This window comes from Caballeronia sordidicola (assembly GCF_001544455.2).
Classification (GTDB): Bacteria; Pseudomonadota; Gammaproteobacteria; order Burkholderiales; family Burkholderiaceae; genus Caballeronia; species Caballeronia sordidicola.
The window spans coordinates 57,281-114,951 of record NZ_FCOC02000008.1 but is presented as its reverse complement, the minus strand read 5'-3'; the positions used below and the strand labels follow the sequence as shown (position 1 = coordinate 114,951).

Here is a 57,671-nt window from a genome sequence, read left to right as displayed (position 1 = left end):
GCCATGTCCATTGCCGCAATTGTCCCGTGCACGATGCCGCGGCGGCGCGCGTGCTCGACCGCGAGCGAACCGTGGATAGGGAGATCGAAAATCAGCCGCCGCATTCGCTGACCACGCAACCCTTCACCAGTCGAACCGCGCGGGAAGCCGATACCACGTCGTGGCTCGTGTTTCGTATCGGCGAAGAATGGCTCGGGCTGCCCACGGCCATCTTCCAGCAGGTCGCGCAACTGAGGCCGATCCACTCGCTGCCGCACCGGCGGCATCGGGCCGTGCTTGGGGTGGTGAACATCCGCGGGGCGCTGCTCGTGTGCGCCTCGCTCGCGCGGCTTTTCGGGATCGAGTCGGAATTCGCTCAGGACGGACGGCGGGAAGGCTCGCAACAGGCCGTCGATGCCCGCGATCTCGCACGCCTGCTCGTGGTCGAACCCGCAGCCGATGGCATCCAGCGCGGCGAGCTTGCGAACCCGACCGTGTTTCCGGTCGATGCCGTCGATGGTGTGCATCGATTCGCGCGCGCCGATTTCCAGGAAGTCCCCGCGACCATCGCGAGCATGTCCGCCTCGCATGCGATCGCGGTCACGGCGTGCAAGGGCGTGACGGTCGGTTTGCTCGACGCCGCCAAGCTGTTCGAAACCCTGAACCGGAGCCTGACATGAGCGGCGCCTCGCTCGTCGACCTGTTTCGCGAGGAAGCACGCACGCAGGCGCAGATCCTGAGCGACGGCCTGCTCGCGCTCGAACGCGCGCCCCGCGATCCGGTCACGCTCGAAGCCTGCATGCGCGCCGCGCATTCGCTGAAGGGCGCGGCGCGGATTGTTGGCATACCGGTCGGCGTAAGCCTCGCGCACGTCATGGAGGATTGCTTCGTCGGCGCGCAGCAGGGGCGCGTGAACGTGGACGCCGCCATGATCGACGTGCTGCTGGCGGGCGTCGACCTGATCGTGCGGATTGGCCAGGCTTCCGGCGACGAAACCGTGCCGCAAGCGGAGGTGGATACGTTCGTCGATGAACTGAACGGGCGGATGAACGGCGACGCGTTTGAGGTCGACAGGCCTTCGTCCGAGACGCCGGTTACCGACGCGTTTTTTGGTCTATCGAAGGAATTGACGCTTGCCGCGCCGGTTTCCGAGGACATGCCACGCGGGCCCGAACCCGAGCGCCCGCTGCCAGCCTGGTCGCCTGCCGAACAACGTGAATCGACCCGCATGCTGCGCGTGCGTACGGATACCCTTGACCGCCTGCTCAGCCATTCGGGCGAATCGCTGGTGGAATCGCGCTGGCTCAAGCCGTTCGCGCAATCCATGCTGCGCGTGAAGCGCATTCAGCGCGACGCCAGCCGGGCGCTCGATTTCCTGCATGAATCGCTGACGGAATCATCGCGGAGTTCGAATCCCGAATCCGGCATGACGCCGACTGCCGCGCTCGACGTGCGCACGCTCGCCGCGCTCGATGAAATCCGCCGCCTCAATGCCGAAGCGCAGCGACAGTTGGGCGAGCGCCTGGTCGAACTCGAAAACTACGACCGCCGTGCGACGCATCTCTCGCAGCAGCTTTACGACGAAGCGCTCGAATGCCGGATGCGTCCTTTCGTCGACGCCACCGGCGGTTTTGCGCGCATGGTCCGCGACGTCGCCCGCTCGCTCGATAAACAGGTGCGTCTCGTGATCGCGGGCGAAACCACGGAAGTGGACCGCGACATCCTCGACATGCTCGAAGCGCCGCTCGGCCATTTGTTGCGCAACGCCGTGGATCACGGCATTGAGGCGCCGTCGATCCGCCAGGCGCTCGGCAAGCCGCCCGAGGGCACGATCACGCTCGAGGCGCGCCACAGCGCGGGATCGCTTTTCATCAGCGTGAGCGATGACGGCGGCGGCGTCGATCTGGCCGCGCTGCGCCGGGCGATCGTGCAAAAACGCCTGTCCAGCGAAACGACGGCCGCGCGTCTGTCGGAAGCCGAATTGCTCGAATTCCTGTTTCTTCCCGGCTTTTCCATGCGCGATACGGTCACCGACGTTTCCGGCCGCGGCGTCGGTCTCGACGCGGTGCACGACGTCGTGCGCCAGGTGCGCGGCAGCTTGCGCGTCACGCAGGAAGCGCTGGCCGGCACGCGTTTCCTGATGCAACTGCCGCTGACGTTGTCGGTAATCCGCAGCCTGATCGTGGAAATCGATGGCGAGCCTTACGGCCTGCCGCTCGCGCATGTCGTGCGCACGCTCGTGTTGCCGCGTGCATCAATCGAACTGCTCGAAGGCCATCAGCATTTCGAGTTCGAAGGGCGGCGGCTCGGCATTGTCACGGCGCACCAGATCCTGCGCGCCGGCACGTTCAATGCCGCCGGCAACGCGCTCAATGTGGTCGTGATCGGGCAGGGCGCGGCGACCTACGGCGTGGTGGTCGACCGGTTCCTCGGCGAGCGCATGCTGGTCGTGCAGCCGCTCGACAAACGCCTGGGCAAGGTCCCCAACATAGCGGCGGGCGCGTTGATGGAAAACGGCGATCCGCTCCTGATCGCCGATCTCGATGATTGGCTGCGCGCCGTGGAAAAGCTGGTTGTCGATGGTGAACTCGGCCGCGTTTCGCAAGGTACGGCCCAGGCGGCCGCCGTGCCGAAAAAGCGCGTGCTGGTGGTCGACGACTCGCTGACCGTGCGTGAACTCGAACGCAAGCTGCTCGCGAGCCGCGGTTACGACGTGACCATTGCAGTCGATGGCATGGACGGCTGGAACGCGGTGCGCAGCGATCGTTTCGATCTGGTGATCACGGACATCGACATGCCGCGGCTGGACGGTATTGAACTGGTGGCGCTGATCCGGCGCGATCCGCAACTGCGCGACACGCCGGTCATGATCGTGTCGTACAAGGACCGCGCGGAAGACCGTCAGCGCGGGCTGGATGCGGGCGCGGATTACTATCTGGCCAAAGGCAGTTTCCACGATCAAACCCTGCTTGATGCCGTGCGCGACCTGATCGGCGAGGCGCAGCCGTGATCACCCACCCGTAAAACGAGAGACAGAAGGGGCGCGCAATGAAGATCGGAATTGTGAACGACATGCCGCTTGCAGTGGAAGCCATGCGCTCGGCGCTGGCGACGCGGGATGATTTCGAAGTGGTCTGGGTCGCGACCGACGGTGAGCAGGCCGTGGACTACTGCACGGCGCAGAAGCCCGATGTCGTCCTGATGGATCTCGTGATGCCGCACATGGACGGCACGGAAGCCACGCGGCGCATCATGCGCCAGGCGCCGTGCGCGATCCTGATCGTGACCGTGGATGTAGGTGCAAACGCGTGGCGCGTGTACGAGGCAATGGGGGCGGGTGCGCTCGATGCTGTCGATACACCCGCGCTCGCGGGTCCCGACGCGAAGCGCGGAATCGCCGCGCTGATCGCCAAGATCGATCAGATCGGGGCGCAGCAGCGCGCGAAAGCGGCAGCGAATCCACTGGACGCCGCGCCGCGTATAACATCCGGCACCGCCTTGCTCGCGATTGGCGCGTCGGCAGGCGGACCCGGTGCACTTGCCGTGCTGCTCGCCGCGCTGCCTGCCGATTTCACACCGGCGACGGTCATCGTGCAGCATGTGGATCAGGCGTTTGCCGTCGGCATGGCCGACTGGCTGAACGCGCAGTCCAGATTGCCGGTGCGCGTGGCGCGCGAGGGCGACCGCCCGGAGCCGGGCAAAGTGCTGCTGGCGGCAACCAACGACCACCTGCATTTTGGCGCCGGTAACCGGCTCGCCTACACGGAAGACCCGATGTCGACGCCATACCGGCCTTCCATCGATGTGTTTTTCAACAGCGTGGTCGCGCGCTGGAACGGCAACGCGGTCGGCGTGCTCCTGACCGGCATGGGCCGGGACGGCGCCGCAGGCCTGGCCGCCATGCGTGCGAACGGATATCACACGATCGCGCAGGACGAGGCGACGTGCGCCGTATATGGCATGCCGAAAGCGGCTGCCGCGATCAATGCGGCCGTTTCCATCCTGCCGCTTCAGAACATCGCGAACGCCGTGGTCGGTGCGTTCGCATCGTCGCGCAGGCGAGGCATTTGAACTTTCGCCAAAATGCGCTTGAACACTGATCGAGTATTCAGGATCACACAGGACAGTCATGGAACATCGAAACGCAGATCCGCTGGCAGAGCGCGCCCGACGTGAGTCGGAAAGCGGGCAGGCCGCCCCGAAAGATGCGGCCGGGGACACTTCGGCTTCCGCCACGCTCGCCGCCGACTCGCTCACGGATCTGGTCGCCGAAGCGTTGAACACGCCGAGCGCCGCGGAGAGTTCGGTCATGGTGCTGCTTGTCGATGACCAGACAATCGTTGCGGAAGCCGTGCGCCGAATGCTCGTCGATCAACCAAGGCTCGACTTCCATTACTGCGCGAATCCCGAGGACGCATTGCGCGTCGCGCAGGCCACGCGGCCGACCGTGATCCTGCAGGACCTGGTGATGCCCGGCGTGGACGGCCTGACGCTGGTGCGGCAGTATCGCGGGCATGAGGCAACGCGCGATATTCCGATCATCGTGCTGTCCACCAAGGATGAGCCGCGGATCAAGAGCGCCGCGTTCGCCGCGGGCGCCAACGACTATCTGGTGAAGCTGCCGGACAGCATTGAACTGATCGCGAGGATTCGATACCACTCGCGCTCATACCTGAATCTCCTGCAGCGCGACGACGCGTATCGGGCGTTGCGCCAGTCACAGCAAAAGCTGCTGGAAACGAATCTGGAGCTGCAACGCCTGACGAATTCCGACGGGCTTACGGGTTTGTCGAACCGGCGCTGTCTTGACGACTACATGAGCGCCGAATGGAAGCGCGCCGCACGCGACAAGTCGTCACTCGGTTTCCTGATGATCGACGTGGATAACTTCAAGTCCTACAACGATACCTACGGCCACGTTGCCGGCGACGACGTGCTCAAGCTCGTTGCGCGCGCCATTGAGTCGTGCCTCAACCGCCCTGCAGATCTGGCGGCGCGCTTCGGTGGCGAGGAGTTCGCGGTGGTGTTGCCGTCTACGTTGGCGACCGGGTTGCGTGTTCTCGGCGAGAAAATCCGCATGGCCGTGGAGGCGCTCGCCGTGCCGCATACCGGGTCGCTGGCCAAATGCGTGACCATCAGCGTGGGCGGCGTGACGCAGGTGCCGCAACCGGGAGAGAACGTGAAACAACTGATCGAAGCGGCGGATCTGGCGCTGTACCGTGCGAAACGCGATGGCCGCAACCGGGTCGAAGCCGGCGGATCAGCTTAGAGCGGCCGTGGATTCGCGTTGCCTGTTCCCTGGTCTTTCGCAGGGTCTGGCGCCTTTCTCGAATCCAGGCAACCCGCGCCGGAGAAAATACTCCAGTCACGGCTGCATGTCCGCTGCTGCGTCGTGGACGCGACTTTGAGGTTCTGCCAATCTGCTGTGCTGTCGGCTCCCACGGAAGGGGCTGCGGACACGCTCCACGGATCAGGCTGCAAGACACCTTCATATTTGGATGCTGTTGCCGGCTCGCCGCTCCGGTTCTGTTCGGCCGGGTTGCGTTCGATGGTTCGTGCTGTCTCGGGCGCGATGCGGTTGCGCCACGCGTTGTTGCCCGCAATCAATCCGGGCGAGCGGCCGCGCGGCGTTTCATTCCAGTCCGAGCCGTCCATTACCAGCGCGCTTGCGTGTTGCGGCGGTCGTATTTGCTGAATTGCCTCGTTGGCGACAGGCAATGTCTCGCGCGGCGGCGTTGCTACGCGCAGTGGCGCGGGCGGCGCGCTCCATGCATCGTCTTGCGCGACATGGGCTGCCGACAGATTTACCCACGCATCGTCATTAATGGAACGCCGCGCGACCTGATCGCTCGATTGCGCAGCCCATTGATCGATGCTCACAGCTTCCGCCGCTGGCGCTTCTGCGGCACGAGCGCTTGCATGCATCAAGCTGAAGGCAGCGCATGCCAGCGCGACTTTATCCAGTCCCAAACGGGCAAGCCGGAAGACATCGCGAATGGGTGGTCGAGACATGGCATTTCCTCAGATTGCACGAAAGATCGTCAGCCTATGGCAAATGCGCGTTCGAAATAACACGATTTATCTGAATAGTGAATGGTTTCGTTCCGGGTGCACGGTTCGTAAAAGAGCGTTCAACAATGTGACAGGTTATTTGGCGGGATCAGCCGCTGCCGCGACGTTTGCCGCGCCGCCGTTCGGCGAGCCCATTGCCTGGAACAGGAGCGCGGTATCGGTGAGGCGCGCACTTTCGTACCGGATCGCGTCGAGCCTTGCGTTCCGGTATTGCCGTTCGCTTGCGCGTACCGACGAAGGCGCAATGGCGCCGAGCCGCGCACGTGCCGTGGAATCGGAGAAGACGCTCATGGACGTGCGGCTAGCGGTATCGGCGAAACTGAGCGCCTCGTTGTCCTGCTCGAGCGCCGCGAGGGAATCGGCGACATTGCGGAACGCCGTCAGGACCGTTTGCTTGTACTGCGAGACCGCAGCCTCGTAGCTCGCCTGCGCCGCGCGCTTTTGCGCGAGCAGCGCGCCGCCGTGAAAGAGCGGCTGCGAGAGCGACGCGCCAATGCCCCAGATCGCGCCCGCGCCGGAGAGCGCCGTGGGCCAGCTAAAACCGGCCTTGCCCATTTGCGCCGACAGCGACAAGCTCGGGAACATCTGCGCGGTCGCCACGCCGACCTGCGCGGCGGCGGCCTTGAGCAAGGCATCGGCGGCCTGGATGTCGGGGCGGCTTGCAAGCAGGTCCGACGGCACCACGACCGGCACGTTCGCCGGCACCGTGAGCGCCGCGAGGTCGAGATCGGGCGGCGCCTGATCGGGCGTGCGGCCGAGCATCACGGCGAGCGCATGACGCGTCGAGAGCCATTGCGCCTTGAGGCCGGGAAGCGAAGCCGCAAGCCCGGCCGCGCTCGATCGCGCGTTGAGCGCGTCCGAACGCGAGGCGGAGCCAAGTTCATAGCGGCGCTGCGTCTCGCGCGCGTCTTCGTCGGCGAGAACGACGAGGCGCTCGGTCGTATCGATTTGCGCGCGCAACGCGGCGGCGCCGATCGCGCCCGTCACGATGTTCGCGGCAAGCGCGCGGCGGGCGGCATCGAATTGCCAGGACTGGCTGTCCACCTGGGCCGCCAGCGCGCGGTCGGCCAGGCGCGCCGCACCGAACAGATCGAACGTGTATTGCGCACGGATCTGGCCGACGAACAGGTTATAGAGCACCGTTGGCGGACCGAAATTCGGCACGCCGATAGCACGCTCGCGGTCGACCTGGCCGCCCAGGTCGATGCTCGGCAGCATCGACGAGCCGATCTGCGCCCGCAGTTGCTCGCGCGCGGCCGCGAGGCTTTTGTCGGCGGCGGCGAGGTTCGGGCTGTTGCGCAGGCCTTCGTCTACAAGCGCGTTCAGCGCGTCGGACCGGTAGAGCTTCCACCAGTCGGGAACGGGCTTCGCGCTGGCATCGAAGGTTTGTGAGACGCCTTCGGCCGAGACGGTATGCGACGGCTGCGCCGTGACGCCGTAATGCGACACAGGCGGCAACGCGGGCGGCTTGCCGTCCGGTCCGAACGAGCACGCCGAGAGCACTGACGCGAACGCAAGCGTGGTCAAGGAAAAGCGCATCATGAGCGGCCTCCGTCGCCAGCAGCGGGCGTGTTGGGGTCCTGATGACCCGCGCGCTCATGGTGCTTCACCCTGAACGAAGCTGCATACAACGCCGGCAGGTAAAACAGCGTGAGCACGGTGGCGCTCGTGATGCCGCCCATCAGCGCGGTCGCCATCGGGCCGAAGAAGTTGCTGCGCAGGAGCGGGATCAGCGCGAGCACAGCGGCCGCGGCTGTCAGCGTTATCGGCCGGAAGCGCCGCACGGTTGCGCCCACAATGGCGTCGAAGCGCGGATGTCCCGCCGCGATGTCCTGCTCGATCTGATCCACGAGAATCACGGAGTTGCGCATGATGATTCCGAACATGGCGATCACACCCAGCATGGCGACAAAACCAAACGGCTTGTTGAAAAGCAGCAGCGTGATCACCACGCCGATCAGCCCTAGCGGCGCGGTCAGCACGACCATCATCACGCGTGCGAAGCTCTGCAACTGGATCATCAGCAGCGTCAGCACGACGATCACCATGATCGGCATTTGCGCATTGATGGAAGCCTGACCCTTGCCGCTTTCCTCAACCGGGCCGCCCACTTCGATCCTGTAACCCACCGGCAGGCTCGCGCGCAGCGTGCCGAGTTTCTTTTCTATGGCATGCGTCACGTCGATACCTTGCGCGCCCGCGCGCACATCCGATTGCACGGTGATGGTCGGCTGACGATCCCGTTCCCAGATCACGCCATATTCCAGATCGTTGACGACATGACCGATCGTCCCGAGCGGCACGGCGCCATTGGGCGTTGGCATGGCGAGCGTGGCGAGTCTCGCCGGATCGACGCGTTCACGCAGCGGCGCGCGCAGGTCGACGCTGATCAGCTTGTCGCGCTCGCGATACTGCGTGACCGTGTAACCGGTGAACTGCATTGCAAGGAAGTTGGACACGTCCTGCGAGCTCACGCCGAGTTCACGCGCTTTCTTCTGGTCGATCTGAAAGCGCACCGAACGCTCCGAGGGTTCGTCCCAATCGTATTGAACGTTGGACGTGCCGCTGTCGGCGCGCATTTCGGCGAAGACTTTTTCCGCGATGCCGCGCACCGTCGGCAGGTCGTCGCCGCTGACGCGGAATTGGACCGGATAGCCGACCGGCGGTCCGTTTTCGAGTCGCGACAAACGCGTTCGTATCGATGAAAACTTCTCGCGCAACACGGGTCCGAGCCAGCTTGCCAGTTTCTCGCGGTCCTCCACGGATTTCGCCGTGATCACGAACTGCGCGAAGTTGGGCTGCGGCAACTGCTGGTCGAGCGGCAGGTAAAAACGCGGCGCGCCCGTGCCGACAAAATTCACCACATGATCGATCTCGGGCCGTCCTTCGAGCACCTTCTCGAGACGCCTGGTTTCGCGCAACGTGGCGTCGAACGACGCGCCTTCCTGCAGGCGGACATCGACCAGCAGTTCGGAGCGGTCCGAACTCGGGAAGAACTGCTGCGGCACGAGCGTGAAGCCCGCCATGGCGATCACGAACAGCACGATCGTGATGCCGAGCACCACGAAACGCCGCTCGATACACCACGTGAGCCAGCCGCGCAGCCGCGTGTAGAACTTCGTGTCGTAAATGTCGTGTTCATGATCGGGCGCGTGATGCGCCTCGCGCTTGCGCTCCGGCAGCAGCTTGTAGCCGAGCAGCGGAATCAGCACGACCGCCGCGAACCACGACGCAATCAGCGCGATCGCGGACACCTCGAAGATCGAGCGCGTGTATTCGCCCGTGCTGGATTTGGCGAGCGCGATCGGCAGGAAACCGCCGACGGTGACAAGCGTGCCGGTGAGCATAGGGAACGCCGTGCTGGTGTACGCGTAAGCCGCGGCGCGCGAGCGGTTCCATCCTTGCTCGAGCTTCACGGCCATCATTTCCACCGCGATGATCGCGTCGTCGACCAGCAGGCCGAGCGCGAGGATCAGTGTGCCAAGCGAGACCTTGTGCAGGCCGATATCGAAGAGATACATGAAGAGCGCGGTTACCGCGAGCACGACCGGAATCGAGATCACGACCACCATGCCGGTGCGAAACCCGAGCGAAACAAGGCTCACGATCAGCACGATCACGACCGCTTCGGCCACGGCTTCGAGAAAGTCGTCGACCGACTTCGATACCGCGTGCGGCATGCTCGACACTTCGTTCAGCACGAGCCCGGCGGGAAGCTGCGTGCGCAGTTGCGCCACTTGAGCGTCCAGCGCCCGGCCAAGACGCACGACGTCCTGCCCCGGCTGCATGGTGATGCCGATACCGAGCACCGGCTTCTCAGCCGAGCGCATTTGCGTGGCGGGCGGATCGAGATAACCGCGCCTGATGGTCGCAATGTCGCCGAGGCGAAACGAGCGGCCGTTCACGCGGATGAGCGTGTCGGCGAGGGCGGCCATGTCGGTGATCTGCCCGCTCGGGCGCACGAACACGCGGTCGTTGGGCGTGTTCATTGTGCCGGCGGGGGCGACGGCGTTCTGTCCGTCTATAGCCTGCGCGATCTGTTGCGGCGATATGCCAAGCCGGGTGAGTTGCGTATTCGATATCTCGACGTAGACGCGTTCGTCCTGATCGCCGAAATAATTGACCTTCGCGACGCCGGGAACGCGCAGCAGGACGGTGCGCAGCGAGTCGGCGTAATCGTGTAGCTGGGCCGGCGAAAAGCCATCTCCTTCGAGCGTATAGATGTTCGTGAAGACGTCGCCGAATTCATCGTTGAAATACGGTCCCTGCACGCCGGGAGGCAGCGTGTACGCAATGTCGCCGACTTTTTTCCGGACCTGATACCACTCTTCCGGCACCTCCTTCGCGGGCGCGCCGTCTTTCATGGTAAAGAAGAGAAGCGATTCGCCGGGGCGCGAATAGCTGCGCAGGAAATCCGTGGATGGCGTTTCCTGCAGCTTCTTCGCGATCTTGTCGGTGACCTGTTCCTGCACCTGCCGCGCGGTCGCGCCAGGCCAGAAGGTCTGGATGACCATCACGCGGAACGTGAACGGCGGGTCTTCGGATTGCGCGAGCCGCGTGTACGCGAGCACGCCGAAAATGGTCGCCATCGCGATCAGGAACACGACCAGCGCCTGATGCCGCAACGCCCAGGCAGAAAGATTGAAGCTGCCTTCCTCGTGACGATAATCGCCCGAAGCCGCCGCCTTTTCGCGGGCAGACTGATCCCGATCCTGATCGCTCATGATGCGAAGTCTTCTGGATGCAGCGGCGCGACCACGCGGACTTTCTCGCCGGCGGAAACGGTATGGACGCCTTGCCACACGACGCGGTCGCCTGCCGAAATCCCTTGCGACACCGTCACCGTGCGTTCGCCGTAACGCGAGACCTCGACGCGGCGCAACTCGAGCGCATTGTCGGCCTTGACGATCCAGACCGCAGGCAGCTTGCCCGTATGAAAGAGCGCGGTGGAGGGCAGCGTGAACGACTGCGCTGGCGTGCCGGAGGCGGAAGACGCCGCCGCCTGGGCGAACGCAACATCGGCGGTCATGCCGAGCCGGACTTCCGGCGTGGGCGATTCCAGAGTCAGCCTCACGCGATACGTCCGGCTTTGCGCATCCGCGGCGGGCGACACTTCCCGCACGCGCGCCGTGAATGTCTTGCCGGAAAGCGCGCCGATAGTGACCGTGGCGGTCTGCCCAACCGCGAGCGCGCCAAGCGACGTTTCCGGCACGTCGGACACCACGTCGATTTCCCCGCTCCACGCGAGGTTGTAGACCGCTTGCCCCGCGGAGACGTTTTGCCCTGTATCGGCCTGTTCCGCCGTGATGACGCCGGCTTTATCGGCGGCGAGCGTGGTGTATTTCAGCTGATCCTGCGATAACGCCGCCTGCGCCTGAGCCTGATTACGCTGTGCGAGCGCGGCGGCGTAGGCGTTTTCGGTCTGTTCGAGCTGCGCGCGCGAGATCAGATTTTCCTGCGCCTGTGCGCGGTCGCGCGTGACCTGCTGCTCGGCGTAGGTCAACTGATGCTGAGCGGCGGAGAGTTGCGCGGCCGCGCTTGCGGCGTTCTTGGTGTTATCGGCGGGATCGAGGCGCGCCACGATTTCGCCCGCCTTCACCCGGTCACCGAGACGCACACGGCGCTCGATGATCTTTCCACCAACCCGGAACGAAAGCGGGGTGGAATAGCGCGATTCGATGGTCCCCGGCAACGACGACTGCAAAGCCTTCGTATCCGCTTCTGCGGCGACGGCGACCACCGGACGCAGGACGGCGGGCGGCGCTTCCTTCTTGCCGCATGCCGCGAGCGCCACGACGGCGAGCACGCCAACCGAGCTGATTAACGCGGTGCGCCGCGAAACCCTGGCGCCTCCCGGCAGTAACAACGCAAACATGCGACGGCAGACTTGCAGTATCACGAATGACCTCGACGCAAAACGTTTGGGCGCGCAACGCCAATCCAGTCTGCCGCAGCGCGTTTCAAGATGTTGGAGCGGTTTGGGCGCGGCGCTCGAAGCGCTGGAAAGCCAATGCCCATAAGCTTTCGGACTTGCCGCTACCAAATACATCGTGCATTCTAATACAACACTGTATTTGGAATCGAGGCTGTATCAAAATTTTTGAGATGATAGACTTCCGCGCATGAAACGAATTCGCCTCACCCGGGAACAGAGTCGCGATCAGACGAGAGAGCGTTTGATGGACGCTGCTCAAGCTGTGTTCATGAAGAAGGGATTTGTCGCTGCGAGTGTCGAGGACATCGCAGGGTCGGCCGGCTATACGCGCGGCGCTTTTTATTCGAACTTCGGCAGCAAGTCCGCGTTGTTCCTGGAACTGCTCAAACGCGACCATGACGTCATCATGAAGCGGCTGCATTCCATCTTCGACGGCGAAGCGAGCCGAGCCGACATGGAAGCCCGGCTCCTGCAGTATTACAGCGAGTGTTATCGCGACAACAAGTGTTTTCTGTTGTGGGTCGAGGCGAAATTGCAATCAAGCCGCGATGCAAAATTTCGCGCGCAATTCAATGCGTTTATCCGGGAACTGTTGCAGACAACGACGGCGTATATTGTCGCGTTTTCGGAGCGGGCGGGAACACCGCTGCCCATGCCGGCCGAAGAACTGGCGCTGGGCCTGACGGCGTTGATCGACGGGATGCAGTTTTTTTATACGTCGGATCCGCAAGCGTGTGGTGCCGAGATGTCCGAAGCCGTGCTTGCGAAGTTTTTCAGCCGCGTGGTATTCGGGGCGGAGAAAATCGGGTCTGTCTGATGCTCAGAATATCGGCGGTTCAGGCCGATATGCCCGACGCACCATTGCTGCCGAGCAGTTGCTCCACCGAGTCCGCACTTGCGTAATCCTGTTCCGGCAATCCATCGAAAATGGCGATCACGTCGTTGCTGACGCCGGCGGCACGGGCTGCATCGACAATTCCGTCCTTGTTGGCCGGAAACTTCATGTCGCGCAGGACTTGCGCAATTTCATCGTCGATGGGCTCGTAGTTGAGGCTTTCGCTGATGCGTGTATCCGTCATTTGTATCCTTTGTTGTCGTTCAAATAATTATGTGCGGACCTGCACGACCTGGCTCGCCATGCCGTGGCTCGGCGAGCGCGACTTCGGCAGCGGCACGTGACGCCAGCGCGCGTGATCGATTTCCTGCGCGGCGATGTCCGGCGCGGGAGGCGAAACCGGCGCTGCGTTTGCGCGCAAGGCAAGCGCGACGCGCATGGCTTGCTCCTGCCGTGCGGCGTAGGCCGCGTCGTCGCTCGTATGAAGCGGCGCCGCGTAGCAGGACACGGAGACCAGCGCCATGGATAACACCGTCGAGGTTTTCATCGCCAACCCTCCTGACAACAAAACGAATCAGATCAAGGCAGTACAGTAATTTTAGCGATGATTCGAGCAAAGGCTATGCCAATCGGCTTTGACGGTTCAAACGAGATTCGGCTGAGGATTTTCGAGATCACGAGAAGGTTGTGTGGACAGGGTACGAGCGGCAGTTGTTCGAGTGATTTCTAGAAGCGCCCGTTCTATCCTCCTTCGCGACCCGCGCCGCGTTTTTGCACGCCGTGCGCAATTTCAACGCGGGTTTGTCCTGATTTGGCCCGCCATTCAACGCGATGACGGATTCAGCCGGAAATAGGCGTCCAGCAGCGAGGTCTTGTACACCACGCCGAGCAACACCGGCCGCGCCGCGCAGTCGATGACTGGCAGGCGCTCGCCCTGAAACGCAAGGAAGTGCTGGAGCGCTTCGCCGAGCGACATGTTCGGCGTCAATACATCGAAATGCGGCTGCAGATAATCCGCCGCCTTCTTCGCTTCGGTATTGCGTTCGTCCAGCAGGTCGGACGTGATGTCCTTCAGCGCGACCACGCCGCGAAACTGGTTGTCTGCATCGACGACATACAGATACTTGACCGGATATTCGAGGAACACGCGTGTCATTGCTTTCACGTCCGCGTCGAGCTGGACCACCGTGTCGGCGGGTTTCACGAGTTCGCGCATCTGCGTGGCGGCAAGGCGCAGGCGTTCTTTTTCGTCGCGGTTGCGGCGCAAGGTCACTTCGTACATGGACGTCTGCGCCGACGCCCGCGCGATGAAAAACGCCACCACGCATGACAGCATCAGCGGCAGCATGACCTGATAGCTCAGCGTCATTTCGAAGATCATCAGGATCGCCATGAGCGGCGCGTGCGTGGCGGCGGCGAGAAACGCGCCCATGCCGACCATTGCGTAGGCGAAGGGTGCTGACGTGGAGTGCGGCCAGATGGCGTGCGCCGCGAGTCCGAACAGGCAGCCGACCACCGCGCCCACGAAGAGCGTCGGCGTGAAGATCCCGCCGACCGCGCCCGAACCGGCGGTTGCGGCGGTCGCGACAATCTTGAACAGCAGCACGGCGGCGAGCGCTTCCCAGGTCCATGCGTGATGCAGGATCGAATTCACGACTTCGTAGCCGTTGCCCCAGACCTCGGGATACCAGACGGAAATCCCGCCGACAATCAGTCCGCCGAGCGCGAGCCGGATGGGCACAGGCAAGGGCAGTCGGGCAAAGCGTTCCTTCGATGCCGAAAGCAACCGCAGGAAATACGGCGCGAGCACGCCGCAGATCAATCCGAGCGCCACGAACAACAGCACTTCGACGCCCGTCACCGTCGGGAACACCGGCATTTCGTAAGGCGGCCGATACCCCGCGAATTCTCGCATCGTGATGTTCGCGACCACCGACGACACCACGATCGGCCCGAAGCTTTCCATGACGATGGAACCGAGCACGATCTCGGTCACGAAAAACGCGCCGGCAATGGGCGCGTTGTAAGCCGACGTGATCCCGGCCGCCGCGCCGCACGCAACCAGCAGGCGCAGGCGTGCGGGATCGAAGTGTACCCATCGGCCGATCAGGGATGAACAGAGCGCCGCGAGCTGGACCATCGATCCTTCGCGTCCAATGGAGCCGCCGCTCGCAATGGTGAAGAGCGACGAGACGCTGCGCCACAAACTTTGCGAGACCGGCACGACGCCGTCGCCGATGGTCACGGCTTCCATATAGTCGGCGTGCGCCTGGCTCGCCGGAAGGCGTCGCGCCATCAGGAGACACAATCCCGCGATCAAGCCGCCCGCCGTGGGCAACGCCACGCGCACTGGCCACGGCAGGCGCGTCGCCATCTCGACGAAGTTGCCGTTCGCGCCGCCAAACAGACGCTGCAGTTCGTCGATACCGATCCGGAATGCCGCCGTCGCAAACGCGCCGGCCACGCCGACAATGACCGCCCATACGAGCATGGTATGGGCTTCGGAGAAACGGAACCGGCGCTGTACCCGGGTACGCAGCTTGAGGAGAAATGACAGCACGTGAGCCTGGCTTGACTTGGATCGAGTCGGATGAATGCGGGGCCAAGGATATCACCCGGGACAGGCCGTGGGGACCGGTTGCGCGGTGTGTTCAGACGGCTCGCGGCAACAAAAAACCCGGCCTTGCATGCGCAAGGCCGGGTTTCCCGGCAGTCAGGCTGCTACCTCACCACTTCGGCGCGAACGGCGGCTTGGCGTGGCGTTCGCCTTCGTCTAACGCGTCGATTTTCTTGATGTCGTCGGCGTCGAGCTTGAGTTTTTGCGAGTCCCAGTTCGTTTGCTGATGCTCCGGATTGGTCGATGCCGACAGCACCACGATATCGCGCGACAACAACCACGCGAAGGTCACTTGCGCCGCTGTCACGCCGTGTTTCTTCGCGATTTCGTTGAGCGTTGGATCCTTGTGCGCGCGGCTTTCGCCAAGCGGCATGTAGGCGGTGGCTTTCACGCCGAGCTTTTGCGTTGCCTCGACCAGCTTGCGGTTCGCGAGGAACGGGCTGATTTCGAACTGGTTCGTCACAATGCCTTCGCCGCCCGGCGCGTTGAGCGCTTCCTCGAGCAAGGGAGCAGTGAAGTTCGATACGCCGAAATGGCGGATCAGCCCTTCTTTCTGCGCATCCTGGAATCCCGCGATGGTTTCGGCAATCGGCACCACGCTGTCCGGCGACGGCCAGTGAACCAGCGCAAGATCGATCGTGCCGATGTTCAGTTTCTTGTGGCTATCGACAAGGCTTTTCACCACGTCTGCACGGCGCAACTGGTCGTGCCAGACCTTCGTCGTGACCCAGATGTCCTCGCGCGGAATGCCCGAGTCGCGCACGCCTTTGCCAACGGACTCTTCGTTGTTGTAGAACTTCGCGGTGTCGATATGGCGGTAACCCAGTTGCAGCGCGCTTTTGACCGCGTTCACGGTCTTTTCGGCATCCACACGAAAAGTGCCCAGTCCGAATGAGGGAATCGTTTCAACCATCTGATGCTCCTTTTGACTGCGTTCGTCTACGTTGATCCAAGGGCCGTCCGGGTCAGGCGTCCTGATCCAGTTCGGGATAATGACGGAAGATGCCGGATTCATTGAAGGGAATCCGGCGTTCCGAATCCACATACCCGGCAATGTTTGGCCGTTCCAGCACGGCGTCGTGGAGCGCCTGCACGCGCGGGTATTGCTTCACAAACTTTTTTGTCGCGCGTGGGAAGGCATAGTGCAGGCCTTCCACGAGCTGGAATATCGACAGGTCCACGTACGTGGTTTTGTCGGTGATCATGTGTTTGTCGCCGTGCGGATTTTGCTTGAGCACACGCTCGAAATAGCCCATGAACTTGGGAATCCGATTATCGATGAAATCCTTCGCGCGCGCTTTCGCCGCATCTTTCTGGTCCTCGTAATAGAGGCCCGAGGCGAGCGGGTGATGCGTGTCGTGGACCTCCGTCACCATGTCGGCAATGGTGAGCTGCAGGCCGTTCGCTACGTAGCGCTGGCCTTCATCCTTGGGCGCGAGGCCGAGCCTGGGGCCAAGGTACAACAAGATGTTCGCGACGTGCGGCACGATCAGTTCGCCGTCTTTCAGGAACGGCGGAGCGTAGGGAATCTGCGGTTCGCTCTTGCTTTCGATGATCTTCGTCATCGCGCCCATTCCTTGACCGTCTTTCTTCGCGCCGCGCACGACATCCACGTAGTCCGCGCCCGCGTCTTCAAGTGCGAGCCGGACAAATTCGCCGCGGCCCTGAAGTCCGTCCCAGTAATAAAGTTCGTACGCCATTCGTCATGTCCTCGCGTGTGAAGCTGTGCTTCGGAGCAAGAGGAAGTAGCAACGGCTGTGCCGACGAATGGCAGGGCGCGTGGATTCAAACGTGAATGATTCGTAAGGTCGCTATATCCGTAAGCGGATTCGCCTGGACGCCATTTGCACGTTTAGGGTCGCGAAAGCGCATTTGATTTGAAAAACTTATTTTTCGCGCGTTTCGCGATCTTCACTCGAAAAATTGTCACATAGGCCCAGGTGATCGGTGCCGATTATCTCAACAGCTTTTCGACACCCATCGTAATCAGAAGTCCACCGCCGATCAGCCAAGCATACAGAATCGCCCCCGTCACCAGCGCACGCGGTCCGGCCCGGCGAATCTGCGCCACCCGCGTTTCGATTCCCAGCGCGGTCATTGCCATGGTGAGCGCGAACGTGTCGAGCGTATTGAGCGTGTGCGTGGTGGTATCGGGCAAGACGTGCAGCGAATTCACGATAACCAGCGCAAGGAAACCAAGCGCGAACCAGGGAATGGCGAGCTTGCGCTTTGCACCGTGAGCGGCGCTGCGCGACCGGTTCACCCACATGCCGATCACCAGCAGCACCGGCACGAGCAACATCACGCGCGTCATTTTCACGATGGTCGCAATATGCGTCGCTTCCGGGCTGACGTTGCTTGCCGCGCCCACGACCTGCGCGACTTCGTGAATCGTGCCGCCGAAAAACAAGCCCACGCCCAGCGTATCCAGATGCAACCAGCCAAGGTGCACGGCGAGCGGGTAAAGGAACATGGAAAGCGTGCCGAACAGCACCACGCTGCCGACGGCCATCGCGCTTTTATGCGGCTCGGATTGCAGCGTCGATTCGAACGCAAGGACCGCTGCCGCGCCACAAATCGCGCTGCCCGCGGCGGTGAGCAGGGCTGTATCGCGATCGAGCTTCATCAGCTTTATGCCCGCCCACGTGCCAATAGCAAGCGTGCTCACCACTACCAGCACCGATACCGTCAGCCCAGGCAACCCGACCTGAGCGATTTCCTGCAGACTCACGCGCAGTCCGAAAAATCCCACGGCGATACGCAACAGCTTACGTGCCGAGAAGTTCACGCCCGATGCCCAGCTTTCCGGCATGCCGTCGCGCAGTGCGTTGCCGTAGATGGCGCCCGCGACAATCCCGACGATCAGCGGACTCAGCCCCAGATTCGCGACAACCGGCAATGCCGATACCTGCGTGACCGCGGCGGCGAAGAGCGCGACAAACAAAATGCCGTTCAGTTGGCCGCGCGTCTGGCTGGCTGGCGCGCGGTGGTGAGTGGCGGGCGTAGTGACGGAGGACATGGTTTTTTCACCTTGGTTTGACCATGCAATCCTATTCTCGATATATCGATATGAAAAATCGTCATTTAGAATGTAAAATATCGGCTGGACTGATACATTCACCAATATGACCCCTGAGCAGCTTATAACGTTTGCAACTGTTGCAGAGCATGGAAACATCAGCCGGGCGGCGGTTGCGCTGCATTTGTCCCAGCCCGCGGTGTCCGGGCAGTTGCGCCAGCTGCAGGACGAGTTTGGCGAGCCGCTTTATCAGCGCGATGGCCGTGGCGTAAGGCTGACCGCTGCCGGCGAGCAACTCGCCGTGTATGCCTCGCGAATCCGGGAAACCTTCGCCCAGGCGCATGCTTACCGCAACGCTCTGCGCGGGCTTGAAAGCGGCACACTGCGGATCGGCGCGAGCACAACGCCCGCAAGTTATCTTCTGCCTTATCTGATCGCGGCGTTTCGCAGACAACATCCGGATGTGACTATTCATACCATCGACGGCAATACGGCCGAGATCGTCGCGGCGCTCGGTTCGCTCGATATCGCCATGATCGAAGGGCCGGTGGGCGCCGATCTGCCGCCGGGGACCGAAGCCACGGCGTGGCGCGAGGACGAGATCGTGGCGATCGCGCCGAGTGGTCACGCCTGGTCGAAGGCGCACGGCGAAGCCACGCTGGAAGCGCTGTGCGCCGGACCGCTGGTGTTGCGCGAGGCGGGGTCGGGCGTGCGCCAACTGGTTGAGCGCGCGTGCGCGCGGGCGGGCGTGCAAATGCGCGTCGCGCTGGAAATCGCGGGTGTGGAGGGCGTGAAGGAAGCGGTCAGGGCGGGAATGGGAGTTGGTTTTGTATCGGCCATGTCGATGCGGCACGAGGACGGCGCGCTGCAGTGTTTGCGAATCGCGCCGGAGCCTCTGACGCGGCGGTTTTCGATCCTGATGCCGCATGCAGTCACGCCGTCGCGGGTCGCGGCGAGCTTTTATGCGCTGTGTCTGGAAGGCGGAGTCTGAAAGCGTCGCGCCAATCCGTTAGACAGATGAAATGCCCTAGGGATATCCATGATGGCGACTGAGTGGCCGGTGGCGGATCATTCCACTCATATCGAGACGCACACGCGTCTTTTTTCAAAACTGCATTTGGAACCGGTTCCAAGCAAATAATCGGGCGAATTCGATCGTGGAAAAGGGCAATTCCGTAAATCTGGTCAAAAATACCGCGCGTGTCACGAACGTCCCGATTGTCATCGTGGCGAGTGCCTTTGGGGTGGAAGCAATTCGCCGCGACGGTCACGCACATTGGGCTGCGGTCGCGGCGAAGGCGGGCGCGGCAGGCTTTGAAGTGCGCCGCGAATTGTTTGCTGACGACACCCAGTCGCAGCCCGATTCCCTGCGCGAACTCGGCGACAAGATCCGCGCCGCCGGTATGTGGCCGGTCTACTCCACGCCTGCGACGTTGTTTGACGACCAAGGCGCGCTCGATGAATCCGCGATGACATTGACGCTCGCCGAAGCCGATGCGCTCGGCGCGCGTATCGTCAAGTTTCAGCTTGGCGGATCGCCGGTGACCGGCACGGCAACTGACGAAAGCACGCTTGATCGGCTGATTGCCGGCGTCGCCGGGTCGAAATCAAAGGTCGTGGTCGAGAACGGTCAACTGAAAGCAGGTGGGACGATCGATGCGTTCGCGGCCTTGTTCGAAGCATTGAAACCACGGAAACACACACTTTCGATGACCTTCGATACCGGCAACTGGCGCTGGGCCAATCAGGACCCGCTGGACGCGGCAAAGCGCTTGGGGGAATACGTCACATATGTGCATTGCAAGGCCGTGCAGGGCGAGGGCGCACGGCGTTTCGCAACCGCGCCCGCAATGGACGACACCTACTTCACCACGCTCCTCGCTCAACTCCCGCGCGACGTTCCGCGTGGTATCGAATTCCCGTTTGACCCGGCGCACATGGCGGACGATGCCGCCCGATACGTCCAGCAAATCGCAACAGCATAAAAATCCAGCACGAACCCGGCACACGCACTCAATGAACATGAATACCGAAGGACCGAACATGATCCCAGCACTCGACGTCGTGACCTACGGCGAAGCCATGACGCTGTTTGTCGCGACCGAAACCGGCGATCTGGCCAAGGTCGGACACTTTGCCAAGCGCGTGGCCGGGGCCGACCTGAATGTGGCGATCGGCTTGTCGCGGCTTGGTTTCAAGGTCGGCTGGATGAGCCGCGTGGGCCATGATTCGTTCGGCCGCTATGTGCTCGATGTGCTCGCGCAAGAAGGCATTGACTCGAGCCGCGTGACAGTCGACGACCGCTATCCCACCGCGTTCCAGTTGAAATCGAAGAACGACGACGGCAGCGATCCGGCCATCGAATATTTTCGCAAAGGGTCGGCGGCGAGCCATTTGTCGCTCGATGACTACGTTGCGGACTACGTGCTCGGCGCACGCCATTTGCATTTGACGGGCGTGGCGCCCGCGATCTCGGCGACATCGCGCGAACTCGCGTTCCACATGGCGACAGAAATGCGCAAGGCCGGCAAGACCGTTTCCTTCGATCCAAACCTGCGTCCCACGCTCTGGCCGTCGCAGGAAGCCATGGCCGAAGCGCTCAATGCGCTCGCCGCGCACGCCGACTGGGTCATGCCGGGGGTAAGCGAAGGCAAGATCCTGACGGGCTACACGGCGCCCGAGGACATTGCGCAGTTTTATCTGGATCAGGGCGCGAAGGGCGTCGTGGTAAAGCTCGGCGCGCACGGCGCGTATTTCCGCACCGCGGACAACGACCAGGGCACGGTGCCGGCGATCCCGGTCGAAAAGGTCGTGGACACGGTGGGCGCCGGCGATGGTTTCGCCGTCGGCGTGGTCAGCGCGCTGCTCGAAGGCCGCGATGTGCGTCACGCGTTGTCGCGCGGCAACCGCATCGGCGCGCTGGCAATCCAGGTGATCGGCGACAGCGAGGGCCTGCCTACACGCGCCGAACTCGACAAGCTGGAACACGCACCCGCGGCCATACACGCCGCTTGATCGCGCGCGAGTGCAAAAAAGGAGACCAGGCATGCAACAAATCAGCGACAGCACGTCAAACAAGCCCACACTCGCGGTGCGCCGCTGGTGGACGATCATGCCGATCGTGTTCATCACCTACAGCCTCGCGTACCTCGACCGGGCGAACTTCGGCTTTGCATCGGCGGCGGGGATCAATCACGATCTTGGGATCAGCAAGGGGCTGGCATCGCTGATCGGCGCGTTGTTTTTCCTCGGCTATTTTTTCTTCCAGATCCCCGGCGCCATCTACGCCGAACGGCGCAGCGTGAAAAAGCTCGTGTTCACAAGCCTGATCCTGTGGGGCGGATGCGCGGCGCTGACCGGCGTGGTGACCAACATTCCCTCGCTGATGGCGCTGCGCTTTGTCCTCGGCATCGTGGAGGCCGCCGTGATGCCGGCCATGCTGATCTTCATCTCGAACTGGTTCACGAAATCCGAGCGCTCGCGCGCCAACACGTTCCTGATTCTCGGCAATCCGGTCACGGTGCTGTGGATGTCGGTGGTGTCGGGCTATCTGATCAACGCGTTTGGCTGGCGCCATATGTTCGTGGTCGAAGGCGTGCCGGCGATCATCTGGGCGGTGATCTGGTGGTTTATCGTGCAGGACAAGCCGGCGCAGGTGAAATGGCTTTCCGATCAGGAAAAGCGCGCGCTCGATGAAACCCTGCGCGCGGAACAAGCCGCGATCAAACCGGTCAAGAACTACGGCGAGGCGTTCAAATCACCGGCCGTGATGAAGCTTTCCGCGCAGTATTTCTGCTGGAGCATCGGCGTGTATGGTTTCGTGCTGTGGCTGCCGTCCATTCTCAAGAACGCTTCCACGTTCGGCATGGTCGAGACCGGCTGGCTTTCCGCCGTGCCGTATCTCGCGGCGACCATTGCGATGATCGCGGCGTCCTGGGCATCGGACAAACTCGAACGCCGCAAGCTTTTTGTATGGCCGTTCCTGCTGATCGGCGCGTTCGCGTTCGCGGGATCGTACATGCTGGGATCGACGAATTTCTGGGCGTCGTATGCATTGCTCGTGATCGCGGGCGCGGCCATGTACGCACCTTATGGTCCGTTCTTCGCGATCGTGCCGGAACTCCTGCCGAAGAACGTCGCGGGCGGCGCAATGGCGCTGATCAACAGCATGGGCGCGCTCGGCTCGTTCGTGGGTTCCTACGTGGTCGGTTATTTGAACGGCGCGACAGGATCTCCCGCGGCGTCGTATGTGTTCATGAGCGCGGCGCTCGTGGCCGCCGTCATCCTGACGCTTGCCGTGAAACCGCAACCCGTTGCGCCGGCCGCTAAACTGGCCGCTCACTAATCCGATATCTGATCCACAGGACCCGTTCGATGAAAAAGAAAATCGTCGCGTACAAGCCGCTGCCAGCCGACGTGCTTGGCTATCTGCAGGAACACGCGGACGTCACGACCGTCGATCCGAAGCAGCACGACGCGTTCGTCGCGGCATTGAAGGACGCCGATGGCGCGATCGGTGCGAGCGCGCCAATCACGCCCGCCATGCTCGAGGGCGCGACGAAGCTCAAGGCGCTGGCGACGGTGTCCGTGGGCTTCGATGCCTTCGATATCGACGACCTGAACCGCCGGGGCATCCTGCTCACGAATACGCCGGACGTGCTGACGGAATCGACGGCGGACACGGTGTTCGCGTTGATCCTCGCAAGCGCGCGCCGCGTCGTGGAACTTGCGGATTGGGTAAAGGCGGGCAAGTGGACGAAGAGCATTGGCGAAGAACAGTTTGGCGTCGATGTGCAGGGCAAGACGCTGGGCATCATCGGCCTGGGGCGCATTGGCGGGGCGGTTGCACGGCGTGCGTCGCTGGGCTTCCGGATGCGCGTGCTCTACACGAACCGCAGCGCGAACGAACAGGCCGAACGCGATTACGGCGCAAGGAAAGTTGAACTCGACGAATTGCTTGCTACTTCGGATTTCGTGCTGCTGCAAGTGCCGCTGACCGCCGAGACGCGCAACCTGATCGGCGCGGCGCAACTGAAGAAAATGAAGCCGAGCGCGATCCTGATCAACGCATCGCGCGGACCGACTGTCGATGAATCCGCGCTGATCGAAGCGCTGCAAGACGGCACCATTCTGGCTGCGGGTCTCGATGTGTTTGTCAAGGAACCGCTCGCAGCCGACTCGCCCTTGCTCAAGCTGAAGAACGTGGTCGCGCTCCCGCATATTGGCTCGGCCACGCACGAAACCCGGCACGCGATGAACAAGAACGCCGCCGAGAACCTGATCGGCGCGCTCAACGGCACACTGACCAGCAATATGGTGAATCCGGAAGCGGTGAAGGTGAAGCGCTGAGCGCCGTGGCGTGAATCTGTGGCAACCAACAAAGCGCGCTGCGGCGCGCTTTGTTTTTACCGGAACACAACCGATGGGCGAACGAGACCATGCCAAGAGACCACCTTCCCAACGATCGCCGGGCGACCATCACCGACGTAGCCCGTGAAGCCGGCACCGGCAAGACCAGCATCTCGCGTTATCTGAACGGCGAGACGGGCCTGCTTTCGAAGGACCTGCGAGAGCGCATAGAAGAAGCGATCGCCAGGCTGGACTACCGGCCAAACCAGATGGCGCGCGGACTGAAACGCGGCCGTAACAGGCTTGTCGGCATGTTGCTCGCGGACCTGACGAATCCGTATTCGGTCGAAGTGCTGCAGGGCGTGGAGGCCGCGTGCCATGCGTTCGGCTACATGCCGCTGATCTGCCACGCGGCAAATGAGGTCGATCTTGAGCGGCGATACCTGCAGTTGCTGAGCACGTACCGCGTGGAAGGCGTGATCGTGAATGCGCTTGGCGTGAAGGAAGAAACGCTGGAGACGCTCGCGCGCGGCGGGGTGCCGGTCGTGCTGGTGGACCGTTCCATTGAAGGACTCGTCACGGACATGGTCGGACTCGATAACACCGCAGCGGTCGCGGCGGCGATTCGTCACCTGACGGAACAGGGTTTCGATGAACTCGTGTTCGTGGTGCAGCCTTTTACGCATGTGAGCTCGCGCCGCGTGCGCGAGGCGGCGTTTCGTGACACTATCGTCGCCCTTGGGGTGTCGGGCGCGACAATCGTGCTCGACCTGGATAATGTCGAGCAGGCCGCTGGGGCGCTCGACGGAATCGATGTGTGTATCGAAGCCGCCCGGCAACGCAAGCGCCGTATCGCGCTGTTTGCCGCGAACGCGCCGGTCGCGCTGCGTGTGGCGCTGCATATGAAGGAGCGCCATGGCGCGGACTGGCAGCGCGGTGCGGCGCTGATGTGCATCGACGATTCCGAGTGGGCCGAACTCGCCGGCATGACGACCGTGCGCCAGCCGACCTATACCATAGGCGAGCGAGCGGTCGAATTCCTGCACGAACGCATTGAAGGCGCAATCGTCGCGCCGCGTGAATGCCTGCTGCCGGGCGAACTGGTTATACGGGCTTCGACCACGCAATGACCATGCACTGACCACTCGCGCGGACTGGCACAATCCGGGCTATACGGTTTTGAGGAATTGATTGATGGTAAGTGTCTTGACGCTGGTTTGCCTTACGCTCGCAACGCTGCTGATCGCGGTGTTGCCTATCTGGCTGTATCGCAGGATGAGGCCGCGCTACGGCTTCGAGCGGCGCGACGTGATCGTCGGCATAGCGGTATTCGCGCTTTTTTCGATGGTCATCGAACGCGGCCTGCATGGTCTCGTACTGAGCAACGCCACGACGGTTGGCTTGCTGATGAATCCGGCGTTGTTCGTGATCTACGGCGCATTGGCGACAGGCATCTGCGAGGAAGTCGGGCGCTTCGTGGGCATGAAATGGCTGGCGCGGCGCAATCCCGTTTCCCTGCAGAAGCCGGGTACGGCGCTGGGCTATGGAATCGGTCATGGCGGTGCTGAAGCGTGGCTCGTCGGCGTGCTGGTCCAGCTTCAATGGCTTTTGTACGCCACGCTCGCCGACCGCAACCTGCTCGATCAGTATTTCACGAGCGTTCCCGCCGAGTCGCTGCTGCGGCTGCATATTGTGCTGAACAGCCTGACGCCCGAATCCGCCGCGCTGTTTCTGGTAGAACGCGCGGCGGCGTTCGTTTTCCAGATCGGTTTCTCGGTCGCGATGTGGCACATGCTGCGCGAGCGTTTCCGCTTTACGCTGCCGTTCATGATCGTGGCGCATGCGCTGATTGCGTTGCCCATTGCGCTTTATCAGGCGCGGCTGATTCCGCTGCTCGCGGCGGATGCCGTCTATCTGGTGTTCGGGCTTATTGTGATGCGGGCGTTGCGGCGATATTTCATCGGCGTGCGGGTAGCGGCCGACCGTGAAGCGCGCGTGAAGACCGGAGCCTGAGATGAGCGACGAATATCAATTCGAATGTCCAAGCGCCGATATCGAGATTCTGGCGCGCGTTATCAGCGACCTGTTTCCGGAGCAGACGCAATTCGTCGAGCGTTCCGGCGACGACGGCCGGGTGTCGCTAGTGATTCATTACATCGCCATGCGTTTCGGGACGACGGCGCGGCGCATTGCCATCGATATTCACTTCGATCCCGCCGCGCTTGCGCGTTATAGGGCAATGCCGCCGCGCATGCACGCGCGCAGTTACGCCGTGCTGCGCGCGTATGTGGAAACGGAACTGGGCGCGCTCGAGGAGATGTATGCGAACGGGGAAACGGTTCCGCGGAACGTGGCGATCGATATGGGCGACGATTTCGCCTGAATAGGGATGGGTCCGGACTTCAAGCCGAGGTTGAATCCCGCTTATGCCGGCTTGTAGACCTTCGCGAAACGCGCGGCTTTCACCACGCCGTAGTCGCCCGGCGCGTATTGCATGACCCAGTCGCCGGCCACGCCGTGCAGCACGTCGCCCGCGTCCGATCGCGCGATCGAAAACGCTTCGTGCATCTGCTTCGCGAGCACGGCCGCCGGAACGTTCCTGTACGCGCCCGCGTCGCCGTGTTTGATTTCATCGCGTGGAACATATTTCGCATCGAATCGATCTCGCGACACCACCCAGCGTTCGCCCGTCGCGCCCGTGATCAATGCATCGCCGATCTCATAGCGGTTCGGACCTTCCAGGCTCATCAGCGAACCGGCCTCGTGCGCGAACTGGACATCGACGGTTTCGTCTTTCACCACGCGCCGGGCGGCGGGGTCGGAAGTGAGGTCGAGCTGGATCAGGATAATCGATGTCATGCGCTGTAATGTGAAAGGCCGAAGCCCAAAGGAAACCGGGATCGTAACGCCAAGCCTTGCGTTTTGCACACGGCAAACTAAAAAGCGCTTGCATCGATATGCCGATGCAAGCGCTTTTTGCCATTCGCCTCAAGCTGTTGCCGCAAGACTTACGCTTGAAAACAAGTACTTACGGCTTCGTTGAGGATGCCGCGTCCGGCGCAATGCTATCCGGCGTAACCTTCGCGCGCGGCGCACGCCGGCCCTTGTGTTCGCCACGTCGAGCGTTTTGATGGAAGTTGACGTCGGCGAGCTTCTTCTGTTCCGGCGAAAGGCTCGCGTAAAGCGGCTCGAATGCATCCACGAGGCGCTTCGTGCCGTCCGCTTGCGCTTGCGTGATCTGCGCGTACTGCTTCATGTCGTCCACGGCGCTAGTGTTCGAACCGAGCGCGATACGCTGGCGATACAACTCGCCGATGGTGTGACCGTTATCGCGCATGACATCGGCGAACTTGTTCCATTGATCTTCCTGCGCCGACGTGATCTTCAGCTTGCTGTGCAAGTCGGCAATGCGTTGCTCCACGTGGGCTTCGCGAGCCTGGCCGCGCGCTGCCGCCGCATCCGGCGCTGACGCTGCAGCCGGAGCGGATGACTGGGCAAATGCGGTCGAGAGGGCGAGCGAGGCGGCCAGTGCAACGAGTGTTTTTTTCATGGATGACACCTTGGTTCCATAGATAAGGGGCAAGCGATACACGCGAAATACCTCATGTGCTGCTTGGCAACGCGCTATTAATATCACGTTAGCACGCGGCCCAGCTTTCATTGCCACAACTGCTTACAACCGATACGACTGCGAAAAATTCACATGAAGACCCGCAGTTTAACCAACTCGATGCACCCGGCGCAGATCGAGGGCCGTGCTCTAATGTCTCACCTCTCCTTGAAAGGATCTTGTTTCCATGCGACCGCCGCGTCTCGATCAACTTGACGATATCGACCGGAATCTCGTTGCTTCGTTGCAGGCGAACGCGCGCGAGAGCGTGGCCGAACTGGCGCGCCAGCTTGGCATTGCGCGCACCACGGTGATCGCCAGACTCGCGCGGCTCGAGAAGTCCGGCGTCATAGCCGGTTATGGCGTGCGGCTCGGGCAGGACGTGCTCGACGCCAGCATCCAGGCTTATGTAGGCATCAAGCTCGCACCGAAGTATGGCCGCGACGTGCAAAAGCGGTTCGCCAGGATGCCGGAGATGCAACTGCTTTGCGCGGTGAGCGGCGAGTTCGATTATGTCGCGTGGCTGCGGGCCGACTCGCCCGACAGGCTCAACGATCTCCTCGATGAAATCGGCGGGCTGGAAGGCGTTGAGCGCACCACGACGTCGATCATTCTTGCGCGCAAGGTGGATCGGGGCGGGCTGAGTTAGCGGCTCGCATTATCGGATTTCGACGTTTTGTATCGAAAATTGGTCAAAACGTCGAAAATCGATGTCGATTCGCATCTTTTTGTGTCTTTAATCAATATTCATGCGCTCCTAAACTGGCGTTCAGGGATTACCCCGTGACGCCATCAAGGAGATAAACATGAAAATAGCCCTCATCGGCGCAGGCCTGATTGGCCAGAGCATCGCTCGTTTGCTGCGTGAAACCGGTGACTATGAAGTCGTGGTCTTCGACCGCGACGCACACGCGCTCGGCCTTCTGGAAGCGCAGGATATTCCGGCACGGCGAGTCGATTGCGCCGACGCCAATGCGTTGCGCCTCGCCCTGCAGGGTTTCGATGCGCTTATCAACGCAATGCCTTATTACCTTGCGGTGACCGTTGCAACAGCGGCGAAAGCGGCCGGCGTGCATTACTTCGACCTGACCGAGGACGTGCGCGCAACGCATGCGATTCGCGCCATCGCCGGCGATTCAGCGCACGCGTTCATGCCGCAATGCGGGCTCGCGCCGGGTTTTATCGGCATTGTGGCGAACGATCTGGCGAAGCGTTTCACCGAATTGCGCGAAGTCAAGATGCGCGTCGGCGCGCTGCCCGAGTTCCCGACAAACGCATTGAAGTACAACCTGACGTGGAGTATCGACGGCTTGATCAACGAGTATTGTCAGCCATGCGAAGCAATTCGCGATGGCAATACGCAATGGGTCCAGCCGCTGGAAGGCCTGGAGCATTTTTCGCTTGATGGCACCGAGTACGAGGCGTTCAATACATCGGGCGGCCTGGGTACCCTGTGCGAGACGCTGGCGGGGAAGGTGGAGTCGCTCGACTACAAGTCGGTGCGTTATCCGGGCCATCGCGAGTTGATGAAGTTCCTGCTCGATGATTTGCGGATGTCGAGCGATCGTGACGGATTGAAGGCCATGTTGCGGCGCGCGGTGCCAGCGACGGCGCAGGACGTGGTGCTGGTTTTCGTGACGGCGACCGGCATGCGCGACGGCCGTCTGGTGCAGGACGTCTTCACGCGGAAGATTTTCGCGAAGAAAGTATGTGGTGTGCCCATGAGCGCCATCCAGATCACGACGGCCGGTGCGGTTTGCGCCGAGCTCGATTTGTTCCGCGAGCGTGTATTGCCGGGTCACGGCTTTATCCGGCAGGAGGAGGTGCCTTTGCAGGCCTTCCTGGAAAACCGCTTCGGACGGCTGTATGAAGGCGCACTCGAAGTCACGAGCGCTCGGGCGCTAGAGGAAGCTTGAAAGGAGCGGGGCGGCCGTGAAAGCCGCCCCGGAATCTCATCCTCGATAGCGGTTCATCAACGGCGTGGACGTGATGCCATGGAGGATCACCGAAGCCGCGATCACCGCCAGCACCAGCGGCGCCAACGGTTCGGCCGCGCTTCGGGGCGCATGCTCCAGCGCGTAGAGCAAATAATAAAACGACCCGACGCCGCGGATGCCGAACCAACTGGTGAGCAGGCGCTGCGATCGCGTAGCCGACGAGCCGATAAGCGACGCCTGCACCGACACCGGCCGCGCCACTAAAAACAGCAACGCAATGACCGCCGCGCTGTGCCACGTGAACAGCCGATCCCAGACATTCGCGAGCACGCTTCCCACCATCAGCATGACCGCGACCTCGGCAATGCGTTCGAGTTCGATGGTGAACCCGAGCACCCGTTCAGCAACAAACGCGTGCGCGCGGTCTGGATCGGACGCGGTCGCGCCTACGTCTTGCGCGTCGATCTTGCCTACCGCTTCGTGCGCGGATTTATCGCCGCTCGCCTTTTGTTCGACACGGCGCATTGCGAGGCCGGCGGCGAATACGGCGAGGAACGCGTAGGTATGCATCAGTTCGGCTACGCCATACGAAAGCGCGATAAGGCCGAGTGCGTAAAAACCTTCTGGCCCGAGCGCGAGGCTATGGCGCGTGCGCAGATACGCAATCAGCCGCACAGCGAGGTCACCCAGAAGCCAGCCGACGGCCAATGCCCCAGCGACGCCCCAAAGCGCGTCGCCAGCGAAATGCCAGCTTAACGCCTGTTGCGGCGACGCCTCGTAGTTGCATACCGCAATGCCCAGCAACGCGAACGGCAGCGCGATGCCATCGTTGAGGCCGCCTTCGCCGGTCAGCGAAAAGCGCAGGAGGTCGACGTCGCCGGGCACCTGAACCTGGACATCGTGGGCAAGGACGGGGTCGGTGGGCGCGAGCATTGCGGCGATCAGCAGTGCGGGTCCCCAACTCATGTGCAGCACGAAGACACAGGCAAGCGTCATAATGGCGACGGTCGCGACCATCGCCACAAGCCCGAGTCGCAACGGCAACAGCCAGATCCGGTCGGTCGGTGGCACGCGCAGCCGCAGGCCGATAGCAAAAAGCGACACGAGCATGGCGACTTCGGTTATGCGGCGCAGCACGGTGGCTTCGCCGAGCAGATCGATCCTGAGCAGGCCGGCGCCAAATGGACCGAGGCCAAAACCGATGGCGAGGTACACCATTGCGCTGCTGATGGGCAGTTCTTTGAACGTCGAGCTGGCAAGCCCCATGAAGATGAGCACACCGCCAACGACGAGAAACCATATCGTTTCGGTCATGAGAGCCTGAGGTGGGTACGACGTAGGCCTGTTTGAGCAAGGGACGTGCCACGATAGGGCAACCAGGATCATCCAGCGGATAATGCCGGACGGCCCGCTTCTCCCTCCAATGCGTGAAATGATGAAATCGCCACAGTTGCGGTGGCGGGCTGCGTAACATTACGCAAACGAGATCACGCGAATGGAAGAACGCACCGCGCCCGACCTCCCGGGACCATGAACCATCGAATCACTCAAACCCTGTGAAACGCAAAATGCCTGCGCTCAATGCGCTGAAAGCCTTCGAGGCTGCCGGGACCACCGGCAGCTTTACCCGCGCCGCGACGCTGCTCAGCGTCACGCAAAGCGCGGTAAGCCGGCAGGTCCGGCAACTCGAGGAACAGGTTGGCGAGACGCTCTTTTCGCGCCGACATCAACATCTGGTGCTGACGCCCAGCGGCCGGGTGCTCTTGCGCGCGCTGCAGCAATCGTTCGACAAGATCGAGCTGACCGTGCGCGCGATCAGCCAAAAAAACGATGTGAACCGGCTGCGCATCAACGTTCCGCCCACGTTCGCGGCTCGCTGGCTCGTGCCGCGTCTCGGCCGTCTGCGCGAGGCGTTCCCCGACCTGGATCTGAGCATCACCACGCGCGTGGAAGATGGCATCACGGATTCGAACCGGCTGGATTGCGCGGTTCGTTTCGGCGATGGTGAATGGAGCAACCTGGAAAGCACCTTGCTGATGCACGAGCGGCATATTGCAGTGGCGGCGCCGGCTTTACTGGACCGCGAAGGCGAGGGCGCGCCTGTGGATTTGAACCGCTACACGCTTTTGCATGTGCTTTCGGGTGAGGACCAGCGCTATTTGACGTGGCAGCACTGGCTGGACGCGGCGCGTGTGGAAGGCGTCGATACGGACGGCGGCCACGAGTTCGACGTGCTCGATTTATCGATACAAGCGGCCGTCGACGGCATGGGCATCACCATTGCCGATCGCCACATGATCGCGGCCGAACTGGCGTCGGGGCAGTTGCGGCAAGTGCTCGACGTGGAGATCGAAGGACGGCAATCGTACTGGTTCGTGCTGCGTCCCGAGCAGCGTGCAAGCGGGACGCAGCGCTTGTTCCAGCAATGGCTTCAGGCCGAAGCGGCGGCGAGCGCCTTGCGTTGAACGAAACCTGGCGTGGTGGCGTCGTCCAGGATCATCTGCGCGGCTTTTTCCGCGACCATCATCACCGGCGCGTTGATGTTGCCGGAGGTGACGTTCGGGAAAATCGACGCATCCACGATCCGCAACGCGTCCAGGCCGTGCACGCGCAAGCGATTGTCCACTACGGCGGTCCGGGCATCCGGTCCCATCGCGCATGAACCGCACAGGTGATAGATCGAGCCGCTGTTCGCGCGGAAATACTCGAGCATGGCGGCGTCGTCGCCATCGGGCACGAGCGGCTCTCCCGGCAATGTTTCTTCCACCGTCACCGCGCGCAACGCATTCGCCTTCATGATGGAACGGATCAGGCGGCTGCCCTGGATCACTTCGTCGATATCCTTTTGCGTCGTCAGGTAGTTCGCGCGGATCAGCGCGGCATCGGCTGGATTCGCGGACGCTATTTCGATAGAACCACGGCTCGTCGGGCGGCACGGATTGAACGCGAGCAGGAAGCCGGGATAGGGTTCGGGCGTGAGTTGCGAGCGGCTCGACTTCGGAATCCGATAGGACAGCGGATTGAAGTAAAGCTGTATGTTCGCGTGTTCGCTAGCGGAATCAGTGCTGAAAAATCCACCCGCCTGGTTCACGCTCATCGCAAGCGGTCCCTTGCGCGTCAGCAAGTATTGCAGCCCGAGTTTCAGCTTGCCCAGAAGCGAACTGAAGTCGCCGTTGAGCGTCGGAATATTCGCTCGATAGTAATAGCTCGCGCACAGGTGATCCTGCAGGTTCTGGCCAACAGCGGCAAGCGCATGCACAACGGGAATGCCGTGGCGCGCAAGCAGTTGCGCCGGGCCGACGCCCGAGAGTTGCAGCAGCTTCGGGGTATCGACCGCGCCCGCGCACAGCAGCACTTCGCGCTTCGCGTTGAAGGTCCGCTTGACGCCGTTCTGGGAAACTTCAACGCCTGTTGCACGGCGTCCGTCGAACATGACGCGCGTGGTCAGCGCGTGATGTTCAATAGTCACATTCGAGCGCTTCAACGCCGGTCCCAGATACCCCACGTTGCTCGATGCACGCTGACCGTTGCGTGTATTCACGTCGTACACGCCCGCGCCTTCAATGTGCGCGCCGTTGAAGTCGTCGTTGCGCGGAAATTTCAGTTCGTCGCAGGCATCGAGAAAATGGCGCGTAATGGGATGAATGCCGTCTTTCATCGATGTCACGTGGATCGGGCCGCTCGAACCGTGCACGGCCGTGTCGCCCGCGGCGTGCGTCTCGAGCTTGCGGAAATACGGCAGCACGTCCTTGTACGACCAGCCCGGGTTGCCGGCCGCGGCCCAGTCGTCGAAATCGCGGGGCGCGCCGCGCACGAAGATCATTGCGTTGATGGAGCCCGAACCGCCTTGCACCTTGCCGCGCGGCGCGTAGATCTTGCGGCCGGCGAGTTCCGCCTCGGGCTCGGAGTAATACATCCAGTTGCAGCCGGGATCGTAGTACGTCTTTGCAAATCCCACGGGTATTTTGAACCAGAAGGAATCGGCCTTGCCGCCGGCTTCGAGAACCAGCACGGAATATTGCCCCGATTCCGACAGCCGTTCCGCCAGGACGCAACCGGCCGATCCGGCGCCCACAATGATGTAGTCGTAAGTCATATCTGGTTGCTCGCCTCAGCCTCTGGCCGGAGAAGAATCCCGTACATCGGCGGGCTTTGACGCCATCTGCAAGTGCAGGCGGTCGCCGGTATAGGGGGAATGCGCGCGCACCACGTCCATGTTCAGTTCCACGCCGAGTCCCGGCGCCTTCGACGGAATGATGTAGCCGTCTTCCCATTTGATCGGCGTCTTCAGGATCTGCGAATGGAAGCCGTCCCACGTGCCGATGCTTTCCTGGATCAGGAAATTGGGCGTGCACGCGGCAAGCTGGATGCTCGCGGCCGCGCCAATGGGACCGTTGTAGAGGTGCGGTGCGATCTGCGCGTAATGGACTTCGGCGAGCGCCGCGATCTTCTTTGCTTCGAGCAGGCCGCCGCAGCGCGCGACGTTCAATTGAAGAATCGATGCCGCGCCCGAGCGCAGCAGCTTGAAGAATTCGTACTTGGTGGTAAGCCGCTCGCCCGCCGCAATCGGAATGCTTGTGTGCCGCGCGACTTGCGCCATGGCGTCTTCCTGGCCAGGAGGAACGGGCTCTTCGAACCACAGCGGATCGTATTTCTCAAGGCGCTGGGCAAGACGAATCGCCGACGATGGAACCATCTGCCCGTGCGTGCCGAACAGCAGGTCGCATCGGTTGCCGACGGCTTCGCGGATGCGCTTGCAGAACGTCTCGCAGCGCTCGAGCACGTCCAGCGAAAGCTGATGTCCGGAATACGCGGTGTACGGCCCAGCCGGGTCGAACTTGACCGCGGTGAAGCCGAGTTCCGCGTTCTTCACGGCGCATTCGGCGGCAAGGTCGACATCGTCGTAATCGTATTCACCCGCGGCGTTCTTCGGATACAGATACGTGTATGAGCGCAGCCGGTCGTTCACCAGACCGCCCATCAGCTCGTACACCGGCTTGTCCGCCGCCTTGCCTATAATGTCCCAGCACGCCATCTCGAGGCCGCTCACGACACCCATCATGGTGAGGTCGGGGCGTTGCGTGAAGCCGCTCGAATAGGCTTCGCGGAAAAAGCGCTCGACGTGGTGCGGATCGTGGTCCTGCAAGTAACGGCCGAAGACGTCGTCGATGATGTGGGCCATCGCTTTCGGATGGAACGTCGCCGAATAGATTTCGCCCACGCCTTCAATCCCGCAAGCCGTTTTCAGTTTCACGAAGATCCAGTACATGCCGCCTAGATGCGGTGGCGGCACGGCTACGAAATGCGTTTCGAGAGAGACGATTTTCATCGGATGGCATCCTTTGTAACGGTCTTGCGCATGCGCATCAGGGCGAGGGCGGCCACGCCGCCGATCACGCTGACCACAGCGATGTAGGAGAAATAGATCTGGTAGCCGGGAAGGCCGGGGAAATGCTCGGTTGTCCAGCCGTTCACCAGTGGCAGGAACACATCGGGCGAGTAACCGATCAGCGAAACCAGGCCGATCGCGAGGCCCGTGATACGCAACGGAATGCCGCAATCGTCGAGCAGCGACCAGTAAAGCCCGCGAATGGCGTACGTCAGGATGCCGATCACCAGCACCACGATTGCGATGACGACAACGCCCACATGCGGGTCGATATGCATTTTCGGCAGCACGGTCAGCGCCACGAGCCCGGCCGCTGCAAGAAACAATGCGCTCGCGAGGACGCCAAGCGTGGAGAAACGATCGCCAAGATACCCGCCGCCTATGCCGCCAATAGGCCGCATCCACAGCTTGAGCGTGGTGAGCGTGCCCGCCATCACCACGGTCATCTTCAGGTCGCCGACCTGCAAGTACGCGGAAAAGCTGTAGGTCGCCCAGAAGATCTGGTATCCGCAGAACACGACGGCCGCCATCAGCCAGAGTTGCGGAATGCGCATGAGCGTGAGGAGATCGCGCCCAAGATTATGTTTCTGCTTGAGGTTGTCGGCGGCTTGCTGACGTTCTTGTGGTGTCGCGGGCGGTTCTTTTACCAGCGCCATCAGCAATCCAAGGCCAATGCAAAACCCCGAATACAGATAAACCACATAACGAAAACCGGTGTTCGTCGGCAGGCCATGTTTTTCGGTCGCGGTGGCGAAGATCACGAGCGCGACGGTTGCGAGCAGCGCTTCGATCAGGCCACGGCCGCCATCGAGCAAACCGAAGAAGCGGCCTTGTTCGTCGCGCCGGGCGATGGTCTTGACGCGCTTGAGAATCGACGCCCAGAAAGTCAGGCCCGTGGTCAATCCCCAGCAGCAGAACACGGCGAACAAGACCGGGAAACTCGGCGCGGTCGAATAGACCAGCCCGAGCGCGCCGGTCGCCATCAGCGAAAAGCAGATCAGGAAACGCGGCGCAATGCGGTCGGCAAGCCAGCCGCTCGGCAAATAACAGAATAGAAAAACGGTGCCGAGTATCGAATACAGATAACCGAGCTGGCTGTTGTCGATATGAAAAAACTCGAGCATCGGGGTCTGATAGACCTGACGCAAATACAGCAGCGGGTAGATCGCGCCGGCGGCAATGACGAGCAGCAGAAGCTGCAGGTAGCGCTGCGAGCTGCTGGGTTCAATGGCTGCCGGCGTGATGCCGGTCAAGGTTTTATCCACAATATGTCTCCTTCAGCGCGCTCGTCAAGGCGCGCCGTTTTTATCGATGTGCAGGGTTGGGGAAATTCAGTACTTCATGACGACGAGGCGCGTCTGGGTGAATTCGAGCATGCCGTGCTTGCCGTCGTCGCCGCCGAGCCCCGAACGTTTCCAGCCGGCGTGGAAGCCCTGGTACGGATCGGCCGGCGTGCGGTTCACGTACAGTTCGCCTGCTTCGATCTCGTTGGCCACGCGCATTACGGTGCGATAGTTCTCCGTATAAAGCACCGACGACAAGCCGTATTGATGATCGTTGGCCATTGCGAGGACTTCGTCGAGCGTGTTGTACGGGATCACCGGCAGCACCGGCCCGAAGATTTCCTCGCGCACGATTTCCATGTCGTGGCGGCAATTGAGCAACAGTGTGGGCGGGTAGAAATAGCCGGCGCAGTCGGGCAACGTGCCGCCGGTCGCGACGCTCGCACCCTCGGCGACCGCGCGCTCGACCATGGCGTGAATGTTTTGTTGGGCAGTGCGGCTCACCAGCGGCCCCATCTTCGATGCGTCCTTTGCCCGGTCGCCGAAACTCACCGCGCTCATTTTCGCGCGCAGCAACTCGACAAAACGATCATGCACGCTCGCGTGGACGTAGACGCGCTCCATCGCGGTACACAACTGCCCGCAATGCGTGGTCTTCGATCCAACAATGGCGCTCGCCGCCGCTTCCAGATCGGCGTCCGGCTCGATGATCGCGGGCGCCTTGCCGCCGAGTTCCAGCGAAGGTTTCGCGATATTCGCCTTGCAGTAATCCAGCACGATGCGCCCCGCGTTCACGCTGCCGGTGAGCGTGATCATGCCAACGGCCGGATGCGTGCAGACTGTGCCCGCGGTCGCGTGGTCCATGGCGAGCACGTTGAAGATGCCGGCGGGCAGGCCCGCTTGCTGCGCGGCTTCGGCGATCTCGAAAGCGGAGGTGGGCGTGTTGTTGCTCGGCCGGACCACGACCGCGTTGCCTGTGATCAGCGCGGGCGCGACCTTGCGCAAGAGCGTGTAGACCGGATAGTTGAACGGGATCAGGCAGGCGACCACGCCAATCGGCTCGCGATGCAGCACGAGGTTTTCATTCGGGGTGTCGCTGGGGATCACTTCGCCTTCTATCCGGCGCGCCCATTCTGCGTGATAGCGGGTGATGTCGGCGGCGTAGCGGGCTTCGTTTTCCGAATCCGCCACGCTCTTGCCCGATTCCAGCGCGAGCGCCGCGCCGATCTGCGGCGCGCGTTCCACGATGGCGTCGGCGAAACGGCGCAAATGTTCGCCACGTTCGATCGCGCTCAGCTTGCGCCACTTTTTCTGCGCCCGGGACGCAGCCTCCACGGCGGCGAGCGCATCGTCATTTGAAGCGAGCGTGACGCGCGCGATGATTTCAGTAGTGGCGGGATTATCGACATCGGCAAACCGATCGGACGATGAGTCGATCAGGCGGCCGTCGATGAAATTTCGGTAGGTGCGCATCGTGATTGCCCGGAAGAAGCGCCGCAGCGGATCCGCGACGTGAATGGCGGTAGTTTTATCGGGCGTGACACTCGGCCACAAGCGATTAAATCTCGACCCGTCCATGCGTAAAACGCACGCGCGGCGCGGACCTTTCCTGCTGCATCGGCGGCCGTGGCGAGCTACCATGCGAAAACCGCAGCCCTCGCTGGACACCTTGATCGTCAAATCAGGAGGAGATTGAACATGCCGCAACACTTCGATGCCATCGTGATCGGGACCGGACAAGGCGGTGCGCCGCTTGCAGTCAAGCTTGCCGGGAGCGGCAAGCGCACGGCGGTGATCGAGCGATCCTTGTTCGGCGGTACGTGCGTGAATGTGGGATGCACGCCGACCAAGACGTATGTGGCAAGCGCCCGCGCGGCGCACGTGGCGCGTCACGCGGCGGATTACGGCGTGATTCTGGCGTGCGGCGTGCGCGTGGATCTGGCGCGGGTCAAGGCGCGCAAGGACGAGGTGATCGGCGAATCGCGCAGCGGCGTGGAGAAGTGGTTGCGGGATACGCCGGGCGTGACTGTGTTCAACGGTCACGGGCGTTTTACCGGGCCGCATTCCATCAGCGTGCAGGGCAACGACGGCCAGCAGCACGAACTTTCGGCCGACGCCATTTTCATCAATACCGGGACGCGGGCAACCGTGCCGGAAATCGAGGGATTGGACAGAATTTCATATCTGACGAATTCCACGATTCTGGAATTGACCGATTTGCCCGACCATCTGGCGATCGTGGGCGGGAGTTATATCGCGCTTGAATTTGCGCAGATGTTCGCGCGCTTCGGCAGCCGGGTGACCGTGCTCGTCAGGGGCGCGCGGGTCCTGGCGCGTGAGGACAAGGACTTCGCGGAGCAAGTGCAGAAGGTCTTGTCGCGCGATGGCGTAGAGTTCCGGTTCAACACCGAGACGTCGAAAGTCGAGGCCGTGGACGACGGCGTGCGGATCTTGCTGAAGGACGGCAAGAGCATCGATGCATCGCATTTGCTGTTCGCCACCGGGCGCACGCCGAACACCGACGACCTTGGACTGGAGCAAGCAGGCATTGTGCCGAATAAGCACGGCTTGGTCGATGTCGACGGCCAGCTTCGCACCAAAACTGAGGGCGTCTGGGCGCTGGGCGACGTCAACGGCCGCGGCGCGTTCACGCATACGTCATACAACGACTACGAAATCATTGCATCGAACGTGGTCGATGGCGAATCGCGCAGCGTCGATTCGCGGATCATGTGCTATGCGGTTTTTGTCGATCCGCCGTTTGCGCGCGTGGGTATGAGCGAAGCCGACGTACGCAAGGACGGCCGTCCCGCGCTGATCGCCACCATGCCGATGTCGCGCGTCGGCCGGGCGCGCGAGCGCGGCGAGACGGATGGATTCATGAAAGTGCTGGTGGACCCGGGAACGAAGAAGATTCTCGGCGCGGCGATACTCGGCATTGAAGGCGACGAAGCAATTCATACGTTCATCGACATCATGAACGCCGATGCGCCGTACACCACGCTTCAGCGCGCAATGCATATTCATCCGACCGTGAGCGAGCTGATTCCTACGTTGTTGGGGATGTTGAAGCCGTTGGTTTGATTCAGCTTCGGCGACGCTTGATGCGTTCTGCGATCGCTGGACTTTGAAGCGAAGCCTGGTATGCGGATCGATCGGCCAACGCGGACGGGTCGCTCGCGGCGATGGCGTTCAATTGTCGTTTCATCGACCGTACCGCGTCCGGTTCGCAGGCACGCAACGCATCGATGTACTCCGTCGTGCACGTTGTCAACTGTTCGGCAGCGACCAGATCGGTCAGAAAGCCGATCCGCAGCATTTCCGGCGCATCGATTGTCATGCCTGTGAGGAACAGCCGCTTGGCCTGCGCAAGTCCAAGTTCACGAATGTAGCGCCGCATGCCGTCCGGGTAATAGTGCAAGCCAATGCGCGCCGCAGGCATGAACATTCGCGACCCTTCAACGCCAATCCGGATATCGCAGCACAGCGCGAGATCCGTCGCGCCGCCGTAGGCGCTGCCATTTAGTGCGCAAATCGTAGGTAGTGGGCACGTTTCGAGTTCGTTCAGCAGGCTTTCGAATGAATCATCGATATTGCCTGCAGCCAGCGCCGCAAGGGTATAGCCGGAACTGAACGTAGCGTTACCGGACCCGGTGATCACAAGTGCGATTGAATCCGCATTGCTTGAGGCATTGGCAACCGATTCCCGCAACCCGGCAATGTCGGCGGGATCGATCCGGTTGTGCTGCGCAACGCGCGTCAGCCGGATCGTCACCACGCCTTCATGGCGCGACCATGAAAATCCTTCGTTCACGCCCGTCTCTGTCATATCGGTTCACCCCGCCGGCGTAACTTCCTTCTTTTTTGCGGCTTCTTCGCTGGCGGCGGCGTCGCGTGTTTCCGGCATGGCCAGCCAAACCAGTGCGACAGCCAGTGCACCCGCGCCCGCAAGTCCGAAAAAGCTCGTGTTCACACCAAATTTGTCGGCGACAAACCCGGCGATCGCCGTACTCAGGGTCGCGCCAATTCCCGCCGCGAGCCCGAAGAAGCCGATACACAGGTTATACCGGCCCTTGCCACCGGCCACGTCGGCTGCGATCAGCGGCAGCATCACGCCGAACACCGCTGCGCTGATACCGTCGAGCATTTGCACCGGCACGAGCAGATAAGGGCTGCTCGCGCTGCTGGCCGCCGCGAACAGCAGCGCACGCAAGGGCAGCGCGGAGAAACCGAGTATCAGCACCGGCCGCCGTCCCCAGCTTTGCGCCTGCCGTCCGACCCACGGCGACAGCCCGGCCACGATAAATTGCGGAACGATAATGCAGGCCGCGATCACCAGTTGAACGTTGTCGCCCATGTGCGCGGTCACTTCGCCGGCGGCGAGATTCAACATCGCCGCGTTCGACAAGTGGAACAGCACCACGCACGCCGCGAACGTCAGCAAACGCGGATCGCGCAGCAAATCGCGCAGGCTTTCGGGGCGCTCGCCGCCCGCCGAACCCAAGGCATCGGCGAGATTCGCGCCTGCTTTCGCCGCCGCCTTTTTCATGCGCGGCACGACGGGCGGCATCTCGTGATGGATCATGTTCAACGCCACGAGCGCCGGCAACGCCAGCGCGGCCGTGAGGAAAAACACCGAGCGCAGCGACAGGTATTCGCCAAACACGCCCATCAAGGCCGCCGTCAGCGCGCTGCCTATGGACGCCCAGCGCGCGTTGCGTCCCAGCCGGTCGCCGAGATCGGCGCGCGAGACGAGGGCGAGCGAGATCGCGGCCATGGCGGGAACGAGCATGCAACTGGCGAACCCGTGCAGCACTTCGGCCGCGAACACGGAGACGAACGTGGGGCTCGCGCCGAGCAGCAGCGCGCTGACAATGATCGCGATGATCGCGGCGGCGGCCGCGCCTTTCTTGTTGCGCAAGGCATCGACGAGCGCGCCGGCTGGCAACTGGCTCGCCATCGCGCTGATCGTGCCGACGCTCAGCATCAGCCCGATCTCGCCCTGTGTCCATTTGTTCGCGGCAAGATAGGACGCGATGAAAGGCCCAAAACCTGTCTGCACATTCGCGACGAAAAAGTTCAGCCAATCCAGCGCGCGCAGACTTCGTGCAGTAACCATATTTCAGATCGTCCTCATTGTTTCGAGGGCCGTGCGGCGGATGCTGCAGCCGACACCGGACCCGAGGACGTTGAAGCCGGCACCGCCGCCGATGCCGATGCAGCTTCCGGCGCCGACGCCGCAGCTGGCTCCGCTGGCGGAACGACCGGCGAGACGATCTTGATCGGCTGATCGGGCGAATACGTGGGCGCTGCCTTGATCTGTGTATCGGTGAAATCGAGTTGCAATTGCAGCACCTTGTTGCGCGAAATCACATGCAGGTCCGGCCAGTTGGCCGCGACTTGCCGCTTGTCGCCAGCGAGGGAATCCGAGAGATCGATCACGAGCGCCTGCGGCTGCGCCTGTGAATCGATCAGCACGTCGACCACCCGGCCCATGCGCGCGCCGCTTTTCTGCGTGACGTTCGAATCGACAAGCTGCGCGAGGGACGGCGGGATATCGGCGACCGACCCGGGTTTTGGCGGGGCTTCCGGCTTGGCCTTGCCGTTCGCCGGCGCGGGCATCACGAACGTGACGGGCGCTTTCTTGTCCAGCGGATTGAAGCGGAACGCGCTCCACGGGAACGTGACCTTGCGGTCGCCCACGCCGAGGAAGCCCGACAGGTTCACGACCATGAGCCGGGGTTTGGCCGTGGCATCCACATACATGTCCACCGCCCGGCCGACGACCTTGCCGTCGCGCTGGATCTCGGTGTCGAGCAGGCCATGAATCTGTTCGTGCTGCAGGATGCGCGTGGTGAGAAGCGGCGGCGGAGCCGGCGGCGCTTTCTCTTCCACGGGCGGAGGCGGAGGCGGCGGCGGTTTCTTGGGCACGACAACACGGCGCTTCGGTTTCGGACGCGGCGCTTTTTGCTCGGCCGGCGGTTGCGCGACGACCGGCGCGGAGGCTGGCTCCTCTTCCGGTTCCACGACTTCGGGCTCGCTTGCCGGCTGCGGCGTCGACAAATCGATGATCGGCGCGGCCGGTTGTGTCGGGAACAGGCTGCATCCGGACATGACCGAGAGAACCGCCAGGCCGATCAGGATCGCAAGCGTCCTGGCCATCGTGCGCCAGCGCCAGTCGTACGCTCGAAGCGGGAAACCGCCCCGCGGGAAGCCGCCACTCATCACAAGAGCTCCATGTTGCCGGATCACCTTCAAAGAATCGTGCGCCGCCGATGGGAGGACTCGATGGCGCGGGGTTATCGGTTTTTACTTCGGTTTTACTGCCGTTGTGTTGGTGCTAATCAAACGCCCGGCGGCCGCGATTTCGCTTCGGTTGCCTGGGCGAGACGCGCGACGGTGTCGGGGGCGCCCATTTTCGCGGCGGCGTCGCGTGCGGTAAAGCCGTTTGCGTCGCGGGCGTCCGGATTCGCGCCGTGCTCGATCAGGAATTCGACCATTTCCACGCGATTGAACATGGCCGCGATCATCAGCGCCGTGCGGCCGTCGGGCGATGCGCCTTCCACGTCGGCGCCATGTTCGAGCAACGCTTCGATAACCGGCTTGTAACCCTTGAACGCCGCGCCTGCAATCGGCGTCTGGCCGTTGTCGTTGCGCAGGTTCGGATCGGCTTTATGCTTAAGCAGCACGCGCACGGCGTCGGCGTGTCCGTGGTAGCTCGCGAGCATGACGAGCGTGTCGCCCTTGTCATTGCGCATGTTCGGCGGCAAGCCCTTGTGCAGCAGCGCGTCGAGCATGGCGGCGTCGCCGCGGCGGGCGGTATCGAAGACTTCGGCGGCGAAGTTGATGAGCTCTTCGCTCATGGTCTCAGAGCTTGGGTTTTGCTCGCCTGAACGGGAATCGGGTTGCTCGGGATTCATGAAAGGCTCCATGGAGTGAGATGGACCGGGACGGCCGGCATTCGCGTTTCCTGCGATATGGCGATCCGCTTCGCCCACGGCAGGCCGGTCTCCGGCGTTTCAAGTACGAGTGTCCAGCGCCGGCCAAGTGCGTCAGGATACACAGGTTTGATTGAGGGCCGCACGAAGAAGCAGGATTCGGGCCTCCCCAAAGCCGGCTGTTCCTGAGCCCGCCGTATGAGGCGTGGCGCCGCTCTGCATCTTCGCTTGACCCGCGCAAACGGTGCGCTTACGCTCGCCAACACTTCATCTGGAGACGCGTTGTGAGTTCCGATAATTCCGGCACGCCTGATACCTCGCGCCGCGTTGCGCCCGCTGCCACGCGTAATCGCGACGTGATCCGCGATGTCCTCGTGCGCGTGTTGCCGAAGACCGGCATTGTGCTCGAAATCGCGAGCGGCACCGGGCAGCACGCGGTGCACGTTGCGGCCGCGCTGCCGGGCATCACGTGGCAGCCAAGCGACCCGGACGCGGCGTCGCGCGCGTCCATCGATGCATGGCGGGCTCATGCCGCGCTCGCCAACCTGAACCCGCCGATCGAGCTGGATGTATGCGCCAGCCCATGGCCCGTGCCGGATTCGCTTGCGGCAATCGTCTGCATCAACATGATCCACATCGCGCCGTGGGCTGCGGCCGAAGCGCTGTTCCGGGGCGCAGGCGAGCGGCTGACCAACGACGGCGTCCTGTTCCTCTATGGTCCTTACAAACGCGAGGGCACGCACACGGCGCCGTCCAACGAAGCCTTCGATACCCAGCTTCGCGCGACCCATCCCGAATGGGGGGTGCGCAATATGGAGGACGTCGTGGAGCTGGGAAGGCGGGCAGGCTTGCTGATGGAAGAAGTCGTGCCCATGCCCGCCAACAACTTCAGCCTGGTATTCAGGCGCGCGCGGATCTAGCCAGGATGCCGGCCGGGCTTGCCGGCGGCGCTTCGCAAAAGCGCTGTATTTTCCGGTCCGATGCCCGCCCCGCAGGCCTTCGCCGAACTTTCAGCGCTGCGCCTTTGCGCCTTAAATGGCCTCTCGCGTGTAGACTGCGTGAGACCCGTTGGTTACGCCGTCTCCCCAAAAACATTTTTTCGCCAGTTTCGGCGGTTTTCCGCCGATTTTCGCCGATACCCTCAAGCGGAGGCATCGTACATGCATGTAGCGCTGCAGCAGGACGCCGTCACGAGCGGCACGCCTGCCGAACATCCTCAAACCCCGCCGCGCGATCTGCGCCGCGTCGATATTCATCCCGATCACTGGTATCCCGTCGCGTGGTCGCGCGAAGTCAAGCGTGGTAAAGCGCATGGCGTGAAGTTCGCGGGCGAACCGGTCGTGCTGGTCCGTACCGAAAGCGACAAGGTGTTTGCGCTCGAAGACCGCTGCGCGCATCGGCAGGTGCCGCTGCATGCGGGGGTCGTCGACGGCGAATCCATCCGGTGCTGTTATCACGGCTGGACCTACGACTGCTCGGGCAAGTGCATCGACGTGCCTTATCTAGGGCGCGAGCGTCTGCCCAACGGCGTGCGCTCGTACCCGTGCCGCGAAGAAGCCGGCCTGATCTTCATCTTCCCGGGCGATCCATTGCTCGCTGAAACCGTGCCGTTCCCGGCGCTGGGTTCTGTCGGCGATAAAGCCTATAAAACCCGCCGCTTCGGCCGCGAGGTGAAGTGCCACTACACCTTCATGCACGAGAACCTGATGGACATGAACCATCAGTTCCTGCATCGCAAGCAGATGGGCCAGATGAAGGCGCGTTCGGTCGGGCGCAGCCGGGGCGCGGACTGGGTGGAGGTGAATTACACGTTCGCGCGCGAAGAGGGCAAGCAGCCGATTGGCGAAGCGCTCGTGTTCAGCCAGAAACGTGGCACCAAGCCCGACGACAACAACAAGGACGTAATGACGATCCGCACGGAATATCCGTACCAGACGCTCCGGATCCGTACCAAGGACCAGACGATGGTGATGGATCTGTGGATTGCATACGTGCCGCTCGACGCCGAGCAGCGCACGAACCGCACGTTCGGTCTGCTGTCCATCCGGCGGCCGAAGATTCCGGGCATTCTCGATGCCGCGTGGCCATTGCTGGTGTGGTTCACCGAGCGTATCTTCAAGGAAGACCGGTGGATCGTGGAACGCGAGCAGGAAGCGCACGACAGGCAGGGCGCCGATCATAATCACGAGGTGTTTCCGGTCATTCTCGAACTGCGTTCGCTCTTGACGGAATGCGGCGCGCCGGTTCGCGAACCTGCGGTGGAACGTCGCGTGCATAGGATCCAGCCGATCCAGCCGGCAAGCGACTGATATTGTATGTAGCAGCAGAGAATCATGTACCAACCAAAGAGGCCGATCATCATGGAACCCAACCCGACAGAAGACCGCGGCACGCCTGTCAATGCTTCAGTCAGCGCGACCGAGCCGCCCGAGCAGGATCACTTCGACGCAGCGATCAGCCACGTCGACAGTTCCTACTCATCGGGCGTCCTGGCCGCCAAGGCTGCAAAGGGCATTCTATATAGCGTGATCGAAACGCTTGGAACGCTTGTTGGCGATCCGGATCTGCCCGAGCACGCGCGCTCCGGCTATCAGGCGCTGCTCGTGAGCGCCGAAGAACTGCGTTCACGGATCGATTGACACAGGCCGTAGCCAGCCCGGGCCATAACCCGGGTAAGATTCAAGACCAACCACGGAGCACATTATGAGCAAAGCCCAGGACGCGAAGAAAACCGAGAAAAAGGTCGCCCTTAAATCGCCTAAAGAAAAGAAAGAAGCAAAGAAGCTGAAGAAGGAGGCGAGCAAGCGGCAATAGGCGCAATGACGTTTTGCATTGAGCAACGTCGGTAAGGTCAAGCAGGATTTTGCCGCTGGTTCGAATTGAAGCTTCCGGCATGAAACTCCCGGCATTACGTTGTTGCAGTACATCTGTTCCAGCGGCCCGCTTTCACGCGGGCCGTTTGCATTTAGCTGTACGCCTGCGAGGCACCAAGTCAACGCCACGCTGAATCGTGAATTTCTGTATGATAATGATTCTCAATAACGTGCCCGAAATCTGTTTGTTCGTCTTGGGCAGCTAAATCGCGCTTTCTTTCGATGCATGACCTCTTCATGCCGGCATCCGTTTTGTTCGCGATCGCCGGCTCCCTGTTGTTTTATCTCGCGGCCCCCGGGCAGCGATGGTTGCGCGCACCGCTCGCGCCCCGGCCTTGCAGGACGCTCGCGACTGTGTTCGTGAGCACGGCGTTCGTGATCGGCGCGAAAGGGCTGAATCCGGCGACATCGCTTGCCGTGGTTTTCACCGCGGTCATGGCATGTCTCACGGCGTGTCCGTTCATCGGCGTGCTGCTTGCGCGGTCGCGATTGCAGGGCGCTTCGCGGTGAGTTCGAAGGCAGGCAAATCCGGGCGCGACCGCGAAAATCTGTCGCGCGACTGGACGCTCAAGACGCTTGCGGGCGTTATCGGCGGATTTGGGATCGGGATTGCCGCGAGCGGGTTGCTCGCCTGTCTCACGCCCGGTCCGCTCGATGCACAAAACAAATTCCAGGTCGCGATGTGGCTCGTGCCACCGGTATGGATCGGCGTGATGAGCGCGAGCTTCGTGTTTCGCAGCGGCCTGCGCGCGTGGCTCTGGCTTGGCGGCGCCAATGCATTCGGTTTTGCGATGTTCGCGCTGGCCCGTCACTTTTTGTCGGCTCACTGAGAAAGCATGCGCAGCGACGTCATTCGCGTCTACAAGACGGTTCATACGTGGACGGGCATTGTTGCCGGTCTCGCGCTTTTTATCGCGTTCTATGCGGGCGCGGTGACCATGTTCAAGGACACGCTCGACGCATGGGTCACGCCGCCCGCCGCCAACACGCAGGTCTTTCCCTTGACGCAGGCATCTTCGGTGATAGAACAGACGCTGGCTTCTTTTCCCGACGCGCGGCGGCAGTTCACCTTGCGGCTCGAACCCGAGGGACAAGCGAGTTTATCGTGGCGTGCAAGGGGCAAGGCGCAGCGTATTTCCGCCACGCTCGATACTGCGGGCAAGCTTCGGACACAAACCCGTGGGCTCTCGGACGCGGCGCGTTTTATCGATATCCTGCACATGACGGCCGGCATTCCCGGCGGTTTCAGCGTTGGCATGGGCGTGATGGGCGTGGTGTCGCTGGTGTACGGGCTCGCGCTGGTGTCGGGCGTGATCGTGCTGTTGCCGAGCCTGATCAAGGATCTGTTCGTCGTGCGCGTGGGCAGGAACCTCAAGCGGATGTGGCTTGATGCGCATAACGTCGTTGGCATCCTGAGCCTGCCGTTTCATGTGGTGATGGCGCTATCGGTCGTCGCGTTCGGATTGAACGACTACATCTTTCCGGTGCAGGACCGCGTGATCTACGGCGGCACGCTCGATGCCACCAGGCAAGCGCAGAACCCGTATTTTGCGAAGGCGCCGGTCGAGCCGGGCGTCGACCCCACAAGGCTGCTTGCGCCCGGGCAAATTCTCGCCGCCGTGAAACAGCGCGCGCCTGCGTTCGAGCCTCGCGAACTGAGTTATCGGGGAGCAGGGGAACCCGGCGCCACCGTGTTCGTGGCCGGCGATGATCCGCGTTATCTCGCGCGCAGCGGCGGCTTCGCGTTGCTCGATCCCGTTTCCGGCCGTTTCCTGAATGCGCAATTTCTTCCCGGCGCTGATGGCACCGCGTGGTCCGCGGCCACCAGTGCATTTTTCGCGCTGCATTTTGGCAGCTATGGCGGCGAAACGATTCAATGGGCGTATTTGTTCCTGGGGCTCGGCGGCGCGTTCCTGTTTTACTCGGGCAACCTGTTGTGGATCGAGAGCCGTCGCAAGGCCGAGCGTCGCGGGGAAAGCGGCGTGGTGAAGCAACGGCCATCCACTTATTTCATGGCCGCGCTGACGGTGGGCGTGACGCTCGGTTGCATGGCCGGGATCTCCGCGACACTCGCCGCCGGGAAATTGCTGAGCGGGCGCGTCGCGGATCTGCCTGCGTGGCATGCACGGATCTATTACACGGTTTTTCTGGCGAGCATTGGCTGGGCGTTCCTGCGGGGCGCTGCGCGTGGATCGGTCGAATTGCTGGCGCTGACGATCTGCGCCACCTTGCTCGTGCCGGCGGCATCGGTTATTGGATGGCTGGTTCCATCGACGGGAATGTGGTTCGATTCCGCGACCGTTGGCGTCGATATCTGTGCGCTGATTGCAGCGGGCTGCTTCGGATGGATGCTGCGGGTAACGGCGCGGCGTGTCGCGACGGGTGGGCGGGATAGCGTTTGGGGACGCCCTCTCCACGGCACGTGAAGAGCATGATCCGGACGCAAAAAGGCGCCGATGAAACTTCCATCGGCGCCTTTGTTTTACAACACCACGTCCTTGTTAAAAGTCCGTTGTCATCGAGAACAGGAACGTGCGTGGTGCACCTTGGGTCAGGTATCCCTGGCCCGACGTGGAGGCCGATTCCCAGTAGGCCTTGTTCGCCACGTTCAGCACGCTGATCCGGAAGGTCGTGTTCTTGTGGAACACGTTGGTCGCATAGCGCGCGCCGAGGTCGAAACGATTCCACGATGAAATCGATGCGGTGTTGGCAACGTCGAAGTATTGCTTGCCCGTGTGGAGATACCGTGCGGTCACGGTCAGGCCGGGCACCATCGGAATGTCGTACTCCGCGCCGAGGTTGAACAGGAACGCGGGCACGCCAGTAGGACGATTGCCGTCGGTCAGGCCGCCAGCGGTATTGAGCAATTCGGCCTGGATGTAGGACGCACCTGCCAGCAAGCGCACGCCTTGCATCGGTTCGCCCGTGATGGATGCTTCCAGCCCGCGATGCCGCTCGCGCCCGTTCGCCGCGAAGATATTGTCGGCGTTGGTGTACGCGGTCGGCTCTTCGATCTGATACGCCGAAAACGTCGAACCAAAGTGGTTCGTGTCGTATTTCACGCCGACCTCATATTGTTTCGAGCGCGACGGTGCGAGATTCGTGCCGAAGTTTGCTGCCGTCGATGGCGCCGGTTGTCCCTGAGCCAGCGCTTCGCTGCGATTGGCGAAGAACGCGACGTTTTGCCACGGTTTGACTACGAGTCCGAGAATCGGCGTGGTGATGGAGTCGTTGTATGACGACGTGAGATTGCCAGTGCCTGTGTCGTAGTTGTTCTGGTGCAACTCCTGGCGTCGGGCGCCAAGCGTGAACAGCACACGATCGTTGAGAAAGCCGAGCGTGTCCGATACCGCCACGCTGCGGATCAGCACGCGGTCCGTCACGAACGGATCCGCGAAATTGCCGACCGGGCTTGCGGACGGGCGCGGCACCTGAGGCGTGTTGTAGAGGTCGGTATTGAAGGTGCTGGAGAAATCGAAGGCCGAGCGGTCTTCAATACTTGTGAGCGACCCGCCTAAGGTCACGAAGTGCGAGACAGGACCGGTATTGAACCGTCCGTGCACGCCGCCTTCGGTTGAGTAGGCGTCGGTCTTGCGCGGAACGCCCAAGCGATATGCCGTCGTCAACCCTGTATCGCCGTTGAAATTCGGCGACGAGTAATCGCCATGCTCGTTCGCGTGATGCACGCCGCCTGCCACATACGCGGTCCATCCCGGCATGAAGTCGTATTCGGCGCGCGCAATGCCAACCGTGTCTTCGAGCGCGGTGAATGACCACGGTTGCGCGTAGTTATGCGTCGCCGACGGAACCGCCGGGATCACAATGTCGGTACCGCTCAGATTGACCGTGGGGCGCGCTTCGTTGGCGCGTTCGCGCTGGTAGAGGAAGTCACCGTAAAGACGCAATTTGTCGCCACGATAATCCAGCGAAACCGACGTCGCGGTACTGCGCCTGTGCTCGTCGTCGACACTGGTTTCGCCATCGCGCACAAAACTGTTCACGCGAACACCGAACTGGCCTTCGCTGCCGAAGCGGCGGCCCACATCCACGTGCGTGCCGAGTTCGCCCGACGCCGTTCCCTCCACCGTCACGCGTGTCAGGGGTTTATCGTCGGCGCGTTTCAATTGCAGGTTCACACCGCCGCCAATGGACGATCCGGTCGGCGACGCGCCGTTCAGAAAAGCGTTGGCGCCCTTGAACACATCCACGCGTTCCAGCGTTTCCGTGGCCACGAGTTGACGTGGGGTGATGCCGTAGAGCCCGTTGAGCGAGATGTCGTCGCCGTTCAACTGGAAACCACGGATAACGAACACTTGCGACTGGTTACCGAAACCGAGGCTGGAGCGAACGGACGGATCGTTGTCGAGCACATCGGCAAGCGTTCGCGCCTGCTGGTCCTCGATCAGCTTCGACGTGTACGTGGTCATGCTGAATGGCACGTCAATCATCTTCTGGTCACCCAGCACGCCAAAGCTCGCGCCGCGCGCGACCTGACCGCCACTGTATGTCGGTGCGAAATCGCCGGGCAGCGCTTCCGCGGTTCCCTGTACCTTCACCGCGGGCAAGGTTTTGTCGGCGGCGTCGGCCGTGCCGTTGCTTTGTGCATGCGCACTCCCCGCAACACCCGCAATACCGGCGACACCCATGGCAAGCGGCACTGCCGCGCGGAGGAAAACGTGACGGACGGCAGCGGACATCGGCCGGACGCGAAGCGATTGCTGTTTGATTGGAAGCATCGAAGGAGTGCAGTAGCGAAGTGGTCGTGATTTCGCCCCGTCGATCCATCAGGCGGCGATGGGCAACGGAACGGTGCTTTGTAGTGGGGTAATGTCTGGACTTGCGAGTTTGGACTTACAACTGGACAACAAGAACTGACAACCGCGCGAATTATACACGAATGCGAATCGTTATCATTTGTGCCACCAAAAAAACGACACAAATGATAACGAGGTGTGGCGGAAAGTTTTTTTGGGCGTTAGGACATCGGTCCGGTGGCGCAACGCGTGCTTACGCGTCGCCGACCCACCGTTCCTCCGACGCCTTCAAATGCGAGCGAATCGCTGCCTGCGCAGCGATCGGATCGCGCGCTTCGAGCGACCTGAGAATCCGTTCATGCTCGGATAACGCGACGCCCCAGGTCGTGATGTTCTCCGAAAGCACACTGGCTTTGGCCGCGATAGGATCGTTGCGACCGTCGAACAATTCGCCCACGAGCCGCGTCAGTACGGAATTCCCGGCAATCTCGGCAATCGTCATATGGAACTGGCGATCGGGTTCCAACGGTGAACGGCCCGCTGCGATCAGTTCACGCATGATATCCAGGCTTTTCTGCAGCTTGGCCGTGCCATCGGACGTGAGCCGCGTGCAAGCCAGCACGATCACCGATCCTTCAATCGCCGCGCGCGCCTGCATGAGTTCGGTTGGACTTTCTCCCATGGCGGTGAGGGGCGACGTTTCGTTTCCGCCATCGCAGACGTAGACACCCGAGCCCATCCGGATCTCGACCTGTCCGCGAATTTCCAGCGCGATCAACGCTTCGCGCAGCGAGGGACGCGATACCCCGAGTTGCTGCGCCAGTTCACGTTCCGGCGGCAGCCGTGTGCCGGCCTGGAAACTGCCATGGCGGATCAGCGTATTGATCTGATCGGCGATGGACTGATATAGCCGCCGTGTCTCAACGGGTTTGACGAGTGATGTCATGGGACTCGGATGCGTAACGCGAAACGTGTAAGGTGGCTTGACCAATTCGCGTCAGCATCGCCTGAGGCGTATGTCGTTGGATATAAGGGTAAATACCTCGATTCCAGCGCAGGCATAACGCCATTATCATTAGCAGCAGGTCAGGCCGCCTCTTCAAACACTAAATTGGCTTGACCACTTTGACTGCAGGATCGACTTACATCGAGGAGACACAAGCCGATGCATCCGTCCCAATCAGTCTCGCGGGCCGTGCAATGAACATGACGGCCGAACCGCGTGTCGTGCCGGACCACGGGCCCGCGCATCGCGCATCAGCGGAATCCTTGCTGCGTCTGAGCGGCGTGGGCAAGCGCTTTCCCGGCGTGATCGCGCTGCAGAACGTCAGCTTCGACGTTCGCGCGGGCGAAGTCCATGCCATTTGCGGCGAAAACGGCGCGGGTAAATCGACGCTGATGAAAATTGTCAGCGGCCAATACCGGCCGGATGAAGGCGAGATCTATCTCGATGGCCGCGTGCAGCACTTCGCTTCCACGCTCGATGCGCAAGCCGCCGGCATCGCGATCATTCATCAGGAACTGAACCTGATTCCGCATTTGTCGATCGCTGAAAACATCTTCTTGGCGCGCGAGCCGAAGCGCGGATTGTTTATCGATCGCGCTCGTCTTGCCGCCGATTCGCAAGCTGCGCTTGACCGGATCGGCTTGCCGCTCAAGCCGCGCACGCTGGTGGGGGCGCTGTCGGTCGCGCAGCAGCAGATGATCGAGATTGCCAAGGCGCTGTCGCTGAACGCGCGGCTTCTGATCATGGACGAACCTACGTCGTCGCTGACCGAATCCGAGACGGTGCACCTGTTTCGGATCATCAAGGAACTGCGCCAGTCGGGCGTGGGGATTGTGTATATCTCGCACCGGCTGGACGAGCTTGCGGAGATCGCCGACCGCGTGACCGTGCTGCGCGATGGCCGCACGATTTCCACCGACGACTTTGCCGCCACGACCATTGAACAAGTGGTGTCGCATATGGTCGGCCGCGCTCTGGACGACGTTTTCCCCGAACGCAAATCGCAGCCTTCCAGCGACGTCCTGCTGAGCGTCAACGGACTCAAGCGCCGCGAAGTGTTCGGGCCGGTGAGCTTCGAATTGCGTCGCGGCGAGATCCTGGGCTTTGCAGGCTTGATGGGATCGGGCCGGACGGAAGTGGCGCGCGCGGTGTTCGGCGCCGATCCGGTGGACGCGGGCGACGTTCATCTGGGCGGCGAGCGCTTGTCGATTCATTCGCCTATCGATGCAATCCGCAACGGCATTGCCTATCTCTCGGAAGACCGCAAGGGCAATGGCCTCGCGCTGCAGATGACGGTGGCAAAGAACATCACGCTCGCGAACGTGGAAGCGGTGTCGGGCGCGGGCGGATTTATCCGCTTCGAGGAAGAAGGGAAGGTCGCGCGCAAATATATCGATGCGCTCGGCATCCGCACGCCGGGCGCCAACCAGATCACGCGCAATCTGTCGGGCGGCAATCAGCAGAAAGTGGTGATCAGCAAATGGCTGTTCCGTGAATCGAAAATTCTTTTCTTCGACGAACCCACGCGCGGCATCGACGTTGGCGCGAAATACGCCATCTACGAACTCATGGACCGGCTCGCGGCCCAGGGCATTGGCGTTGTATTGATCAGTTCCGAGTTGCCCGAAATCATGGGCATGACCGACCGCGTGGCCGTGTTCCACGAAGGCGAAATAGCGGGCGTGCTCGAAACCCGCAACACCAATCAGGAAGAAATCATGCACTACGCATCAGGACGGACGACCCATGCTTGAGATGACTACCGATCCCGCTCATGCCGATCGCGCACGCGCTCGTGAACGCCGGCGCGACCTGATACAGAAGTTCGCCGCGCTCGGCAGCCTGGTGATGCTCGTGGTCGTGTTCTCCGCGACGAGCAACGCGTTCATGTCTCTGGGCAACGGCATGACGGTCGCGCTGCAGGTGACGTCGATTGCGTATCTCGGGCTCGGTGCTACGTGCGTGATCATTACCGGTGGTATCGACCTGTCGGTGGGTTCCGTGCTGGCGCTGTCCGGCGTGGCCGCCGCGCTGCTCGTGAAGGCGGGCGTTCCGGTGCCCGTTGGCATGCTGGGCGGCGTGATCGTCGGGGCGATTTGCGGCGCGTTCAACGGCATATTCGTCACGCGCATGGGCTTGCCGCCGTTTATCGCGACGTTGGGGATGATGCTTGTCGCGCGTGGACTTGCGCTGCAGATTACCGGCGCGCGGCCGGTATCGGGTCTCGGCGATTCGTTTGCCGAACTCGGCAACGGGTCGCTGTTCCGCATCGTCCGGATGGGTTCGGATGGTTTTCCCGACGTGGTCTTTCCCGGCATTCCGTATCCGGTGATCATCATGGTCGTGCTCGCCGTTCTGGTGGCGATCATGCTCAGCCGCACGTCGCTGGGACGGCATATCTACGCGGTTGGATCGAATGCGGAAGCGGCGCGTTTGTCGGGCGTGAACGTGAATCGCGTGAAGCTTTTCACCTACGTGTTGTCCGGTGCGTTGGCGGGTCTGACCGGCTGCGTGCTGATGTCGCGGCTCGTGACCGCGCAGCCGAACGAAGGCGTGATGTACGAACTCGATGCCATCGCCAGCGCGGTGATCGGCGGAACGTCGCTGATGGGCGGCGTGGGCACGATCTCGGGGACGGCCATTGGCGCGTTCGTGATCGGCATCTTGCGCAATGGATTGAACATGAACGGCGTATCGAGTTTCATCCAGCAGATCATCATTGGCCTCGTGATTCTGGGCACGGTTTGGATCGACCAGATTCGAAACCGGCGATGAGTTTTATCGAGCGTGAAGGAATCCGAAGCGTTCGACGAGCACCAAGTGAAGCGGGCCGAAGAGGTCTTATAAAACCAAAGGAGCGAGACATGAAACTGACCATGAAACTGACAAGCAAGGCAATGTTTGCCGCCGTGCTGACTGTTGCCGCGAGCACGGCCTTTGCCGCAGGCGGCGAGATCGCGGTGATCGTGAAGAGCGCCGATTCGAACTACTGGCAGAACGTCAACAAGGGCGCGACTGCGGCCATGGCCAAGGAGAAGGGCTACACCATGACCTTCCAGGGGCCGGCCGCCGAGTCGGACATCGCAGCCGAAGTGAACATGGTCGAGAACGCGGTGAACCGTAAGGTCTCGGGCATCGTGCTGGCCGCTTCCGATCCCGACGCGCTCGTGCCGGCTGTCAAGAAGGCCTGGGAGGCGCATATCCCGGTGGTGATCATCGACTCGGCGTTGTCCGATTCGGGCAAACAGTATTACCAGGCTTTCCTTTCCACCGACAACGCCAAGGCTGGCGAGTTGTGCGCCCAGGCCCTGATTGCGAAGGTTGGGCAGACGGGCAAGATCGCGCTGATGTCGTACGTGGCCGGCGCGGGTTCGGAAGCCGCGCGCGTTGGCGGATTCCGCAAGTACCTGGAGGCGCATTCGAAGCTGACCGTGGTGGGTCCGTTCTACTCGCAATCGCAAATGGCGAACGCGTTGAACCAGACCACTGACGTGCTTGCCGCGAACCCCGACCTCAAGGGCATTTTCGGTGCGAACGAACCGACCGCCGTTGGCATGGGCCGCGCGCTGGCGCAGTCGGGCAAGGCCGGAAAGATCGTGGCCATCGGTTTCGATGGCAATCAGGATCTGCAGAACTTCGTGAAGGACGGCACGATCCAGGCGATCGCCGTGCAGGGTTCCTATCAGATGGGCTACAAAGGAATCGAAACGGTGGTCGGCGTGATCGAGAAGAAATCGCCGCCGAAATTCGTCGATACAGGCGTGGTCATGGTCGACAAAGGCAACATCGATCAGCCGGTCGCGAAGAACGTGCTGTATTGACGTTTCCGGCAGCGCGGCGATGCGGAAGCACCTTCCGCATCGTCAGAAAATAAAGTTAGTGAAAACAACGAAAGTAGGAGACTGAAACCGAGATTTTCCAGAGCCTGAACTGAATATGCAAGGCAGAATAAGCATTAGCAGCTAATTGACATGGCTACAAAACGTAGTCAAGATAACGTTAATTAGAAGCTTGGCGTGGTCGCGGCGTATCTTTCGCACGACGAATTCGCTCGTTCAGGCAATACCTGGGGACTCGGGTCATGGAGACGTATTACCTTGCCATCGACGTTGGCACGGGCAGTGTCCGCGCTGCCCTCGTCAATGGACGTGGAACAATTGTGAAGATGGCCGCGCGCGAGCACGAGCAGATCGTGCCCCGTTACGGCTGGTCCGAACAACGCCCGGCGGACTGGTGGCAAGGCGCTGCCGGCGCCATTCGCGAAGTGCTTGAAAGCGTCCCGAACGCCGCTGCGAACATTGCTGCTGTCTGCGCATGCGGCCAGATGCACGGCACGGTCCTGATCGATGCCGACGGCCGGCTCACCCGCGAAACCGCGCCGCTCTGGAACGACAAACGCACGCTCGCCCAAGTCGAAGCCTTCCGGGCCCGCAACGCATCCACTTCATATCTTCCGCTGACGGCGAACCCCGCGACGCCCGCGTGGCCCGGTTTCAAGCTGCAATGGCTCAAGCAGAACGAACCCGAGGCGTACGAGCGCGCCGCGACCGTGTTCATGTCAAAGGATTACATCAATTTCCGGCTGACCGGCGAACGCGCGTGGGACTGGAGCGACGCATCCACGAGCTTCCTGATGGACCCGCAAACGCGGACCTGGTCCCGGCCGATGCTCGATGCGCTCGGCCTCGATATCGGCAAGTTTCCGCCCATCCGCTCGCCGCAGGAAATCCTTGGAAGCGTCACGGCGAACGCCGCCGAAGCAACCGGCTTGCGTGAAGGCACGCCGGTGCTCGTCGGCGGCGCGGATTATCCGCTGTCCGTGCTCGGTTCGGGAGTGTACGCGCCCGGTCTCGGGTCGGACATCACTGGTACGTCGTCCATCATTACCGTGATCGCCGATACCCCCATGCTTCATCCGGAAGTATCGAACGTGGCGACCGCCGAAGGGCTTTGGGGACGCTTCATGCTGCTCGACTCAGGCGGCGACGCCGTGCGCTGGGCGCGTCGCGCGTTTCACGAAAACGCGTTGAGCTACGAAGCCGTCGCGCAAAAGGCGGCCGAAGCGCCGGTCGGCTCCGAAGGCCTTTTTTTCCTGCCGTATCTCACCGGCGAACGTCTCGGCGAGCACTCGAATTCGCGGGCGCAATTCTTTGGCATCGGCGCGAAACATGGCGCGGCGCATCTGCATCGGGCGGTGTTGGAAGGGGTCGCGTTCGGCGTGCGACGGCACATTGGCGTGATCGAATCGGCGGGCGTGCGCATGGAGCGGCTCGTTGCCGCGAGCGGCGGGGCGAAGGCGGCGCTGTGGCTCGACATCAAGGCGAGCATGTATCGAACCCCGATTCTCGTACCGGCGCAAGTGGAGTGCGGCGTGATGGGCTGCGCGATTCTGGCGGCCACCGCGCACGGCCAGTTTGCGCGCGTGGCCGACGCCGTTGCAGCCTTCGTGCAGTTCGAGCGGGAGGTCCAGCCGGACCCGAGCGCGAGCGACATCTACGACCGGATGATGCCAATCTTCGAGCGGCTCTACGCGAGTTCGCAACAGTTCTATGACGACCTCGATCGTCTTGCCGAGATCCATGCATGACGCGCGCAATCAAGGCAGTTCTATGGGACATGGACGGTACGCTCGCCGACAGCGAAGCGCTGCATCTGGACACGCTCGTCGCCGTGCTGAAGCAGCACGGACTGGAGGCAGACGACGACCTGCACGCATCGATATTCGGCAAGACCGGACGCGAGGTTCATCGCTATTGCAGTACGCGTTTCGGCATCGATTTCGACTACGGTCAATGGTCCATGACGCGCGCACGCCACTACGTGTCCGCGGCGGCAAATATGCAACCGCGCCCCGGCGCGTTGAGCGTGTATCACGCCGTGCGCGCGGCAGGGATCCGGCAGGCGATCGTATCGAATTCATCGCGCATGTTGCTCGAAGCCGGGCTTCGCGCACTTGATCTGCAGGACCCGCAACTCGTCTCGATCAGCGCGAACGACGTGCGCGCCGGCAAGCCCGATCCCGAACCCTACGAACGCGCTGCGTGGCTGCTGCGCGTCACGCCGGACGAAGCAGTC

At 62.1% G+C, this 57,671-nt stretch carries 51 protein-coding genes (2 of these 51 running past the window's edge); 28 read left to right on the top strand and 23 right to left on the bottom strand.

What is annotated here, in order from left to right:
* The 4 genes in view from AWB64_RS15190 to AWB64_RS15175 are tightly spaced (at most 58 nt apart) and all read left to right on the top strand, a layout consistent with a single transcriptional unit that may run on beyond the window.
* Window positions 1–659, top strand: the 3' portion of a protein-coding gene (locus AWB64_RS15190; RefSeq protein ID WP_060856253.1) for a chemotaxis protein CheW. Its footprint begins 121 nt before the window's first position; 659 of the gene's 780 nt are visible here — the last part of the coding sequence; its start codon lies beyond the left edge, outside the window; its stop codon occupies window positions 657–659.
* Window positions 656–2,989, top strand: coding sequence for a hybrid sensor histidine kinase/response regulator (locus tag AWB64_RS15185; RefSeq protein ID WP_060856252.1), 2,334 nt, complete (start codon window positions 656–658; stop codon window positions 2,987–2,989). The genes AWB64_RS15190 and AWB64_RS15185 overlap by 4 nt, the downstream gene beginning before the upstream one ends.
* A 38-nt stretch (window positions 2,990–3,027) precedes the next feature.
* On the top strand, window positions 3,028–4,050 hold the full coding sequence (locus tag AWB64_RS15180; RefSeq protein ID WP_060856251.1) for a chemotaxis response regulator protein-glutamate methylesterase: 1,023 nt from the start codon (window positions 3,028–3,030) through the stop codon (window positions 4,048–4,050).
* A 58-nt stretch (window positions 4,051–4,108) separates the two neighbouring features.
* Window positions 4,109–5,248 (top strand): diguanylate cyclase, encoded by a 1,140-nt coding sequence (locus AWB64_RS15175; protein ID WP_082850496.1) that lies wholly within the window; start codon window positions 4,109–4,111, stop codon window positions 5,246–5,248.
* Here AWB64_RS15175 and AWB64_RS15170 read toward each other — a convergent pair.
* From AWB64_RS15170 to AWB64_RS15155, 4 genes are all read right to left on the bottom strand, one after another.
* On the bottom strand, window positions 5,245–5,991 hold the full coding sequence (locus tag AWB64_RS15170) for a hypothetical protein (protein ID WP_060856250.1): 747 nt from the start codon (window positions 5,989–5,991) through the stop codon (window positions 5,245–5,247). The two genes, AWB64_RS15175 and AWB64_RS15170, sit on opposite strands and share 4 nt — an antisense overlap.
* A 135-nt stretch (window positions 5,992–6,126) precedes the next feature.
* On the bottom strand, window positions 6,127–7,593 hold the full coding sequence (locus AWB64_RS15165) for an efflux transporter outer membrane subunit (RefSeq protein ID WP_060856249.1): 1,467 nt from the start codon (window positions 7,591–7,593) through the stop codon (window positions 6,127–6,129).
* A complete protein-coding gene (locus tag AWB64_RS15160; protein WP_082850495.1) occupies window positions 7,590–10,775 on the bottom strand; it encodes an efflux RND transporter permease subunit in 3,186 nt (1,061 codons plus the stop codon). Before AWB64_RS15160 ends, AWB64_RS15165 begins: the two co-directional genes overlap by 4 nt.
* Complete coding sequence (locus AWB64_RS15155; protein ID WP_060856345.1) at window positions 10,772–11,926, bottom strand: efflux RND transporter periplasmic adaptor subunit; 1,155 nt, start codon at window positions 11,924–11,926, stop codon at window positions 10,772–10,774. The genes AWB64_RS15160 and AWB64_RS15155 overlap by 4 nt, the downstream gene beginning before the upstream one ends.
* Before the next feature lie 247 nt (window positions 11,927–12,173).
* On the opposite strand from AWB64_RS15155, the gene AWB64_RS15150 reads away from it, so the two are divergent.
* Window positions 12,174–12,803, top strand: coding sequence for a TetR/AcrR family transcriptional regulator (locus AWB64_RS15150; protein ID WP_060856248.1), 630 nt, complete (start codon window positions 12,174–12,176; stop codon window positions 12,801–12,803).
* Between the two features lie 19 nt (window positions 12,804–12,822).
* On the opposite strand, the gene AWB64_RS15145 is transcribed toward AWB64_RS15150, so the two are convergent.
* The 6 genes from AWB64_RS15145 to AWB64_RS15120 form a co-directional block, all read right to left on the bottom strand.
* Window positions 12,823–13,065 (bottom strand): DUF2795 domain-containing protein, encoded by a 243-nt coding sequence (locus AWB64_RS15145; protein ID WP_060856247.1) that lies wholly within the window; start codon window positions 13,063–13,065, stop codon window positions 12,823–12,825.
* Window positions 13,066–13,092: 27 nt separating this feature from the next.
* Window positions 13,093–13,368: a hypothetical protein gene (locus tag AWB64_RS15140; protein WP_060856246.1), complete on the bottom strand. Its 276-nt coding sequence runs from the start codon at window positions 13,366–13,368 to the stop codon at window positions 13,093–13,095.
* A gap of 276 nt (window positions 13,369–13,644) precedes the next feature.
* Window positions 13,645–15,381, bottom strand: a complete 1,737-nt coding sequence (locus tag AWB64_RS15135) for a ClcB-like voltage-gated chloride channel protein (RefSeq protein WP_060856245.1) — start codon at window positions 15,379–15,381, stop codon at window positions 13,645–13,647.
* Between the two features lie 166 nt (window positions 15,382–15,547).
* A complete protein-coding gene (locus AWB64_RS15130) occupies window positions 15,548–16,351 on the bottom strand; it encodes an aldo/keto reductase (RefSeq protein WP_060856244.1) in 804 nt (267 codons plus the stop codon).
* Between the two features lie 52 nt (window positions 16,352–16,403).
* Complete coding sequence (locus AWB64_RS15125; protein ID WP_060856243.1) at window positions 16,404–17,138, bottom strand: glutathione S-transferase; 735 nt, start codon at window positions 17,136–17,138, stop codon at window positions 16,404–16,406.
* A 254-nt stretch (window positions 17,139–17,392) separates the two neighbouring features.
* Window positions 17,393–18,457 (bottom strand): YeiH family protein, encoded by a 1,065-nt coding sequence (locus AWB64_RS15120; protein WP_060856242.1) that lies wholly within the window; start codon window positions 18,455–18,457, stop codon window positions 17,393–17,395.
* Window positions 18,458–18,563: 106 nt separating this feature from the next.
* On the opposite strand from AWB64_RS15120, the gene AWB64_RS15115 reads away from it, so the two are divergent.
* The 8 genes from AWB64_RS15115 to AWB64_RS15080 all read left to right on the top strand — a co-directional run bounded on the left by AWB64_RS15115 (window position 18,564) and on the right by AWB64_RS15080 (window position 26,189).
* Window positions 18,564–19,448, top strand: coding sequence for a LysR family transcriptional regulator (locus AWB64_RS15115; protein ID WP_060856241.1), 885 nt, complete (start codon window positions 18,564–18,566; stop codon window positions 19,446–19,448).
* Window positions 19,449–19,614: 166 nt separating this feature from the next.
* A complete protein-coding gene (locus AWB64_RS15110; protein ID WP_244164070.1) occupies window positions 19,615–20,442 on the top strand; it encodes a sugar phosphate isomerase/epimerase family protein in 828 nt (275 codons plus the stop codon).
* Between the two features lie 58 nt (window positions 20,443–20,500).
* Entirely contained in the window at window positions 20,501–21,472 is a 972-nt protein-coding gene (locus AWB64_RS15105) for a sugar kinase (protein ID WP_060856343.1), read from the top strand.
* Window positions 21,473–21,503: 31 nt separating this feature from the next.
* On the top strand, window positions 21,504–22,802 hold the full coding sequence (locus AWB64_RS15100; RefSeq protein ID WP_060856240.1) for an MFS transporter: 1,299 nt from the start codon (window positions 21,504–21,506) through the stop codon (window positions 22,800–22,802).
* Window positions 22,803–22,831: 29 nt separating this feature from the next.
* Window positions 22,832–23,806 carry an NAD(P)-dependent oxidoreductase gene (locus tag AWB64_RS15095; protein WP_060856239.1) on the top strand — a complete coding sequence of 325 codons (975 nt, stop codon included), beginning with the start codon at window positions 22,832–22,834 and terminating at the stop codon, window positions 23,804–23,806.
* 89 nt (window positions 23,807–23,895) lie between these two features.
* On the top strand, window positions 23,896–24,936 hold the full coding sequence (locus AWB64_RS15090; protein ID WP_060856238.1) for a LacI family DNA-binding transcriptional regulator: 1,041 nt from the start codon (window positions 23,896–23,898) through the stop codon (window positions 24,934–24,936).
* 64 nt (window positions 24,937–25,000) lie between these two features.
* A complete protein-coding gene (locus AWB64_RS15085; RefSeq protein WP_099050540.1) occupies window positions 25,001–25,819 on the top strand; it encodes a YhfC family intramembrane metalloprotease in 819 nt (272 codons plus the stop codon).
* A 1-nt stretch (window position 25,820) separates the two neighbouring features.
* Entirely contained in the window at window positions 25,821–26,189 is a 369-nt protein-coding gene (locus tag AWB64_RS15080; RefSeq protein ID WP_060856236.1) for a DUF3022 domain-containing protein, read from the top strand.
* A 41-nt stretch (window positions 26,190–26,230) separates the two neighbouring features.
* Here AWB64_RS15080 and AWB64_RS15075 read toward each other — a convergent pair whose 3' ends face one another.
* Window positions 26,231–26,665 carry a PGDYG domain-containing protein gene (locus tag AWB64_RS15075; protein WP_060856235.1) on the bottom strand — a complete coding sequence of 145 codons (435 nt, stop codon included), beginning with the start codon at window positions 26,663–26,665 and terminating at the stop codon, window positions 26,231–26,233.
* Between the two features lie 169 nt (window positions 26,666–26,834).
* Window positions 26,835–27,356 carry a Spy/CpxP family protein refolding chaperone gene (locus AWB64_RS15070; RefSeq protein WP_060856234.1) on the bottom strand — a complete coding sequence of 174 codons (522 nt, stop codon included), beginning with the start codon at window positions 27,354–27,356 and terminating at the stop codon, window positions 26,835–26,837.
* A 247-nt stretch (window positions 27,357–27,603) separates the two neighbouring features.
* Between AWB64_RS15070 and AWB64_RS15065 the strand changes: the two genes are divergently transcribed.
* Window positions 27,604–28,065: an Lrp/AsnC family transcriptional regulator gene (locus tag AWB64_RS15065; protein WP_060856233.1), complete on the top strand. Its 462-nt coding sequence runs from the start codon at window positions 27,604–27,606 to the stop codon at window positions 28,063–28,065.
* A 157-nt stretch (window positions 28,066–28,222) separates the two neighbouring features.
* Complete coding sequence (locus AWB64_RS15060) at window positions 28,223–29,332, top strand: saccharopine dehydrogenase family protein (RefSeq protein WP_060856232.1); 1,110 nt, start codon at window positions 28,223–28,225, stop codon at window positions 29,330–29,332.
* A gap of 36 nt (window positions 29,333–29,368) precedes the next feature.
* Here AWB64_RS15060 and AWB64_RS15055 read toward each other — a convergent pair whose 3' ends face one another.
* Entirely contained in the window at window positions 29,369–30,667 is a 1,299-nt protein-coding gene (locus AWB64_RS15055) for a cation:proton antiporter (protein WP_060856231.1), read from the bottom strand.
* Between the two features lie 254 nt (window positions 30,668–30,921).
* Here AWB64_RS15055 and AWB64_RS15050 point away from each other — a divergent pair, with 254 nt between their 5' ends.
* A complete protein-coding gene (locus AWB64_RS15050) occupies window positions 30,922–31,818 on the top strand; it encodes a LysR substrate-binding domain-containing protein (protein WP_208603282.1) in 897 nt (298 codons plus the stop codon).
* Here AWB64_RS15050 and AWB64_RS15045 read toward each other — a convergent pair.
* From AWB64_RS15045 to aldA, 4 genes are all read right to left on the bottom strand, one after another.
* Complete coding sequence (locus AWB64_RS15045) at window positions 31,785–33,449, bottom strand: GMC family oxidoreductase (protein WP_060856229.1); 1,665 nt, start codon at window positions 33,447–33,449, stop codon at window positions 31,785–31,787. The two genes, AWB64_RS15050 and AWB64_RS15045, sit on opposite strands and share 34 nt — an antisense overlap.
* 15 nt (window positions 33,450–33,464) lie before the next feature.
* Complete coding sequence (locus tag AWB64_RS15040) at window positions 33,465–34,682, bottom strand: mandelate racemase/muconate lactonizing enzyme family protein (protein ID WP_060856228.1); 1,218 nt, start codon at window positions 34,680–34,682, stop codon at window positions 33,465–33,467.
* On the bottom strand, window positions 34,679–36,007 hold the full coding sequence (locus AWB64_RS15035) for an MFS transporter (protein WP_244164069.1): 1,329 nt from the start codon (window positions 36,005–36,007) through the stop codon (window positions 34,679–34,681). Before AWB64_RS15035 ends, AWB64_RS15040 begins: the two co-directional genes overlap by 4 nt.
* 66 nt (window positions 36,008–36,073) lie before the next feature.
* Complete coding sequence (gene aldA, locus AWB64_RS15030; protein WP_060856341.1) at window positions 36,074–37,498, bottom strand: aldehyde dehydrogenase; 1,425 nt, start codon at window positions 37,496–37,498, stop codon at window positions 36,074–36,076.
* A gap of 225 nt (window positions 37,499–37,723) precedes the next feature.
* Here aldA and AWB64_RS15025 point away from each other — a divergent pair, with 225 nt between their 5' ends.
* Complete coding sequence (locus AWB64_RS15025) at window positions 37,724–39,109, top strand: FAD-containing oxidoreductase (protein WP_060856227.1); 1,386 nt, start codon at window positions 37,724–37,726, stop codon at window positions 39,107–39,109.
* A gap of 1 nt (window position 39,110) precedes the next feature.
* On the opposite strand, the gene AWB64_RS15020 is transcribed toward AWB64_RS15025, so the two are convergent.
* From AWB64_RS15020 to AWB64_RS15005, 4 genes are all read right to left on the bottom strand, one after another.
* Window positions 39,111–39,854, bottom strand: coding sequence for an enoyl-CoA hydratase/isomerase family protein (locus AWB64_RS15020; RefSeq protein WP_060856226.1), 744 nt, complete (start codon window positions 39,852–39,854; stop codon window positions 39,111–39,113).
* Window positions 39,855–39,860: 6 nt separating this feature from the next.
* Window positions 39,861–41,144, bottom strand: a complete 1,284-nt coding sequence (locus AWB64_RS15015; RefSeq protein ID WP_060856225.1) for an MFS transporter — start codon at window positions 41,142–41,144, stop codon at window positions 39,861–39,863.
* 14 nt (window positions 41,145–41,158) lie between these two features.
* On the bottom strand, window positions 41,159–42,250 hold the full coding sequence (locus AWB64_RS15010; protein ID WP_244164068.1) for a hypothetical protein: 1,092 nt from the start codon (window positions 42,248–42,250) through the stop codon (window positions 41,159–41,161).
* A gap of 119 nt (window positions 42,251–42,369) precedes the next feature.
* Window positions 42,370–42,888 carry an ankyrin repeat domain-containing protein gene (locus tag AWB64_RS15005; protein ID WP_099050543.1) on the bottom strand — a complete coding sequence of 173 codons (519 nt, stop codon included), beginning with the start codon at window positions 42,886–42,888 and terminating at the stop codon, window positions 42,370–42,372.
* A gap of 359 nt (window positions 42,889–43,247) precedes the next feature.
* Here AWB64_RS15005 and AWB64_RS15000 point away from each other — a divergent pair, with 359 nt between their 5' ends.
* From AWB64_RS15000 to AWB64_RS14975, 6 genes are all read left to right on the top strand, one after another.
* Complete coding sequence (locus AWB64_RS15000; RefSeq protein ID WP_060856223.1) at window positions 43,248–43,883, top strand: DUF938 domain-containing protein; 636 nt, start codon at window positions 43,248–43,250, stop codon at window positions 43,881–43,883.
* Between the two features lie 240 nt (window positions 43,884–44,123).
* On the top strand, window positions 44,124–45,272 hold the full coding sequence (locus AWB64_RS14995) for a Rieske 2Fe-2S domain-containing protein (RefSeq protein WP_060856222.1): 1,149 nt from the start codon (window positions 44,124–44,126) through the stop codon (window positions 45,270–45,272).
* 51 nt (window positions 45,273–45,323) lie between these two features.
* Complete coding sequence (locus tag AWB64_RS14990) at window positions 45,324–45,602, top strand: hypothetical protein (RefSeq protein ID WP_060856339.1); 279 nt, start codon at window positions 45,324–45,326, stop codon at window positions 45,600–45,602.
* A 471-nt stretch (window positions 45,603–46,073) separates the two neighbouring features.
* Complete coding sequence (locus AWB64_RS14985; RefSeq protein ID WP_157766635.1) at window positions 46,074–46,346, top strand: hypothetical protein; 273 nt, start codon at window positions 46,074–46,076, stop codon at window positions 46,344–46,346.
* The gene (locus AWB64_RS14980) at window positions 46,343–46,666 is read left to right on the top strand and encodes a hypothetical protein (RefSeq protein WP_244164067.1); all 324 of its coding nucleotides are present in this window, start codon (window positions 46,343–46,345) and stop codon (window positions 46,664–46,666) included. The genes AWB64_RS14985 and AWB64_RS14980 overlap by 4 nt, the downstream gene beginning before the upstream one ends.
* A 6-nt stretch (window positions 46,667–46,672) precedes the next feature.
* Window positions 46,673–48,262: a PepSY-associated TM helix domain-containing protein gene (locus tag AWB64_RS14975; protein ID WP_060856220.1), complete on the top strand. Its 1,590-nt coding sequence runs from the start codon at window positions 46,673–46,675 to the stop codon at window positions 48,260–48,262.
* A gap of 75 nt (window positions 48,263–48,337) precedes the next feature.
* Here the strand turns inward: AWB64_RS14975 and AWB64_RS14970 are convergent, their stop codons facing one another.
* Complete coding sequence (locus tag AWB64_RS14970; protein ID WP_208603281.1) at window positions 48,338–50,533, bottom strand: TonB-dependent receptor; 2,196 nt, start codon at window positions 50,531–50,533, stop codon at window positions 48,338–48,340.
* Window positions 50,534–50,843: 310 nt separating this feature from the next.
* On the bottom strand, window positions 50,844–51,536 hold the full coding sequence (locus AWB64_RS14965; protein WP_060856218.1) for a FadR/GntR family transcriptional regulator: 693 nt from the start codon (window positions 51,534–51,536) through the stop codon (window positions 50,844–50,846).
* Between the two features lie 260 nt (window positions 51,537–51,796).
* Between AWB64_RS14965 and AWB64_RS14960 the strand changes: the two genes are divergently transcribed.
* From AWB64_RS14960 to AWB64_RS14940, 5 genes are all read left to right on the top strand, one after another.
* The gene (locus AWB64_RS14960) at window positions 51,797–53,350 is read left to right on the top strand and encodes a sugar ABC transporter ATP-binding protein (RefSeq protein ID WP_060856337.1); all 1,554 of its coding nucleotides are present in this window, start codon (window positions 51,797–51,799) and stop codon (window positions 53,348–53,350) included.
* Window positions 53,343–54,371, top strand: coding sequence for an ABC transporter permease (locus AWB64_RS14955; RefSeq protein WP_060856217.1), 1,029 nt, complete (start codon window positions 53,343–53,345; stop codon window positions 54,369–54,371). Before AWB64_RS14960 ends, AWB64_RS14955 begins: the two co-directional genes overlap by 8 nt.
* A 101-nt stretch (window positions 54,372–54,472) precedes the next feature.
* Entirely contained in the window at window positions 54,473–55,417 is a 945-nt protein-coding gene (locus tag AWB64_RS14950) for an ABC transporter substrate-binding protein (RefSeq protein WP_060856336.1), read from the top strand.
* A 260-nt stretch (window positions 55,418–55,677) separates the two neighbouring features.
* Window positions 55,678–57,183 carry a xylulokinase gene (locus AWB64_RS14945; protein WP_060856216.1) on the top strand — a complete coding sequence of 502 codons (1,506 nt, stop codon included), beginning with the start codon at window positions 55,678–55,680 and terminating at the stop codon, window positions 57,181–57,183.
* A protein-coding gene (locus AWB64_RS14940) for an HAD family hydrolase (RefSeq protein WP_060856215.1) crosses the window boundary here: on the top strand, window positions 57,180–57,671 show its 5' portion. The gene runs 168 nt beyond the window's last position; 492 of the gene's 660 nt are visible here — the first part of the coding sequence; its start codon is at window positions 57,180–57,182; the stop codon falls past the right edge of the window. Before AWB64_RS14945 ends, AWB64_RS14940 begins: the two co-directional genes overlap by 4 nt.

Excerpts from the sequence above, each read along its gene's own strand:
- AWB64_RS15185 (WP_060856252.1), top strand. The coding sequence starts at position 656 with ATGAGCGGCGCCTCGCTCGTCGACCTGTTTCGCGAGGAAGCACGCACG.
- AWB64_RS15180 (WP_060856251.1), top strand. The coding sequence starts at position 3,028 with ATGAAGATCGGAATTGTGAACGACATGCCGCTTGCAGTGGAAGCCATG.
- AWB64_RS15175 (WP_082850496.1), top strand. The coding sequence starts at position 4,109 with ATGGAACATCGAAACGCAGATCCGCTGGCAGAGCGCGCCCGACGTGAG.
- AWB64_RS15170 (WP_060856250.1), bottom strand. The coding sequence starts at position 5,991 with ATGTCTCGACCACCCATTCGCGATGTCTTCCGGCTTGCCCGTTTGGGA.
- AWB64_RS15165 (WP_060856249.1), bottom strand. The coding sequence starts at position 7,593 with ATGATGCGCTTTTCCTTGACCACGCTTGCGTTCGCGTCAGTGCTCTCG.
- AWB64_RS15160 (WP_082850495.1), bottom strand. The coding sequence starts at position 10,775 with ATGAGCGATCAGGATCGGGATCAGTCTGCCCGCGAAAAGGCGGCGGCT.
- AWB64_RS15155 (WP_060856345.1), bottom strand. The coding sequence starts at position 11,926 with ATGTTTGCGTTGTTACTGCCGGGAGGCGCCAGGGTTTCGCGGCGCACC.
- AWB64_RS15150 (WP_060856248.1), top strand. The coding sequence starts at position 12,174 with ATGAAACGAATTCGCCTCACCCGGGAACAGAGTCGCGATCAGACGAGA.
- AWB64_RS15145 (WP_060856247.1), bottom strand. The coding sequence starts at position 13,065 with ATGACGGATACACGCATCAGCGAAAGCCTCAACTACGAGCCCATCGAC.
- AWB64_RS15140 (WP_060856246.1), bottom strand. The coding sequence starts at position 13,368 with ATGAAAACCTCGACGGTGTTATCCATGGCGCTGGTCTCCGTGTCCTGC.
- AWB64_RS15130 (WP_060856244.1), bottom strand. The coding sequence starts at position 16,351 with ATGGTTGAAACGATTCCCTCATTCGGACTGGGCACTTTTCGTGTGGAT.
- AWB64_RS15125 (WP_060856243.1), bottom strand. The coding sequence starts at position 17,138 with ATGGCGTACGAACTTTATTACTGGGACGGACTTCAGGGCCGCGGCGAA.
- AWB64_RS15120 (WP_060856242.1), bottom strand. The coding sequence starts at position 18,457 with ATGTCCTCCGTCACTACGCCCGCCACTCACCACCGCGCGCCAGCCAGC.
- AWB64_RS15115 (WP_060856241.1), top strand. The coding sequence starts at position 18,564 with ATGACCCCTGAGCAGCTTATAACGTTTGCAACTGTTGCAGAGCATGGA.
- AWB64_RS15105 (WP_060856343.1), top strand. The coding sequence starts at position 20,501 with ATGATCCCAGCACTCGACGTCGTGACCTACGGCGAAGCCATGACGCTG.
- AWB64_RS15100 (WP_060856240.1), top strand. The coding sequence starts at position 21,504 with ATGCAACAAATCAGCGACAGCACGTCAAACAAGCCCACACTCGCGGTG.
- AWB64_RS15095 (WP_060856239.1), top strand. The coding sequence starts at position 22,832 with ATGAAAAAGAAAATCGTCGCGTACAAGCCGCTGCCAGCCGACGTGCTT.
- AWB64_RS15090 (WP_060856238.1), top strand. The coding sequence starts at position 23,896 with ATGCCAAGAGACCACCTTCCCAACGATCGCCGGGCGACCATCACCGAC.
- AWB64_RS15085 (WP_099050540.1), top strand. The coding sequence starts at position 25,001 with ATGGTAAGTGTCTTGACGCTGGTTTGCCTTACGCTCGCAACGCTGCTG.
- AWB64_RS15080 (WP_060856236.1), top strand. The coding sequence starts at position 25,821 with ATGAGCGACGAATATCAATTCGAATGTCCAAGCGCCGATATCGAGATT.
- AWB64_RS15075 (WP_060856235.1), bottom strand. The coding sequence starts at position 26,665 with ATGACATCGATTATCCTGATCCAGCTCGACCTCACTTCCGACCCCGCC.
- AWB64_RS15070 (WP_060856234.1), bottom strand. The coding sequence starts at position 27,356 with ATGAAAAAAACACTCGTTGCACTGGCCGCCTCGCTCGCCCTCTCGACC.
- AWB64_RS15065 (WP_060856233.1), top strand. The coding sequence starts at position 27,604 with ATGCGACCGCCGCGTCTCGATCAACTTGACGATATCGACCGGAATCTC.
- AWB64_RS15060 (WP_060856232.1), top strand. The coding sequence starts at position 28,223 with ATGAAAATAGCCCTCATCGGCGCAGGCCTGATTGGCCAGAGCATCGCT.
- AWB64_RS15055 (WP_060856231.1), bottom strand. The coding sequence starts at position 30,667 with ATGACCGAAACGATATGGTTTCTCGTCGTTGGCGGTGTGCTCATCTTC.
- AWB64_RS15050 (WP_208603282.1), top strand. The coding sequence starts at position 30,922 with ATGCCTGCGCTCAATGCGCTGAAAGCCTTCGAGGCTGCCGGGACCACC.
- AWB64_RS15045 (WP_060856229.1), bottom strand. The coding sequence starts at position 33,449 with ATGACTTACGACTACATCATTGTGGGCGCCGGATCGGCCGGTTGCGTC.
- AWB64_RS15040 (WP_060856228.1), bottom strand. The coding sequence starts at position 34,682 with ATGAAAATCGTCTCTCTCGAAACGCATTTCGTAGCCGTGCCGCCACCG.
- aldA (WP_060856341.1), bottom strand. The coding sequence starts at position 37,498 with ATGCGCACCTACCGAAATTTCATCGACGGCCGCCTGATCGACTCATCG.
- AWB64_RS15025 (WP_060856227.1), top strand. The coding sequence starts at position 37,724 with ATGCCGCAACACTTCGATGCCATCGTGATCGGGACCGGACAAGGCGGT.
- AWB64_RS15020 (WP_060856226.1), bottom strand. The coding sequence starts at position 39,854 with ATGACAGAGACGGGCGTGAACGAAGGATTTTCATGGTCGCGCCATGAA.
- AWB64_RS15015 (WP_060856225.1), bottom strand. The coding sequence starts at position 41,144 with ATGGTTACTGCACGAAGTCTGCGCGCGCTGGATTGGCTGAACTTTTTC.
- AWB64_RS15010 (WP_244164068.1), bottom strand. The coding sequence starts at position 42,250 with ATGAGTGGCGGCTTCCCGCGGGGCGGTTTCCCGCTTCGAGCGTACGAC.
- AWB64_RS15005 (WP_099050543.1), bottom strand. The coding sequence starts at position 42,888 with ATGAGCGAAGAGCTCATCAACTTCGCCGCCGAAGTCTTCGATACCGCC.
- AWB64_RS14995 (WP_060856222.1), top strand. The coding sequence starts at position 44,124 with ATGCATGTAGCGCTGCAGCAGGACGCCGTCACGAGCGGCACGCCTGCC.
- AWB64_RS14990 (WP_060856339.1), top strand. The coding sequence starts at position 45,324 with ATGGAACCCAACCCGACAGAAGACCGCGGCACGCCTGTCAATGCTTCA.
- AWB64_RS14985 (WP_157766635.1), top strand. The coding sequence starts at position 46,074 with ATGCCGGCATCCGTTTTGTTCGCGATCGCCGGCTCCCTGTTGTTTTAT.
- AWB64_RS14975 (WP_060856220.1), top strand. The coding sequence starts at position 46,673 with ATGCGCAGCGACGTCATTCGCGTCTACAAGACGGTTCATACGTGGACG.
- AWB64_RS14970 (WP_208603281.1), bottom strand. The coding sequence starts at position 50,533 with ATGTCCGCTGCCGTCCGTCACGTTTTCCTCCGCGCGGCAGTGCCGCTT.
- AWB64_RS14965 (WP_060856218.1), bottom strand. The coding sequence starts at position 51,536 with ATGACATCACTCGTCAAACCCGTTGAGACACGGCGGCTATATCAGTCC.
- AWB64_RS14960 (WP_060856337.1), top strand. The coding sequence starts at position 51,797 with ATGACGGCCGAACCGCGTGTCGTGCCGGACCACGGGCCCGCGCATCGC.
- AWB64_RS14955 (WP_060856217.1), top strand. The coding sequence starts at position 53,343 with ATGCTTGAGATGACTACCGATCCCGCTCATGCCGATCGCGCACGCGCT.
- AWB64_RS14950 (WP_060856336.1), top strand. The coding sequence starts at position 54,473 with ATGAAACTGACAAGCAAGGCAATGTTTGCCGCCGTGCTGACTGTTGCC.
- AWB64_RS14945 (WP_060856216.1), top strand. The coding sequence starts at position 55,678 with ATGGAGACGTATTACCTTGCCATCGACGTTGGCACGGGCAGTGTCCGC.